At 48.7% G+C, this 55956-nt stretch carries 66 protein-coding genes, 2 pseudogenes and 1 riboswitch (2 of these 69 running past the window's edge); of the genes and pseudogenes, 62 read left to right on the top strand and 6 right to left on the bottom strand.

The genetic code is table 11. From position 1 onward, the window contains the following. The 3 genes in view from EGV91_RS07315 to EGV91_RS07305 are tightly spaced (at most 59 nt apart) and all read left to right on the top strand, a layout consistent with a single transcriptional unit that may run on beyond the window. A protein-coding gene (locus EGV91_RS07315) for a GNAT family N-acetyltransferase (protein ID WP_135502161.1) crosses the window boundary here: on the top strand, positions 1–409 show its 3' portion. 176 nt of this gene lie to the left of the window's left edge; the window shows 409 of its 585 coding nt (coding positions 177–585); its start codon lies beyond the left edge, outside the window; its stop codon occupies positions 407–409. Positions 410–468: 59 nt separating this feature from the next. Further along, entirely contained in the window at positions 469–1182 is a 714-nt protein-coding gene (locus EGV91_RS07310; protein WP_135502159.1) for a sulfite exporter TauE/SafE family protein, read from the top strand. A gap of 5 nt (positions 1183–1187) precedes the next feature. Beyond that, positions 1188–1406: a helix-hairpin-helix domain-containing protein gene (locus EGV91_RS07305; RefSeq protein ID WP_241666134.1), complete on the top strand. Its 219-nt coding sequence runs from the start codon at positions 1188–1190 to the stop codon at positions 1404–1406. A 55-nt stretch (positions 1407–1461) separates the two neighbouring features. On the opposite strand, the gene EGV91_RS07300 is transcribed toward EGV91_RS07305, so the two are convergent. Further along, on the bottom strand, positions 1462–2691 hold the full coding sequence (locus tag EGV91_RS07300) for an MFS transporter (RefSeq protein WP_135502157.1): 1230 nt from the start codon (positions 2689–2691) through the stop codon (positions 1462–1464). 137 nt (positions 2692–2828) lie between these two features. On the opposite strand from EGV91_RS07300, the gene EGV91_RS07295 reads away from it, so the two are divergent. After that, positions 2829–3191: a winged helix-turn-helix transcriptional regulator gene (locus EGV91_RS07295; protein ID WP_135502155.1), complete on the top strand. Its 363-nt coding sequence runs from the start codon at positions 2829–2831 to the stop codon at positions 3189–3191. 67 nt (positions 3192–3258) lie between these two features. Here EGV91_RS07295 and EGV91_RS07290 read toward each other — a convergent pair whose 3' ends face one another. Continuing rightward, the gene (locus tag EGV91_RS07290; RefSeq protein WP_135502153.1) at positions 3259–4110 is read right to left on the bottom strand and encodes a MurR/RpiR family transcriptional regulator; all 852 of its coding nucleotides are present in this window, start codon (positions 4108–4110) and stop codon (positions 3259–3261) included. A gap of 128 nt (positions 4111–4238) precedes the next feature. Between EGV91_RS07290 and gnd the strand changes: the two genes are divergently transcribed. The 13 genes from gnd (at position 4239) to panB (ending at position 16575) form a co-directional block, all read left to right on the top strand. Next, positions 4239–5123 (top strand): phosphogluconate dehydrogenase (NAD(+)-dependent, decarboxylating), encoded by an 885-nt coding sequence (gene gnd / locus EGV91_RS07285; RefSeq protein ID WP_135502208.1) that lies wholly within the window; start codon positions 4239–4241, stop codon positions 5121–5123. 40 nt (positions 5124–5163) lie between these two features. Next, positions 5164–6504 carry a GntT/GntP/DsdX family permease gene (locus tag EGV91_RS07280; RefSeq protein WP_135502151.1) on the top strand — a complete coding sequence of 447 codons (1341 nt, stop codon included), beginning with the start codon at positions 5164–5166 and terminating at the stop codon, positions 6502–6504. Positions 6505–6966: 462 nt separating this feature from the next. After that, a complete protein-coding gene (gntK, locus tag EGV91_RS07275; protein ID WP_135502149.1) occupies positions 6967–8511 on the top strand; it encodes a gluconokinase in 1545 nt (514 codons plus the stop codon). Positions 8512–8711: 200 nt separating this feature from the next. Then, on the top strand, positions 8712–10118 hold the full coding sequence (locus EGV91_RS07270) for a tetratricopeptide repeat-containing diguanylate cyclase (RefSeq protein WP_135502147.1): 1407 nt from the start codon (positions 8712–8714) through the stop codon (positions 10116–10118). A gap of 260 nt (positions 10119–10378) precedes the next feature. Beyond that, a complete protein-coding gene (locus tag EGV91_RS07265) occupies positions 10379–10699 on the top strand; it encodes a hypothetical protein (RefSeq protein ID WP_135502145.1) in 321 nt (106 codons plus the stop codon). Positions 10700–10719: 20 nt separating this feature from the next. Beyond that, positions 10720–11334 (top strand): Type 1 glutamine amidotransferase-like domain-containing protein, encoded by a 615-nt coding sequence (locus EGV91_RS07260; RefSeq protein ID WP_135502143.1) that lies wholly within the window; start codon positions 10720–10722, stop codon positions 11332–11334. A 6-nt stretch (positions 11335–11340) separates the two neighbouring features. After that, positions 11341–11745: a GNAT family N-acetyltransferase gene (locus EGV91_RS07255; RefSeq protein ID WP_135502141.1), complete on the top strand. Its 405-nt coding sequence runs from the start codon at positions 11341–11343 to the stop codon at positions 11743–11745. 130 nt (positions 11746–11875) lie between these two features. Further along, a complete protein-coding gene (locus EGV91_RS07250) occupies positions 11876–12796 on the top strand; it encodes a DMT family transporter (protein ID WP_135502139.1) in 921 nt (306 codons plus the stop codon). Between the two features lie 137 nt (positions 12797–12933). Next, complete coding sequence (locus tag EGV91_RS07245; protein WP_135502137.1) at positions 12934–13476, top strand: GNAT family N-acetyltransferase; 543 nt, start codon at positions 12934–12936, stop codon at positions 13474–13476. A 1-nt stretch (position 13477) separates the two neighbouring features. After that, on the top strand, positions 13478–14176 hold the full coding sequence (locus EGV91_RS07240; protein WP_135502135.1) for a Type 1 glutamine amidotransferase-like domain-containing protein: 699 nt from the start codon (positions 13478–13480) through the stop codon (positions 14174–14176). A 3-nt stretch (positions 14177–14179) separates the two neighbouring features. Then, a complete protein-coding gene (locus EGV91_RS07235; RefSeq protein WP_241666133.1) occupies positions 14180–14737 on the top strand; it encodes a GNAT family N-acetyltransferase in 558 nt (185 codons plus the stop codon). Between the two features lies 1 nt (position 14738). After that, positions 14739–15521, top strand: a complete 783-nt coding sequence (locus EGV91_RS07230; protein WP_241666132.1) for an alpha/beta hydrolase — start codon at positions 14739–14741, stop codon at positions 15519–15521. A gap of 220 nt (positions 15522–15741) precedes the next feature. Then, positions 15742–16575: a 3-methyl-2-oxobutanoate hydroxymethyltransferase gene (panB, locus tag EGV91_RS07225; protein ID WP_135502131.1), complete on the top strand. Its 834-nt coding sequence runs from the start codon at positions 15742–15744 to the stop codon at positions 16573–16575. A 354-nt stretch (positions 16576–16929) separates the two neighbouring features. Here panB and EGV91_RS07220 read toward each other — a convergent pair whose 3' ends face one another. Both EGV91_RS07220 and EGV91_RS07215 read right to left on the bottom strand, forming a co-directional pair. Further along, on the bottom strand, positions 16930–18279 hold the full coding sequence (locus EGV91_RS07220; protein ID WP_421958242.1) for a murein hydrolase activator EnvC family protein: 1350 nt from the start codon (positions 18277–18279) through the stop codon (positions 16930–16932). 270 nt (positions 18280–18549) lie between these two features. After that, positions 18550–19002 carry a universal stress protein gene (locus EGV91_RS07215; protein WP_135502129.1) on the bottom strand — a complete coding sequence of 151 codons (453 nt, stop codon included), beginning with the start codon at positions 19000–19002 and terminating at the stop codon, positions 18550–18552. A gap of 215 nt (positions 19003–19217) precedes the next feature. Between EGV91_RS07215 and EGV91_RS07210 the strand changes: the two genes are divergently transcribed. From EGV91_RS07210 to EGV91_RS07185, 6 genes are all read left to right on the top strand, one after another. Next, complete coding sequence (locus EGV91_RS07210; protein WP_421958241.1) at positions 19218–19919, top strand: Crp/Fnr family transcriptional regulator; 702 nt, start codon at positions 19218–19220, stop codon at positions 19917–19919. Positions 19920–20109: 190 nt separating this feature from the next. Beyond that, complete coding sequence (locus EGV91_RS07205) at positions 20110–22182, top strand: heavy metal translocating P-type ATPase (RefSeq protein WP_421958240.1); 2073 nt, start codon at positions 20110–20112, stop codon at positions 22180–22182. A gap of 78 nt (positions 22183–22260) precedes the next feature. Next, positions 22261–23280 (top strand): serine hydrolase domain-containing protein, encoded by a 1020-nt coding sequence (locus tag EGV91_RS07200; RefSeq protein ID WP_135502127.1) that lies wholly within the window; start codon positions 22261–22263, stop codon positions 23278–23280. A 140-nt stretch (positions 23281–23420) separates the two neighbouring features. Further along, positions 23421–23858, top strand: coding sequence for a hypothetical protein (locus EGV91_RS07195; protein ID WP_135502125.1), 438 nt, complete (start codon positions 23421–23423; stop codon positions 23856–23858). Positions 23859–24047: 189 nt separating this feature from the next. Beyond that, on the top strand, positions 24048–24371 hold the full coding sequence (locus EGV91_RS07190) for an ArsR/SmtB family transcription factor (RefSeq protein ID WP_135502123.1): 324 nt from the start codon (positions 24048–24050) through the stop codon (positions 24369–24371). A gap of 105 nt (positions 24372–24476) precedes the next feature. Continuing rightward, the gene (locus EGV91_RS07185; RefSeq protein ID WP_135502121.1) at positions 24477–25709 is read left to right on the top strand and encodes an MFS transporter; all 1233 of its coding nucleotides are present in this window, start codon (positions 24477–24479) and stop codon (positions 25707–25709) included. Positions 25710–25962: 253 nt separating this feature from the next. Here the strand turns inward: EGV91_RS07185 and EGV91_RS07180 are convergent, their stop codons facing one another. Beyond that, positions 25963–26520 (bottom strand): hypothetical protein, encoded by a 558-nt coding sequence (locus tag EGV91_RS07180; RefSeq protein ID WP_135502118.1) that lies wholly within the window; start codon positions 26518–26520, stop codon positions 25963–25965. Between the two features lie 290 nt (positions 26521–26810). Here EGV91_RS07180 and EGV91_RS07175 point away from each other — a divergent pair, with 290 nt between their 5' ends. From EGV91_RS07175 to EGV91_RS07145, 7 genes are all read left to right on the top strand, one after another. Further along, positions 26811–27374, top strand: a complete 564-nt coding sequence (locus EGV91_RS07175; protein ID WP_135502116.1) for an NADPH-dependent FMN reductase — start codon at positions 26811–26813, stop codon at positions 27372–27374. 226 nt (positions 27375–27600) lie between these two features. Next, complete coding sequence (locus EGV91_RS07170) at positions 27601–28584, top strand: ring-cleaving dioxygenase (RefSeq protein ID WP_135502114.1); 984 nt, start codon at positions 27601–27603, stop codon at positions 28582–28584. Between the two features lie 17 nt (positions 28585–28601). Next, entirely contained in the window at positions 28602–29210 is a 609-nt protein-coding gene (locus EGV91_RS07165; protein WP_175580279.1) for an NADPH-dependent FMN reductase, read from the top strand. 177 nt (positions 29211–29387) lie between these two features. Then, positions 29388–29513 (top strand): cytochrome C oxidase subunit II, encoded by a 126-nt coding sequence (locus EGV91_RS07160; RefSeq protein ID WP_135502110.1) that lies wholly within the window; start codon positions 29388–29390, stop codon positions 29511–29513. A 46-nt stretch (positions 29514–29559) separates the two neighbouring features. Next, positions 29560–30027 (top strand): cytochrome c oxidase subunit II, encoded by a 468-nt coding sequence (locus EGV91_RS07155; RefSeq protein WP_135502108.1) that lies wholly within the window; start codon positions 29560–29562, stop codon positions 30025–30027. A 1-nt stretch (position 30028) separates the two neighbouring features. Continuing rightward, the gene (locus EGV91_RS07150; protein WP_135502106.1) at positions 30029–31681 is read left to right on the top strand and encodes a b(o/a)3-type cytochrome-c oxidase subunit 1; all 1653 of its coding nucleotides are present in this window, start codon (positions 30029–30031) and stop codon (positions 31679–31681) included. Between the two features lie 228 nt (positions 31682–31909). Next, positions 31910–32464 (top strand): methyltransferase family protein, encoded by a 555-nt coding sequence (locus tag EGV91_RS07145; protein WP_135502104.1) that lies wholly within the window; start codon positions 31910–31912, stop codon positions 32462–32464. 73 nt (positions 32465–32537) lie between these two features. Here EGV91_RS07145 and EGV91_RS07140 read toward each other — a convergent pair whose 3' ends face one another. Next, entirely contained in the window at positions 32538–33023 is a 486-nt protein-coding gene (locus EGV91_RS07140) for a hypothetical protein (RefSeq protein ID WP_135502102.1), read from the bottom strand. 87 nt (positions 33024–33110) lie between these two features. On the opposite strand from EGV91_RS07140, the gene EGV91_RS07135 reads away from it, so the two are divergent. The 32 genes and pseudogenes from EGV91_RS07135 to EGV91_RS06985 all read left to right on the top strand — a co-directional run. Beyond that, entirely contained in the window at positions 33111–33623 is a 513-nt protein-coding gene (locus tag EGV91_RS07135; RefSeq protein WP_135502100.1) for a GNAT family N-acetyltransferase, read from the top strand. Continuing rightward, positions 33601–33885, top strand: coding sequence for a hypothetical protein (locus EGV91_RS07130; RefSeq protein ID WP_135502098.1), 285 nt, complete (start codon positions 33601–33603; stop codon positions 33883–33885). Before EGV91_RS07135 ends, EGV91_RS07130 begins: the two co-directional genes overlap by 23 nt. Positions 33886–33887: 2 nt before the next feature. Continuing rightward, positions 33888–34415 (top strand): mycothiol transferase, encoded by a 528-nt coding sequence (locus tag EGV91_RS07125; RefSeq protein WP_135502096.1) that lies wholly within the window; start codon positions 33888–33890, stop codon positions 34413–34415. Then, positions 34412–34975, top strand: a complete 564-nt coding sequence (locus EGV91_RS07120) for a GNAT family N-acetyltransferase (RefSeq protein WP_135502094.1) — start codon at positions 34412–34414, stop codon at positions 34973–34975. Before EGV91_RS07125 ends, EGV91_RS07120 begins: the two co-directional genes overlap by 4 nt. Positions 34976–35062: 87 nt before the next feature. After that, on the top strand, positions 35063–35251 hold the full coding sequence (locus tag EGV91_RS07115) for a DUF3934 family protein (RefSeq protein ID WP_175580278.1): 189 nt from the start codon (positions 35063–35065) through the stop codon (positions 35249–35251). A gap of 142 nt (positions 35252–35393) precedes the next feature. Then, positions 35394–35816: an organic hydroperoxide resistance protein gene (locus tag EGV91_RS07110; protein WP_135502092.1), complete on the top strand. Its 423-nt coding sequence runs from the start codon at positions 35394–35396 to the stop codon at positions 35814–35816. Between the two features lie 20 nt (positions 35817–35836). Beyond that, a complete protein-coding gene (locus EGV91_RS07105; RefSeq protein ID WP_135502090.1) occupies positions 35837–36277 on the top strand; it encodes a MarR family winged helix-turn-helix transcriptional regulator in 441 nt (146 codons plus the stop codon). A 15-nt stretch (positions 36278–36292) separates the two neighbouring features. Beyond that, a complete protein-coding gene (locus tag EGV91_RS07100) occupies positions 36293–36769 on the top strand; it encodes a glutathione peroxidase (RefSeq protein ID WP_135502088.1) in 477 nt (158 codons plus the stop codon). A 130-nt stretch (positions 36770–36899) separates the two neighbouring features. Further along, positions 36900–37490, top strand: coding sequence for a cysteine hydrolase family protein (locus tag EGV91_RS07095; protein WP_135502195.1), 591 nt, complete (start codon positions 36900–36902; stop codon positions 37488–37490). Further along, complete coding sequence (locus tag EGV91_RS07090; protein ID WP_135502086.1) at positions 37483–38238, top strand: class I SAM-dependent methyltransferase; 756 nt, start codon at positions 37483–37485, stop codon at positions 38236–38238. Before EGV91_RS07095 ends, EGV91_RS07090 begins: the two co-directional genes overlap by 8 nt. Next, entirely contained in the window at positions 38235–38945 is a 711-nt protein-coding gene (locus EGV91_RS07085; protein WP_135502084.1) for an alpha/beta hydrolase, read from the top strand. Before EGV91_RS07090 ends, EGV91_RS07085 begins: the two co-directional genes overlap by 4 nt. Before the next feature lie 14 nt (positions 38946–38959). Continuing rightward, on the top strand, positions 38960–39430 hold the full coding sequence (locus EGV91_RS07080; RefSeq protein ID WP_135502082.1) for a GNAT family N-acetyltransferase: 471 nt from the start codon (positions 38960–38962) through the stop codon (positions 39428–39430). 4 nt (positions 39431–39434) lie between these two features. Beyond that, a complete protein-coding gene (locus tag EGV91_RS07075; protein WP_241666131.1) occupies positions 39435–39842 on the top strand; it encodes a GNAT family N-acetyltransferase in 408 nt (135 codons plus the stop codon). Between the two features lie 174 nt (positions 39843–40016). Further along, positions 40017–40197: riboswitch (cobalamin riboswitch) on the top strand. 156 nt (positions 40198–40353) lie between these two features. Continuing rightward, entirely contained in the window at positions 40354–40839 is a 486-nt protein-coding gene (locus tag EGV91_RS07070; RefSeq protein WP_135502080.1) for an acyl-CoA thioesterase, read from the top strand. Between the two features lies 1 nt (position 40840). Next, positions 40841–42463: pseudogene (locus EGV91_RS07065) on the top strand (ribonucleotide reductase N-terminal alpha domain-containing protein); the annotation flags it as partial. Between the two features lie 124 nt (positions 42464–42587). Continuing rightward, entirely contained in the window at positions 42588–42767 is a 180-nt protein-coding gene (locus EGV91_RS17535; RefSeq protein ID WP_135502078.1) for a GIY-YIG nuclease family protein, read from the top strand. Further along, complete coding sequence (locus tag EGV91_RS07055; RefSeq protein ID WP_135502076.1) at positions 42686–43324, top strand: NUMOD3 domain-containing DNA-binding protein; 639 nt, start codon at positions 42686–42688, stop codon at positions 43322–43324. Before EGV91_RS17535 ends, EGV91_RS07055 begins: the two co-directional genes overlap by 82 nt. 187 nt (positions 43325–43511) lie before the next feature. Beyond that, a pseudogene (locus EGV91_RS07050) lies at positions 43512–44174 on the top strand (ribonucleoside-diphosphate reductase subunit alpha); the annotation flags it as partial. A 12-nt stretch (positions 44175–44186) separates the two neighbouring features. Continuing rightward, positions 44187–45233, top strand: coding sequence for a ribonucleotide-diphosphate reductase subunit beta (locus EGV91_RS07045; protein WP_135502074.1), 1047 nt, complete (start codon positions 44187–44189; stop codon positions 45231–45233). Further along, positions 45214–45693 carry a flavodoxin domain-containing protein gene (locus EGV91_RS07040; protein WP_135502072.1) on the top strand — a complete coding sequence of 160 codons (480 nt, stop codon included), beginning with the start codon at positions 45214–45216 and terminating at the stop codon, positions 45691–45693. Before EGV91_RS07045 ends, EGV91_RS07040 begins: the two co-directional genes overlap by 20 nt. Before the next feature lie 169 nt (positions 45694–45862). Beyond that, entirely contained in the window at positions 45863–46606 is a 744-nt protein-coding gene (locus EGV91_RS07035; protein ID WP_135502070.1) for an SDR family NAD(P)-dependent oxidoreductase, read from the top strand. 49 nt (positions 46607–46655) lie between these two features. Further along, the gene (locus EGV91_RS17115) at positions 46656–46811 is read left to right on the top strand and encodes a hypothetical protein (RefSeq protein ID WP_158290586.1); all 156 of its coding nucleotides are present in this window, start codon (positions 46656–46658) and stop codon (positions 46809–46811) included. A gap of 161 nt (positions 46812–46972) precedes the next feature. Then, positions 46973–47329 (top strand): iron chaperone, encoded by a 357-nt coding sequence (locus EGV91_RS07030; RefSeq protein ID WP_135502068.1) that lies wholly within the window; start codon positions 46973–46975, stop codon positions 47327–47329. Between the two features lie 278 nt (positions 47330–47607). Continuing rightward, positions 47608–48234 carry an anthranilate synthase component II gene (locus EGV91_RS07025; RefSeq protein ID WP_135502066.1) on the top strand — a complete coding sequence of 209 codons (627 nt, stop codon included), beginning with the start codon at positions 47608–47610 and terminating at the stop codon, positions 48232–48234. Further along, entirely contained in the window at positions 48209–49963 is a 1755-nt protein-coding gene (gene pabB / locus EGV91_RS07020; RefSeq protein ID WP_135502064.1) for an aminodeoxychorismate synthase component I, read from the top strand. The genes EGV91_RS07025 and pabB overlap by 26 nt, the downstream gene beginning before the upstream one ends. A gap of 297 nt (positions 49964–50260) precedes the next feature. Continuing rightward, on the top strand, positions 50261–50677 hold the full coding sequence (locus EGV91_RS07015) for a DUF1259 domain-containing protein (RefSeq protein WP_135502062.1): 417 nt from the start codon (positions 50261–50263) through the stop codon (positions 50675–50677). An 82-nt stretch (positions 50678–50759) separates the two neighbouring features. Then, on the top strand, positions 50760–51503 hold the full coding sequence (locus EGV91_RS07010) for an SDR family NAD(P)-dependent oxidoreductase (RefSeq protein ID WP_135502060.1): 744 nt from the start codon (positions 50760–50762) through the stop codon (positions 51501–51503). A 163-nt stretch (positions 51504–51666) separates the two neighbouring features. Next, positions 51667–52482, top strand: a complete 816-nt coding sequence (locus EGV91_RS07005) for an SDR family NAD(P)-dependent oxidoreductase (RefSeq protein WP_135502058.1) — start codon at positions 51667–51669, stop codon at positions 52480–52482. Between the two features lie 11 nt (positions 52483–52493). Beyond that, positions 52494–53546: a ketopantoate reductase family protein gene (locus EGV91_RS07000; protein ID WP_135502056.1), complete on the top strand. Its 1053-nt coding sequence runs from the start codon at positions 52494–52496 to the stop codon at positions 53544–53546. Between the two features lie 11 nt (positions 53547–53557). Next, positions 53558–54217 (top strand): GntR family transcriptional regulator, encoded by a 660-nt coding sequence (locus EGV91_RS06995; protein WP_158290585.1) that lies wholly within the window; start codon positions 53558–53560, stop codon positions 54215–54217. Positions 54218–54232: 15 nt separating this feature from the next. Further along, a complete protein-coding gene (locus tag EGV91_RS06990; protein ID WP_135502052.1) occupies positions 54233–55249 on the top strand; it encodes an ABC transporter ATP-binding protein in 1017 nt (338 codons plus the stop codon). Next, positions 55203–55956 carry the 5' portion of an ABC transporter ATP-binding protein gene (locus EGV91_RS06985; protein ID WP_135502050.1) on the top strand. 203 nt of this gene lie beyond the right edge of the window, so the window shows 754 of its 957 coding nt (coding positions 1–754); the start codon lies at positions 55203–55205; the stop codon falls past the right edge of the window. The genes EGV91_RS06990 and EGV91_RS06985 overlap by 47 nt, the downstream gene beginning before the upstream one ends.

The raw sequence follows: 55956 nt of genomic DNA, 5'->3' as shown, positions 1-55956 counted from the left end.
CCTCACATTTATCATGGAAGCTTATGAAAACCAACAGAAATTGACGTGGGCCATTGAATTAAAGGAAACCCGCAAAATGATAGGTACCATCGATTTCGTCAAGTGGCTGCCGAAGCATGGAAGGGCAGAAATTGCTTATGCGCTGTCGCGCGACTATTGGGGAATGGGCTTTATGCCGGAAGCAGCAAGAGCTTTAATAGCATTTGGTTTTAACAAAATGGACCTTAATAAGGTGGAAGCCTCTATACTGCTTGAAAATGCTCAGTCACGCACTGTTCTTGAAAAAATGGGCATGTCTTTCGAAGGTGTTGCCCGGCAGCATTTTAAGATGAAGGACGAATTCGTGGACCTTGCCATGTATTCATTGCTTAAAAGTGAATTCTTACAGGAGCGGAAAAGAGCGTTTTAAAGCGGAAGTCCAAGTGTGATAAAATCGGGATTAGGTCTTTCTGAAAAGCAGGTGCTCTTGTGGAAATTGTTCTATTTGTCGCGATCATTCTGGGAGCTTCGGTATTGCAGACCAGCACAGGGTTTGGCTTCTCGATATTGGCGACGCCGTTTCTTCTGCTGCTTTTCAACGTAGCCGAAGCGATCCAGATCAATTTGATTCTTTCGCTTGTCATATCAGGGGCATTGATTTTTAAAATCCGGTTAGACATCGACATGGCCGTTTTGAAAAGGCTGATTGCGGGAAGCGTCGCCGGCATGCCAGTAGGAATTGCCATATTCCTGTCGGCTGATTTGGAAAAATTGAAATTAGCAATCAGCCTTATCATTTTATTGTTGACGGTGCTGTTGATCTTTTCGTTCCGGATAAAACAGACGAAAAGGCGAGACGCGTTTTTCGGTGGATTGTCGGGAAGTTTGACGACAAGCATCGGCATGCCAGGGCCGCCGCTCTTGCTGTATTTTTCGGGTACGAACACAAACAAGGAAAAACTGCGGGCAACAACGCTCGCGTTCTATCTGTTCATCTATTCTATAAGTTTAATGCTGCAAATCATCTTTTCCGGTACAAGCAAAACTATTTGGACAGCAAGCGGCTTGGCGATTCCGCTCGTGTTGGCCGGCCTGTATTTAGGACAGCTTTTATTCAAGCGGATTGACCAGCGTACATTCCGTTTTGTTACTTATGGAATCTTGCTGTTTACCGGGCTGTTCTTGCTGTTCGATAACTTATAATAGAGGTGATTCCAACGGCGAAAAAACCTTCAGATGAAGAAGATTTTCCAAAGAGCATCGGCAAACCGGCGCAGCGTGCACTTTTGGCTGCAGGCTATCAGCAGCTGCAGGACCTGGCTACAGCCACTGAGCAGGAGCTGCTTGATTTGCATGGCTTCGGTCCGAAAGCATTGGGCATCCTGCGCCAAGCACTTGCAGAACAAGGCTTGCGTTTTAAATCTTGATAGATTGCACATAAAAAGCCATTCCGAAATCAATCGATTTCGGAATGGCTTTCTTCTATAATATGGCTTCGTTTATTGCTGTTTCCTGAACTCCAGCCTGCTTGGGCTGTGCTTTATGTTCCAGCGAGCGGCTCCATGCGCTCAGCAGTACGGCGCCGAAGACCATGATGGCGCCTACCCATGAAGTGTGGATAAGGCCGATCGAGTCTGCGACCATTCCGCCGAGTACGGCGCCGATGGCAATCCCGGCATTGAATGCGGCGATATTGATGGCGGAAGCCGTATCAACGGCACTCGGCACGTAGCGTTCCGCAAGCATGACCGCATACACCTGCAGCCCCGGAACATTCATGAATGCGAACAGACCCATTAACAGAATGGTAATCAAACCGGCAATTTTGAAAGGTGCTGTAAATGCCAGTACCAGCAAAATGACGGCCTGGATCAAGAACATGTAAAACAACGCTTTGATCGGATTGCGGTTTGCCAGCTTGCCGCCGATCGTATTGCCGGCAGCAATGGCGATGCCGTAGCCGAGCAGGATGAGCGTCACCGTGCCCGCTTTAAAGCCTGTGACTTCCTGCAGCAGCGGGGACAGGTACGTGAAGACGACGAATGTTCCGCCGTAGCCAAGAGCTGTGATGGCGAATACCAGCAGCAGCCGCCCGTTCGTCACCAGTTTGGCTTGGTCGCGGAATGTCGTGCGCGCCGCTTTTTTCAAGTCAGCAGGCACCAGCACGCTATTGCCGATAAATGCGATGATTCCGATTACGACAATGGCCATGAACGCGATGCGCCAGCCGAATTGCTGGCCAAGGAATGTGCCGAAGGGAACACCGGTGACCGTCGCTACCGTCAAGCCGGTGAACATCATTGCAATTGCGCTTGCCCGTTTGTTTTCCGGTACCAGATCCGCGGCAATGGTTGCGCCGATCGCCATAAAGACGCCATGTGCCAAGGCAGAAACCACACGGGCAGCTAGAAGAACAGTGACCGTCGAGGCAGTTGCCGCAATGAGGTTGCCGATGATGAAGACGACCATGATCCACAGCAACAAGGTTTTCCGGGGCATATTCGATGTCAAAGAGGTCAGCACGGGTGCTCCGACCATCACGCCAAGTGCGTACAAGGAAACCGTCAATCCGGCGGTGGTGACAGAGATCCCCAAATCCGCCGCAATCATCGGCAGCAAGCCGACACTGATAAACTCAGTCGTGCCGATCGCGAATGCACTAAGGGCTAACGCCAATAATGCGAAATTACTTCTTCTTTTATTTAAAGACATTTTTTCTCCTCCAATAAATTTAATATCGATTCATTTTGTTCGATAAATGTTATTATGAGATATGGAGTTTGTAAAAGGAAGTACGTACTTTAAAGTGCTATAGATACTTTTTAGTGCCTATGAAAGGACGGATCGATATGGCGAAGAAGTACAATATCTCAGTGGAAGCGACATTGGAAGTGATCGGAGGCAAGTGGAAAACGGTGATTCTCTGCCATTTGACGCACGGCACGAAACGGACGAGCGAATTGCGCCGGCTGATGCCGAACATCACGCAAAAAATGCTGACGCAGCAATTGCGTGAATTGGAAACGGATGGAGTCATCAACCGCATCGTCTATAACCAAGTACCGCCGAAAGTCGAATACGAACTGAGCGAGTACGGCTGGAGCCTGCAGGGAATCCTGGATTCACTGTGCAATTGGGGCGAGATGCATATCGAAAAAGTCTACGGTGATAAATTCGAGGTTTTAGAAGAAGGCGTCTTGAATGATCATTGAAATAAGCGCCATATAAAATACGGAAAAAGAGCCAGCACCCCATAATTTGGGGAGCTGGCTCTTTTTCTTATAAGCGTTTCTGCGAAATCGCTTCACGCATATCCTGCAATGCACTTTTGCCTTCGTCTCCGCGGGCGATCATCAAGTTCGTATAAAGGGCATCGATCAAGCTGAGCTGCGCGATGCGGGAAGAAAGCGCTTCTGAACGGAAGTCGGTTTCCTCCGAAATGGTATAAAGGGCGATATCGGCATCCTTTGAAAGAGGTGATTTTGCGAAATTCGTCACACAGATGATTGTGACGTCTTTTTCTTTCAGCACACGCAGAATATCAAGCACATCGGTCGTAGAGCCGGAATGCGAAATGACGATCGCGACATCGCCTTTTTGCAATTGCGAAGCCGCCATCAGCTGCATATGGGAATCCAAATTCATCGATACAAGCAGCCCGAGGCGGATGAATTTGTGGTAGCCGTCCATGGCAATCATGGCAGAGCCGCCGCTGCCGAAAAACTCAGTTTTGCGGGCTTTCATAATGGCCTGTACGGCGCGTTCCATAGCTGCGGCATCAACAATCTGCAGCGTTTCTTCGAGCGTGTTGATATTGGAGCGGAATACCTTTTCGGTGACGCTGCGCACGCTGTCGCCTTCTTCAATCTGTTCATGGATATCTTTCAACGGTGCAACAACTTCGGCGGCAAGTGAAATCTTGAAAGCCTGGAAGCCTTTAAAGCCGATACGCTGGCAGAAACGGAAAATGGTCGATTCCGCCAGACCGAGTTCATCCGCAATCTGATTAATTGTCAGGTGAATGATGTTTTTGGGGTCGTTCAACACATAATCGGCGATTTTCTTCTCTTTATCACTGAATCGCTGGTAGCTTCCCCGGATAGCTGCCAGCGCAAATTGCTGCTCTTTCATCAAGCGCCCCTCATTTCTGTGTCAGATATTTCTCTTAATTATAGAATAACATGTTGCGTACGGAAAAATATTTGATACAATAAACTTATTACGGAAAAATATTCTTTTTTCAAACAGGAGGTTGTATGATGCAAATCGGAGTTATCGGACTTGGTAAAATGGGCTTGAATCTTGCATTGAACCTAGCGGACCACGGCCATGAAGTCGTCGGCTATGACAGCCATGCGGTAATTGAAGAAAGCGGTTTCACGAAGGTTTCATCAATTAAAGAACTGGTTAGCGAGCTTTCGGCGCCCCGCACAGTTTGGCTGATGGTGCCGGCTGGAGAAATTACGGAATCGGTCATGTCGGAAGTGGCTGGATTGTTGGAAACCGGCGATTCGATTATTGACGGCGGCAACTCGAATTATAAAGACAGTGTGCGCCGGGCGGAAGAATTGAAAGCAAAGGGCATCTTCTTATTCGACTGCGGCACAAGCGGCGGCACGGAAGGCGCACGCAACGGCATCTGTTCGATGATCGGCGGCGACGCTGAGAAGTTCAAAGACATCGAACCGTTATTCCAAGGCATTTCAGTGGAAGATGGCTATCTGTACACAGGTGAAGCGGGAAGCGGACATTTCTTGAAAATGGTCCACAACGGCATCGAGTACGGCATGATGCAGTCGATTGCGGAAGGATTCGAAATCCTCAACAAAAGCAAATTCGACTTTGACTACGAAAAAGTGGCGGGCGTCTGGAACAACGGTTCCATCATCCGCTCTTACCTCATGGGGCTTACGCAAAATGCTTTCTCGAAAGACGAGAAATTGGAAGGCATCCGCGGCGTGATGAATTCATCCGGCGAAGGCAAATGGACAGTGGAAACGGCGCTTGACCTGAATGTTCCGGCACCGGTCATCACGCTGTCATTGATGATGCGCTACCGTTCACTTGAAGATGACACGTTCACAGGGAAAGTCGTAGCTGCGTTGCGCAATGAATTCGGCGGGCACGCGGTCGAAAAGAAATAACATGAAATTTTTTGAGGATGTATATTAAGGGGGAAACGAAATGTCAGGTTCAACATTGATCATGGTGGCGCTTGCCGGTATTTTTCTATTATTGTTTTTGGTAATCCGCACGAAATTGCACGCGTTCGTCGCACTTTTGCTCGTCAGTTTACTGGTTGGTATCGCCGCGGGAATGCCGCTGGGTGAAGTTATCACTTCGATTCAAAACGGAATGGGCGGCACATTAGGCTTTGTCGCGGTCGTCGTCGGACTCGGCGCGATGTTCGGAAAAATGCTTGAAGTATCGGGCGGAGCAGAACGTTTGGCTGCGACGATGATCAATAAATTCGGCGAAGACAAAGCGCAATGGGCGCTTGGCATCACCGGCTTTATCGTAGCTATTCCGGTATTCTTCGATGTCGGTTTCATCATTTTGGTGCCAATCGTCTACGGCTTAGCGCGTAAAACAGGCAAATCGCTTTTGCATTACGGGATTCCGCTTTTAGCTGGTCTTGCCGTAACACATAGTTTCATCCCGCCGACACCAGGGCCGATTGCGGTCGCTCAGCTGGTAAATGCTGAACTCGGCTGGGTCATCTTATTTGGTACACTTGCAGGGATACCAGCCATGATCTTAGCAGGTCCTGTATTCGGCCGCTACATCGGCAAAAAGATCCACCTTGAAATTCCGGATTATATGGAAATTGAAGAACGCGAATACGACAAGGATCTTCCGAGCTTCGGCATGATCACATCATTGATCCTTATCCCGCTTGTATTGATTTTATTGAACACAGTTTCATCGGTGCTGCTTGAAGAAGGCAATATGGCACGCGACATCTTCGTCTTTCTTGGACATCCGTTCGTTGCGTTGACAATTGCGACATTGCTGACATTCTACTTGCTCGGCACAAAACGCGGCTACTCGCGCCAAGAAGTACAGGATATTGCAACAAAAGCGCTTGAACCTGCCGGCATCATCATCCTTGTAACGGGCGCCGGCGGTGTCTTCAAGCAAGTGTTGATCGACTCTGGCGTCGGGGAAGTATTGGGAGAAATGATGGGCGACTCGGCATTGCCGCCGATCGTACTGGCATTCCTCATCGCGACAGCTGTCCGCGTCGCACAAGGTTCAGCAACTGTTGCCATGGTAACCGCTGCTGGCCTGATCACGCCGCTGCTCGAAATGGTCGGCATGACAGGACCGGCGCTCGGCCTGATCGTTATCGCTATCGCTTCAGGGGCAACCGTCCTGTCACACGTCAACGACTCCGGCTTCTGGCTGGTCAACCGCTACTTCGGCATGGACGTCAAAGACACCTTAAGATCCTGGACGGTCATGGAAACCATCATCGGCCTCACAGGTTTCATCGTAGTCTTGATCATCAGCTTCTTTATCTAATAAAACGGAGAAAGCTAAATTACACTTAAATGGTAAGATAGATATGAATCTGATATTCTGTAAAACAGTCCTGCTAAAACATATGCTCCTGTATCGATTCACTGCTCTCTGGGGAGTCGGAGCTATTTTGCTCCATACCTTGAGAACCAAAAGAAACCTTAGACAGTGTGTCTTTTTGGTTCTTCGGTAAAAGAAGTGACTGTATGTTTAGGGAATATCTTTGAATGAAGTGGAAGGCGGCGAACAAGTTGGGCAAAAGGGTTTTGACCAACTTGTTTGCGACGAAGCGCATAGCGCTGCAGGAGCAACGGTTTTTGCAACAAGGGAGGCTCGGCGCTCGCCCCGCGGAAAGCGTCCGCCTGGAACGGAATGAAAAGTTGAACATCTCAACAACTTGAAAAAAAAGAAAAAGAAAAAGGACCAACTCCTTTTTCTTTTTCTTGTATCTAAAGGAGGGCTAGCATGCCTGATCAATCGTATTATTTGGGTGTAGATATTGGAACAACATCAACAAAAGCTGTGCTGTTCGATAAAAAAGGCACAGTCGTGGAATGCGAAACGGTCCTGTACCCGCTCCATACACCGAACCAGCTTATCGCCGAGCAGGACCCGGAAGAAATTTTCCGCGCGGTGCTGACGTCTGTGCGGGAGACGCTGCGCAAAAGCGCGATTCCCGCCAAGTCGCTGGCACTGGTATCGTTCAGTGCAGCGATGCATAGCCTGATCGCTATCGGCAAGAACGGCGAATTGCTGACGCAAAGCATTACCTGGGCAGATACCAGAAGCGCACAGCATGCCAAAAAAATCAAAGAAGAAATGGACGGCCACGAAATTTACTTGCGAACGGGGACGCCAATCCACGCCATGTCGCCCCTAGCCAAGCTTGTTTGGTTAAAAGAAGACGAGCCAGCCATCTTTGAAGCAGCCGAGAAATTCATCGGCATCAAAGAATACGTCTTCCATAAACTGTTCGGCGACTATGTCATCGACCATTCTCTCGCTTCTGCGACCGGCTTGTTCAATTTGCAGAATCTCGATTGGGATGAAGGAGCGCTCGGCGTTGCCGGCGTCACAGCAGAAAAACTTTCCCGTCCGGTTCCGACAACCCATCTGCAGACGGGATTGTCTGCAGAATACGCAGCATTCATGGGCATCCGCCAAGATGTACCTTTTGTCATCGGCGCAAGCGACGGCGTGTTGTCGAATCTCGGCGTCAATGCCATTGACCCGGGTGTCATCGCAGTGACAATCGGTACGAGCGGCGCCATCCGCACAGTTTCACCGGTGCCGAAAACGGATCCGAAAGGGCGGACGTTCTGCTACGTCCTGACAGAAGACCATTGGGTCGTTGGCGGACCGGTCAATAACGGCGGCATCGTCCTGCGCTGGCTGCGGGATGAATTCGCCACTTCTGAAACGGAAACGGCAAAACGCCTTGGCATCGATCCATACGACGTTCTGACGAATATCGCTTCCAACGTCAATACAGGTGCTGATGGCTTGTTGTTCCTGCCATACCTGACAGGGGAGCGAGCTCCTCTCTGGGATGCCAATGCCCGCGGCTCATTTTTCGGATTGAGCATTCACCACAAGAAACAGCATATGATCCGCGCCGTGCTTGAAGGCATCGTCTTCAATCTTTATACGGTCCTGCTCGCTGTTGAAGAATTGACGGGAGAGCCGGTGCGCATCCAGGCATCGGGCGGCTTTGCACGCTCTGAAATGTGGCGTCAGCTGATGGCAGATGTTTTCGACAAGCCTGTCATCATCCCGGAAAGCTTTGAAAGCTCTTGTCTTGGGGCGATTGTGCTGGGCATGTATGCAATCGGTGAAATCGAAGACTTCAGTATCGTGTCTGACATGATCGGGGAAACGCATACCCATTCTCCGGACCCGGAAGCGTCTGCAATTTATCGTGAACTTCTGCCCATTTACATCCGCTTGTCGCGGCTGTTGAAAGACGAATACGAAAGCATCTCAGATTTCCAGCGCAAGCACATACACTGATAGCCTTTAACCTGAATTTTATGCCATAAAGCCCGCAGCCTTTTTCTGGCTGCGGGCTTTTTTTAATTGGAATCTGGAATAATTTTTCCAATAAACTTCAATAAACTACTTTAATAAAATGTCTTTTCAGGGTAAACTAAAGAAAAGTCAAATAGATAAAAATAACTACTCTTTTTTAATTTAGATAGGAAGTGTGGGCTATGTCGAATAGCAGCTTAGAGCTCTTAAAACGTGAAGTATCCGACAAAAGGGCTGAAGGGAAATACCGTGAAACCATTGAAAAAGGCTATATTCTACTGGAACAGGCAAAGAGGAGCGGCGATTCGAAAGCCATGCTGGCGGCTTACTTGAATATTGCCGCATCCTATTATTTTATTGGCGATATCGAAGAAGCCTTTAGATGCATTGAGTCCTATAGGGAAGTATGCGAAGACCAAGGAGACGAGTCGGATCATTTAAATTTATATCATGTGCTGTTTCTCTTATATGAATACACGAAAGACTACCCGCGAGCAAAGGAAACTTTGCGCAAAACCATCCGGACAGGCCAACAATTACAGAAGCATAAGCTCATCAGCGTAGCCTACGGCAATATGAGCCATGTGTACTTGATGGAACAGCGGTTTGCCGAAGCATTGGAAGCTGCTGGCAAGGCGCTGGATTATGCTGCACAAAGCGGGGCATTAAAGCCGATTCGGTTGATGAGGATTAAGATGAACGTGATCAAAGCCCAAATCGGTTTGGAAAACTTCGAGGAATCGGGCAAAGCGCTCGATGAATTGCTTAATGACCCGATGCTTGATGATTTTATGCCGGAAAAATCGCAATGCTACAGTATCCAGGGCGCTTGGTATGCTGAGCAGAAGCGTTATAAAGAAGCTTTTGCGGCATATACTTCCGCCAAAGACTTGGCAGAAAGCTACAAGGACATGCAATTATTGCAAAGCATCGAAAAAGAACGCTGTCGTTTATGCGAGTTGATGGAAGATATCCAATTGGGCTACGTCGTCCAGAAGCAATATATCCAATTGCTCAACGAAATCCATCACAGCGAGTTGGCGCTTGCCGCGTTAAAGCTTGATATCAAGCACAATATCGTCGAGTACGAACGAAAAGCAAATACGGATTACCTGACAGGATTGTATAACCGCAGCTACATAGAAATAACGACCAATAAATGGCTCAAGCAGGCAGCCGCGACACATGATAAAATATTATGCCTTGCTTTTGACATTGATGACTTCAAATCCATCAATGACAACAATGGCCATCTATTCGGAGATGAAGCCATCAAATTGGTCAGCCAAGCCTGTTCGAAAGTGTTCCGGGAAGAAGATTTGGTCGGCCGCTATGGCGGCGATGAATTTGTCATCTTGATCCAAGGAGGTTCGCTGGAAATCGGCGAGAAAAAGGCGATGCAGCTCCAACAGGCGTTGGCCGCCATTGAATTTGAGGGCGAAGCAGCGACTAAGCCGCTGACTATCAGCATCGGTATTTCCGATAACTTGAACGGCAAAGTCAAGAGCTTTAAAGAGCTATTCCACATGGCGGATACTTGCCTATATAAAGCAAAGCAGAATGGGAAAAATCAAATTGTCCTTGCGTAAAGGCAGAATACCGCCTCTTGCACCAGCACATCACGTCTTTAATTCAGCGTGATGTTTTCTTTCTCTTCAATTTATCAGAAAACATATTTAATTTAGAGAGAGCTTCTGCTAATATTAAGAGAGTTGAGCGCGATACGCAGGATACAGGCATGTTTGGATGTGTGAAAGAATAGAGCCGGCTTTGATGCCGGCTTTTTGAGAGGATTTTTCTGCCGCTTTCATTTCAGCGGGCATCAGTTTTATCGAGAGGGGAAGAGGAAATGGATGGGCGTTTGTATGCAATGTGGTGGACAGCAGTATTATTAGTCGTATCCGGCATCACTCTGAGTTTATCCAGTACGGCTTTTGGCCAGGCGCGCGCGAGTGGATGGTTGAATCGCCAGTATGACAGCATAGGAGACGGAGAAACTTATCAATTGATCATGGAAACAAATACGCTTGTTTTTGTTGTTTTTGGCAGTATCTTATTCGGAGCCGGGATTTTGCTGGCGCTCGCCAGTATGGGACTGCAGCTTTTCGCAGCCAAGCCGAAGCGGACAACAGAGCTTGATGAATCACTCACGGAAGCAGAAATACATTAATCGGGGAAAGGCTGACGCAGATGGCGCATATCTTTTTAACTTCTAAAGGTTTTTTTACAAAATCGGTAAAAGATGATTTTCTGCAGCTTATTGACGGCCGGATTTCTGTTCTAAAAGCAGCAATTATCACAACCGCTTCTTCGAAAAAGGAAAAAAACCCATTCGCCGTGAAAACAAAAGAGGATTTTCTGGAGATGGGGCTTATGACGGTGGATTTTCTGGACGTCGAATTTGAAGATGCCCGGAATTTATTGGCATACGATGTGTTTTACATATGTGGAGGCAATCCCTTCCGCTTGCTGCGCGAGTTGAAGGAAAGTGGGGCGGAGACGGTCATCGAAGAGCTGATGGAACGCGATACCGTTTTCATAGGAGTCAGCGCCGGTGCCATGATTTTCGGTCCCCATATCGAAATCGTCAATTGCTTTACACCCTCGATGAATACCGTGAACTTAAAAGACTTAAAAGGATTGGGCATTTTTCCAAAGCCGATTTTCCCGCATTACGGCCGGGAAGATAAATTCCCCGACAGTACCGGTAAAACGGTGGAACAGCGGATTGCTGAATTCGAAGCGGCACATAATCTGCAGGTAGAACGGCTGACAGACAGCGATGTCCTGTTGATAGAAAGGTGATTTTTTGTGGAGACAACTGAAAAGATCTTGATCCGTGTTTATAAAGACAGCGACTTTCCGGCCATCCAACGGCTGAATGAATCAGAAGGATGGACAAACCTTGCATCGAAGCCGGATGTGGTGAAAGCCGCATGGCTGCATTCGAATGTGGCGTTCGTTGCGGAACAGCAAGGGGAAATTATCGGCTGCATGCGCGGCATGACAGACCAATTCATCACGCTGTATATTTGTGAATTGCTGATTGCTGAAAATCGGCGCGGCGAGGGCATTGGCAAAGCATTATTAGCGCATGTCCATGCCCTGTACCCGGAGACGCGTATGGAAATGCTGGCGAGCAGCACGTCCCAAAGCTATTACGAAGCGCATGGCTACCGCCCGTTCTACGGCTTCCGCAAAACGTTCAATGAATAATAATGTCCATGCAAGCCCAATTGGCGGACGGAAAGGGGGAATCTCTCTTTCCGATCCGTTTTTATTCTGCCTGAAAAGGGGGTATAATTCAGAAAAAGCGAAGTTGGCGGAACATGGATGGGGAATAGATATGAGCCATTTTAAATTATATATAATCCTGGTGGCAGTGATGTTCGCCTGGGGGATGAATGTGCCGGTCATGAAATACCTGACGGCGCAGATGGGGCCGGTGACGATGACATCGCTGCGCATCTTCCTTGCAGGGGTGATGGTCTTCGCCATTCTGGCGGTTTTCAGGCTTGTCCGAAAGCCGACGAAAGAGGAATGGCCGTTTATCGCAGTGGGGGCGCTGCTCAATGTCGTTATCCATCACTACCTGATTTCCATAGGAATTTCACTGACGAGTGGAACGAACTCGGGCTTGATCATTGGCTCCAGCCCGATCATGACGGCTGTCTTGAGTTTGGTATTGCTGCGGCTGACGCCGACAAAATGGCAATGGCTCGGATTCATCCTGGGATTTATCGGCGTCGCTGCCACTGTATTAGCGGGCAATGCGCAAGCAAGTACGGCCTCTGCCGGAGATTTATACATATTGCTCGCCATGGTGGCCCAAGTGATGAGTTTCATGGTCATCAGCAAAGCATCAAAAACGCTGGACCCGCGCTTGTTGACGGCGTATATGTTCATCATCGGCTCCGTGGGGATTTTCCTGATCAGTTTGGTGACGGAACCTGGTGAATGGCGTGCGTTTGCAGACATGGACACTACGTTTTGGCTGATGCTCTTCGGTTCCGGAATCATTGCAACAGCGATCGGGCATATGCTGTATAACCATGTCCTGGGGAAAGTAGGGCCTTCGAAAGCGGCTATCTTCATTAATTTGAACACGTTTTTTGCGCTTCTCGGTTCCGCTGCATTCCTCGGAGAAACCATAACAGGCTACCATTTGATCGGCTTTGTCGTCATCGTCTTCGGTGTGTTATTGGGTTCAGGGGCGGCAGAAGAGCTGTGGCGCATGAAAATCAGGTCATCCAAAAGCCAGCATTAAACCGTTCCCGAGGGAGCGGTATTTTTATAGCGTTTTATTTTGCGATTTCTGAGCTCAATGATCGTTTTGCAATGAAAGGGAAGGAGTGCCGGGCCTCCATGGCGAAATGGAATAGGAGAAGAAAAGGAGGATGCAGCATGGGGTTTACAGCTTTGGAAACCGAACGGCTTGAGCTTGCTGAGATCGGCCAGCAGCACAAAGAAAACATTTATCAGATTTTGTCGCGCGACGATGTGATGCAGTATTACGGCACCGATAAATTTACGGATCCCGAGCAGGCAGCCGCAATGATTCAGTCATTCAGCAAAGGATTCGAAAGCGGCATGGCGGCTCGCTGGGGAATCATCTTGAAAGAAAGCGGTGAACTTGTCGGCACCATCGGCATCCATAACTGGAACAAGCGCGTGGGAAGAGCGGAAATCGGCTACGAGCTGCATCCCGACCATTGGCGCAAAGGCATTGCGAAAGAGGCGGTCCATGCAGTATTGGACCATTCGTTCAATGAGCTGGGGATATTCCGGATGGGTGCAGTCGTCTTTCCGGAAAATGAGGTTTCTCTTGGGATGCTGCAAAAAATTGGGTTTCAGAAAGAAGGGCTGCTGCGTGCTTATTTGCACCAAGGCGGACGTCCGCACGATAGCTTCATGCTTTCTTTATTGAAAACAGAATGGAAGGTGTAAGATGAAACAGATTATTGCGATGGGCGGCGGAGGGTTCTTGATGGAACCGGAAAATCCGTTGCTCGATCAGTACATATTGGCGCAATCGCCAAAAGAAGAGCCGGAAATTTGCTTTATCCCGACGGCCAGCGGCGATTCGGATACAGCCATCAGCAAGTTCTATGATTTTTTCAGCAATCAAAGGTGCGTGCCATCCCATCTGTCGCTGTTCAAGCCGCCGGCCAGGGATTTGGAAGCGTTCGTGCTGGATAAAGACATCATCTATGTCGGCGGCGGCAACACCAAAAACCTGCTGGTGCTTTGGAAAGAATGGGGGCTGGATGCGATTCTCCGCAAAGCGTGGGAGCAAGGGGTCGTCCTTTCGGGAATCAGTGCCGGGTCGCTTTGCTGGTTCGAAGACGGCGTGACGGATTCGTACGGCGATAAGCTGGAACCGATCCAGCCGCTCGGTTTTCTGGCAGGCAGCAATTGCCCGCATTATGACGGGGAGGAAGAGCGGCGTCCGGCCTATCAGCAATTGGTGGAGTCCGGCGCGGTCAAAGGCGGGATGGCAGCAGATGACGGGGTAGCGCTCCATTACATCGGCTCGGATTTTGTGCGTGCCGTCAGCTCGAGGCCCGCTGCCAAAGCTTACCGTGTGGAATACGACGGAAAATTAAAAGAAACGGTATTGCCGGTGGAATTTCTAGGGGAGGGTTGACCCGTGAAGAGCAGAGTAGAATCACCTGGCAAGTTGCTGCAGAGCGAGCGGTTGGAATTTCGCATATACCGGGACGAGGATTTCGAATTTCTTTGCTCGCTTCTAGGCGATCCGCAGGTAGTGCGCTTTATCGGCGACGGTGAAACCCGCAGCCGCAGCCAAGCTTACGAATTCCTCTATTGGATTTACCGGTCATACAAAGAAGCGCCGGAAACCGGTTTGCGGCTGCTGGTGCGGCTCGAAGATGGAAAACCGGTCGGCCATGCCGGTTTGGTCCAGCAGACGGTAGATGGAGCCGAAGAGCTCGAAATCGGCTATTGGATCGCCCCGCAATACTGGGGTTTGGGCTATGCCAAGGAAGCGGCTGCGTCAATCCGCGATTACGGCATCGAGCGGTTGGGAAGAAAACGCTTTGTGTCGTTGATCCAGCCGGAAAATAAGGCTTCCCGAAAAGTGGCGGAATCGATCGGCATGGGTTTTGAGAAAGCCGTATCCATGGGCGGTAAGGAAGTTTTTGTGTATTCGCTTGATGTGGCGGAAGATGGTGGAAAGAAGGGCTGATATGATAGAAGTTTTTCAACTCCATATTCCTGGTCTTGATAGGGGCCAGGCTATTCGGGTGTATGTTCCAGAGGGGTATTACGAGACGAACCAGCGTTATCCGGTCGTTTATATGCAGGACGGTAAAAATGTGTTCGCGGCCGATGAAGCAAATGATGGCCAGTCACTCGAGCTGGAAGAGTATCTTCAAAAGGCCGGGCTTGGCGTCATCGTAGTGGCAGTTGAACAGAATAGCGAAGAGCGGCGCAATGAATATTGTCCGTGGCCAAACGGCGAATACAGCAAAAAACTGCTCGAAGATGAACATGTATCGTTTGGCGGCAAAGGGCATGGCTATTCGGAGTTTTTGGTTCATGCCTTAAAGCCGTATATCGACCGGACATACCGGACGCTTCCGGATTCGGCAACGCTTGCCGGCATTTCACTGGGTGGATTGATCACCGTGTATACTGCGTTGCGCTATCCGTGGACCTTCAGGAACGTGGTCATCTTTTCTTCTGCATTTTACGCCAACCGGGAGGAAATCGAAAACTTGGCTGCTGCAGCTGATTTATCAGCAATCGCCAATTTTTACATGGATTGCGGCACTGCTGAAGGCCCGTCGCCGCATATACAGAAAGCGTTTCTTGAAAATAGCCGCTCTTTCTTTGCCATTATAAAGAAAAAAATGCCGCACGCCCGTTTCAAGGAAATTGAAGGCGGCGAACACCATTACGACCATTTCAAGAAAAGGCGTGAAGAATTATTTTCGCATCTGGGAAGAATTGCGATGCCTGAAATCTGAAGGTTCCCACTCCTTTCCTCTTTCTGCTATAGTGGAAATAAGGGCAGTATCCTAATCGAACTGCACCGGCTTTGCCTGGAAGACCATAAAAAAATAAGTTCGCCTTGATCTTCAAACGACAGGGACGGAGAAAACCAACTGCTCAATTCCTGCCCTCCTGTCCATTTTTTGTACAGGAGGGCTTTTAATCGGTTTTCTCCCCGAAAGGAGAGAAAAGTAAATGAAGAACACAGCATCATTATTGAAAATGAAAAAAGAGGGCGAGAAAATCGCCATGTTGACGGCATACGATTACCCGTCGGCCAAACTTGCAGAAGAAGCCGGAGTTGATGTCATCCTAGTCGGCGACTCGCTGGGCATGGTCGTGCTCGGCTACGATTCGACGGTCAACGTGACGATCGATGATATGATCCACCACGGCAAAGCGGCACGCCGCGGCGCACGGGATACATTCCTGGTGGTTGACATGCCGTTCGGCTCATTCCACGGGGATATTCACCAGTCGCTGCAGAACGCCATCCGCATCTTCCAGCAAACGGGAGCGGAAGCGCTGAAGCTCGAAGGCGCGGATGAAGTGGTGGATGTCATGCGTCTGCTGACGCGCACCGGCATCCCTGTTGTGGCACATCTTGGTTTATTGCCGCAGACGGCTGGTGTTCTGGGAGGCTTTAAAGTGCAGGGCAAGACTGCGCATGCTGCTCACAAACTGATTGAAGACGCGAAAGCGTGCGAGGCTGCGGGAGCTTGTCTGCTCGTTCTCGAATGCATCCCTTATCAGCTGGCCCGCGAAGTGACTGCGGCTGTATCCATTCCAGTGATTGGCATTGGGGCAGGGGCCGACACCGATGGCCAAGTGCTTGTTTACCACGACATCTTGAAATACGGTTCCCATCATTTGCCGAAATTCGTCCGTTCTTACGCGGAAACCGGCGAAATGATGAAGAATGGCTTGAGCACCTATGTGTCGGAAGTCAAAGCGGGGGCATTCCCAGCCGAAGAACATCGCTTCACGATGAAAGAAGACGAACTGCAGCAATTATACGGCGGCAAATAAAAGCCGGGAGTAAATGCGGGGCTGTTGCATAATCCAGAGAAATTTTTTGATACTGCGCATGAACGCATTCCGCCGCTGTGGAATGCGTTTTTTCGATTGAGGAGCCCTTTGCTTTGGCAAAGGGCTTTTCATAATATGCTTTTGAGTTTGGTTTGTGGCTTGATGTTGTTATGCTAATGCCGGTTAAATTCCGAACAGTTCATGTTAACGCTGGACGAATGCATGTTGTTTTTCAGCGAATGCGTGTTAACTTCGAGTGAATGCCTTTAAAAAAACTTTTAACGCCTGTTAACAAAAAAGGATGCTAAGACAACAAAAAAAGCCTGCCCCGCAACGGGACAGACTTTACTAAATTTACTGGATATATGGTGATGGGTTTACTGCATTTGAGCGTGCACCGTTCCAAGATCCGATGTGGATTTCAAAGTGAAGGTGAGGACCGGTCGAGCGTCCTGTGCTTCCCATTGCGCCGATGAACTGGCCTTGTGAAACAGCTTGCCCTGCAGATACGCCTACAGAGTTCATGTGTGCATACGCTGTTGCGTATGAACGTCCGTTGATCGAGTGCGTCAGGATAACTACATTGCCGTAGCCGCCCATGTTGCCGGCGAATGATACATAGCCGCCAGCTGCTGCAACGATTGGTGTGCCAGTCACGTTTGCGATATCAAGTCCCAAGTGGGATTCAGCACCTGCGCCGATGTCACGTCCACCGTATCCTGATGTGAATCTGCCAGCAGCCGGTTTGATGAAGTTTGCGCTGCCGACTTTAGGTGCTGGTGCCGATGCGTATGAAACGGCTGGTGTTGAGCTTTTCGCTGAAGCTGCTGCCGAAGCCGCTGCTTTTGCTGCTGCTGCAGCCTGTGCTTTACGTGCAGCCGCTTCTTCGCGCTGACGCTTCAACTCAGCTTCTCTTGCTAATTTAGCAAGGCGGGCTTGCTCTTTTTCAATTTTAGATGCAAGTCCTGCACCGATTGTCATTTGCTTATCGTGCTCTGATTCCAAAGAAGCTTTCTCTTTAGCCAATCGTGCTTGTTCTGCTTTCAGGTCCGCTTCAAGCTGGGCCTGCTCTTTTTTCTGGCCGTCCAGTGAAGCTTTCAACTCGACAAGTTCAGCTTTGCGCTGTTCCTGCTCAGCCAATTTCGTTTCGACTTGCGCTTTTTGTTCAGCAAGCAATTTTTTATCAGCTGCTTGTTCACGCATGATTTCGCGGTCAGCTTCGATTAACGTATTTACTGCTGAAAAACGGTCAATAAAATCAACAAAGCTGTTTGCGCCAAGCAATACATCTATGTAATCTACAGATCCGCCGCTCATCTGAATAGCGCGGGCACGTTCTTGCAATAATTCAGTACGCTCATCGATTTTGCGCTGTAATTCCACGATAGAAGCCTGCAATGCATCGATTTCAGCTTTAGTTTGATCGATTTGAGCTTGGACATCGGCGATTTTCGCTTCAGTTTCTTGAACTTTTTTGTCCAATTCCATAATTTTTCTCATAATCGTTTCAAGTTTCGTTTCGTTTTCCGCGATTTCGTTTGCTTTTTCACGGATTCCAGAATTCAATTCGCTCTGTTTTTGCTGCACCTCTTGTTGCTTGCTTTTTAGCTCTCCCAATGAATCTGCATTAGCTGCAGGAATGAAAATTGATAGAGCCAACACTGCGGCAATCGCGCCGGCAGTAAGTTTAGATAATAAATTCACTTCTTGTTTCCCCTCTCTCATTTCCTTATGTCTATGTGTCAAAGAGTAATCATCTATATTGAAAAAGTAAAAATCAGTGATGAAAACCGCTCTAAAAAAGCCGGCAAAAGTATTGTACCACCATAAACACTAATTTTTTATTACAATTGCGTATCAAATGGTTTAGGAAAGTATGACAAGGGTAATAGGGGAAACTATATTATTTTTGTAACAATCAAAAAAACTCCTTCTCGAAAATAACAGAGAAGGAGTTTTCTAATTATTCAACTATTATTCTGAAATTGTATCTTCGGATCTAACAACTAAAACATCCACTTTTGCAGTGCGCACAATTCGCTCCGACACGCTGCCGAGGAAGATGCGTTCCGCGGAACTTAAACCGGTTGCGCCGCAGACAATCAGATCCGCATTCAACCGTTTGGCAAGTTCTCCAGGAATTTTCGCTTTGGCATTGCCCAATTCTACAATGATATTAACGTTGTGGACGCCGCCGATTTCAGCCTCTTTTTTATATTGTTCCAGCAGTTCCTGCGCGGATGCTGTAGCTTTATCAGCGAACTCGCGGCCATATGCTTCAAGTGAGCCGAACGATGTGTCAATGATGCTGACCAAGTTCAACGAAGCGTTGTTTCTGGCTGCAATTGCCACCGATTTTTTAAAAGCCAGTTCCGCGGCTTTTGAGCCGTCAATAGCTACGAGAATTTCATGGTATTTCAATGTCATAATGAATTCCTCCTTCTCTGTCTTAACTAATCTTCTATAAACAGCGTTACAGTTCCTGCTTATTGGCCAAGGTTTTATGGAGAATGTGGCGAGGTGAAACACATCTTCAAAAAGAAAATGCTGTCAGAAAATTCAGTTCGGAAAAAATGGGTAATTATGTTATGATTGCAGTAATAGATTAGGGAAAAGGCCGGCCGACAAGGGGGCGTGTTTTTTTGGAAGAACAAATGATGGAAGGCAACTTGGCGACTGAATTGGCGGAGCTTCGAACGATTCGCCATAGCATCAAGGAATACAATAAAGGAACCTATCTTTTTCAAGAAGGCGATGCCATCAAGGGCGTCTATATTATGCAGGCAGGGAAAGTCCAGATTGGCAAAGTGACGCCGAATGGCCGTGAGCTGACGCTGCGCATTTGCGGACCAGACCAATTGGTCGGGGAAGTGACGGTATTTTCGGACCGTTCCATTTATATGCTGGATGCGAAAGCGTTGGAAGATGTCGTCTGCATGAAAATTGCTATTGAAGACCTGGAAGAAGCGCTTTTGGAAAATGTCAAACTGGCTGCCGCCTTTATGCGGTGGATGGGCCTCGATCAACAGAAAACGCAGACCAAATTCCGCGATTTGATGCTGCACGGCAAAAAAGGAGCGCTGTATTCTACGCTCATCAGGCTCAGCAATAGCTATGGCGTGCCAAAAGCTGAGGGTGTCCTCATCGATATGGTGTTGACGAATCAGGAGCTGGCGAATTTCTGCGGCATGACCCGGGAAGTGGTCAACCGCATGCTCAATGACTTGAAGAAAAAGCAGAAAGTCTCTTTGGTGGAAGGAAAAATATTGATCCACGACATCGCATTTTTAAAACACGAGATCAATTGCGAGAATTGCCCAATTTCATTTTGCAAGATTGATTGAGAGAAGTAGAGCTCCCGGCTTATTGTTGTGCAGACGACGATAGACCGGGGGCGTTTTTTATGAGGCAAACGACATGGCATTTCTGGAATAAACGGAATTTTCTCGATATTTTCTCGACAGTTTCATATTAAAATGAAAAAAAGAAAGCCCTGAAACCGCTCTTAAAAAACTTTCCAAGAGGTGAAACCGAATGGCAAAGCATGGAGAACATCATCATCCTGAACAGCACGACGTTCCGGCAATGCAGCCACACAGCGAACCTGCCAGCCACCCCGAAAAAGCGCAGCCAGAACATGGCAATAACGGGCATCATGCTCACCAAGGACACGGCGACATGGTGGAAGACTTCAAGAAGCGCTTTTATATTTCGCTGATTCTTACCATCCCGATTTTGGCTTTATCCCCCATGATCCAGCATTTTATGGGAGTCGACTGGCGCTTTGACAACGATCTCTATATTTTATTCGCATTATCAACATTGGTCTTTTTTTACGGCGGCTGGCCATTCTTGATCGGCGGAATCAATGAACTGAAGGAAAAGAACCCGGGCATGATGACTTTGATCGCTTTGGCCATCACGATTGCCTATAGCTACAGCACCGTTGTGGTTTTTGGGTGGGACGGCAACCAGCTGTTCTGGGAGCTTGCAACCTTGGTCGTCATCATGCTCTTGGGGCATTGGATTGAAATGCGTTCGATTATGGGCGCGTCCAATGCCTTGGAGCAACTGGTCAAACTGATGCCGAGTGAGGCGCACCGGTTCGATGAACACGGCCAAGTCCACGATGTGCCCACAGCCGAAATCCGCGCCAACGACCGGGTGCTGGTCAAACCGGGCGAAAAGGTGCCGGTTGACGGGATGATTATAGAAGGAAAATCAACTGTCGATGAATCAATGTTGACCGGGGAATCCATTCCGATTGATAAAGTTGCAGGGGAAGAGGTCATCGGCGGCTCGGTCAATAAAGAAGGTTCGCTGGTCATCGAAGTGGAAAAGACCGGGGAAGATTCTTATTTGGCGCAAGTGATCCAGATGGTGAAAGAAGCACAGGAATCTCAATCCAGAACACAGGATTTAACGAATCGCGCCGCTAAATGGCTGTTTTACCTGGCATTGGGGGCGGGCTTTGTGACGCTGTCCGTGTGGCTTGCGCTCGGGTATGCGTTCGACACCGCAATTGAACGGATGGTGACCGTCATGGTCATCGCTTGTCCTCATGCGTTAGGGTTGGCCGCGCCGCTGGTTGTTGCGGTTTCGACATCGATTTCTGCGAAAAAAGGTCTCTTGATCCGCAATCGGGCAGATTTCGAAGGGGCGCGGAATTTGGATGCCGTCGTATTTGATAAAACCGGAACACTGACGTTAGGGGAGTTTGGCGTAACAGACGTTGTGTCAGCTGGCGATTATGACGAAGAGGAAGTCTTGCAGCTCGCAGCGGCGATTGAACAGAACTCAGAACACCCGATTGCCACAGGCATCGTGAATTCAGCCAAAGCAAAAGGGCTGTCGATCGGCAAAGTGAGCGGTTTTGAATCGATTACCGGCAAAGGGATCCAAGGAATGGTGGATGGGCGGAAAGTCAATGTCGTCAGTCCCGGCTACGTGAACAGCAATGGACTTGATTACAATAGCGAGCAGTTTAATCGCTTATCGGAAGAAGGGAAAACCGTGGTTTTCGTGCTTGTGGAGGAACAGCTCGCGGGAATGGTGGCGCTGGCAGATATCGTCCGTGATACGGCGAAGGAAGCAGTGGCGGCCTTAAAAGAAAAAGGGATCCATTCGATCATGCTGACGGGCGACAACCAGAAAGTGGCGGACTGGGTAGCGAAGCAGGTAGGCATCGACGAAGTGTACGCGGAAGTGCTGCCGAATGACAAAGCCCAGCAAATTCAACGCATCAAAGACAGCGGCAGAAGAGTGGCGATGACTGGCGACGGCGTGAACGATGCACCGGCACTCGCGACAGCTGATCTGGGGATTGCCATCGGAGCGGGTACGGACGTTGCGATGGAGACAGCCGATGTGATACTCGTCAGAAGCAATCCGAACGATGTGGTCGCACTAATCGACCTGTCGAAAAAAACCTATCGAAAACTGGTGCAGAATTTATGGTGGGCCACCGGCTATAACATTGTCGCGATTCCTTTGGCTGCAGGGGTTCTCGCACCGTGGGGGATTCTCATCAGCCCGGCAATCGGGGCGGTCTTTATGAGTTTGAGCACGGTCATTGTCGCGATCAACGCCAAGCTTTTGAAGGCTTAACGTTGATTGGCCAACGTAAACTGTTTCTATATAAAGAACTTTTTTAATTCATTAAGTCCAGGGGGAATCAGAGGAGCTATGGGAACTATTAGAGAGAGAGATCAATCATTTGCACCAGTAATAGAACATGTTAAAAACACGGCTAGGCTGGTTGACTGCACCGGATCAGCGCTTTTGATCATGCACAATGGCATGGTCACGGTGGAAGAATATTGGGGAACACATTCAGCGGGTGAAAATGCGAAAGAAATTGGCGCAGCGAGCCAGTTCCATATTGCTTCCGTCAGAAAAAACTACATCGGTTTTGCAGCGGCTTATGCTGTTTACGAAGGATTTATAAAATCAATCGATGATTTAGCAACAGATTATTACCCAGCGGCAGACCTTGAAATTTATAAGGGAGTCACGATTCGGCACCTCTTAACGCACACCCATGGCCTCAAGAAAAACGGATCGGAAATCCAGAAAGAATTTTTGCCGGGTGAAAGCTGGGCTTACCGCGGTATTGGGATCAATACACTAACTAAGGTTATCGAAAATGCCACAGGACAGACTATTGCGGAAATTTTGCGCGAACAAGCCTTCACTAAAATTGATTTCACCGAAACAGGTTGGTACGCAGAAATGAACGAAAATCTGGTTGAGGTGATACGGGATCCTGATGATCCGAGCTGGTACAACGGAACAAGCATTTGCGGCGATGAAAGAAATATGTATGCATCTGCCAGAGAGCTCGCCAAATGGGGGGAACTCCATCTGAACGGAGGCCTCGTGGACGGAGAAAGAATAGTTCCAAGCGAAATCGTTGGGTTAGCCACAGCTGTCCAAAGCCCGGAAACGATTGATGCGGATCTTCCTCAAAATGGCTTCCTGTGGTTTGTGAAAGATTCACCCGCCATAAAGTCGGAAATTGGGGCATCTGTTCCAAAGGGATCATTTCAAATATTGGGCTATACGGGCGTGGCCTTGCTGGTGGTTCCCAAATACAATCTGGTGGCGGTAAGAGCATTTAACAGTTTCGGGTCGCCTGAAGGCTACGATTATCTAGAAGACGTAAGAACTTTTGGAGATACGATCATGGCTTGCATCATTAATTAAAATAACCTCATGCTAATGAATTGTTTGTGTCGTTATGCATTAACTTTATTTCCAAATAAATGGAACGCTTTGTCTTCCTGTTGCGTATATAAAGGTATTAGCAACATTTCAGTAACAAGAAGACAAAGGGGGATACGGTTTTGAAAAGGTTTCTGTATTATTTCATCTGGACACTGGCCATCGGATTTATTTTGTACTTGGGGATGCTGCTTCAGCAGCAAATAGCTGAAACCGCACAAAGGACATTTAATCCTTTGCCGCGCCAAGCATACATCGCATTGTTTCCCGTAGTTATGGGCTTGCTGATCCGCACGCCGAAATTCATCCTGCAAATGAAAAATAGAGGCGCTTGGAAATTTGACTGGGTGCTTTTCGCTGCGGTTGGATTGCCTGCACTGTATCTTGTTGTCATGACATTCGTACCCTTCTTGCCAATAGGTGAAGGCTGGCTTCGCATTCCAGACATTATTTTGCTGGGTGGAACAACTGTCCCGACGATTGCGGGAGTCGTTTTGGGATATGTGATGCTGGCCGGATTCAAGGATGTGGGAGCTGCAAGAGATGGAGAACGTGCGTGAAAGAAAAGGTCCTTATCTTTACATGGAGCTGATTTTAAGTTTCATGGAATTATTGCATAGAAATCAAGCTTTATACCAAAGAAACCGGCCATCCTGGCGACTCAAGGATGGCCGGTTTCTTTGGTCAATTGAGTTTTTTCAAAATCATTCCCTTTGACATATCGAACAAATTCGATATAAGATAGGCGCATGGATAATTTAAATGTTTTAGATGTTTTCAAAGCATTGTCAAACGAAACCCGTCTTAATATTTTGAAGTGGCTCAGAGAACCGGAGAAGAATTTCCCGGCACAGCAAGCGCATCTGCCGAAGGAGGTAAGCATCAAGGGCGGCGTTTGTGTAGGGGATATTCAAGAAAAGGTGAATTTATCTCAATCGACCGTTTCCCATTACTTGTCGCTCATGCAAAAAGCAGGCTTGCTGGAAGCAGTGCGCTATGGGCAATGGACGTATTACAGACGAAATGAAGAGACATTGGCGAAAGTGGCTAAATTCATCAACGAAGAAATTTAGCAAAACGCGGTGTCTTTTTTTTTGATTTCCAATATCGAGATTTTTAGATATATCTATATGTTTTGCATCCACAAGATTCAAAGAAGAAATAGGAGTGAGTTTTTTATGGAAACAGCAGTAAAAAAAGAATCATTGAGCACGAAACAGAAAATTTTAGCATTTACATTGACGCTTTTGACGTTTGTCATGGGGACGAGTGAATTTGTCATCGTCGGCCTGCTGACGGAAGTGTCATCAGATTTAACGATCAGCCTTGCCGTGGCAGGCACCTTGGTATCTGGCTTTGCCATTGCTTACGCGATCGGCACGCCGATTGTAACTGTCTACGTCAGCCGCTTCCCGAAATATCCTCTGATGCTGACCTTGATTTCTTTGTTCATTATCGGCAATGCCATCAGCGCATTATCGAGCACGTATGAGCTTTTGATCTTTTCCCGGGTTATTACGGCTGTCGTCAGTGGTGTATTGGTTGCGCTGTCGATGAGCATTGCCAGCGACATCATGCCGGAAAGCAAGAAAGGTCCCATCATCGCATTGATTTTTGCCGGATTCACGATTTCCAATGTCATCGGTGTCCCTTTAGGCACATTAATCGGACAGCTGGGCAATTGGCAGCTGACGTTTTGGTTCACGACACTTTTAGGAATCATCAGTTTGATCATGGCGATTTTTATTCTGCCGAGAAAACTGAAAGTGCAAAAAGGATCGGCCAAGGAACAGCTCAGCTTGCTGGGCAATCCGCGGATGATTCTGGCATTCTTTATCCCGACATTTTCAATTGCCGGAACGTATACGATTTATACGTATATCACACCGATTCTTGAAGAAGGCTTAGGCATTGCGACGGGCTACGTGAGCGTGATTTTATTGGCATACGGCGCATTTTCAATCTTCAGCAATGTGCTGGCCGGAAAAATCGCCAGCCACAACGGCGTAAGCAAGCTTCGCTATGTATTTATTGTCCAAGCGGTTATTTTAGGCTCTTTATACTTTACAATGGGATCCACGTTTGCCGGGCTCGTCAGCCTGATGGCCATGGCGGTCATGATTTATGCAATGAACGCAACGATCCAAATGTATTTGATGAACTTGGCGACGGTGTATTCACCGGGAGCGAAAGATTTCGCGTCATCCTTAACGCCGGTTGCAGTTAATATCGGCATTGCGTTGGGTGCGACACTTGGCGGATACGTGGTCGCGAACGGCGGCTATGTCCATCTGTCATGGGTCGGCGGCTTGAGTGCGCTGATCGCTTCGGGCTTGGCGTTTATCAGCTACCGCATGGATGCGAAAGAAGATTTCGCCGGCTCGGAAGCGGAAGAAGGCTTTGAAGTATAGAATTTTTTATTTATATAGAAGAAGACGAAAAGGAGAAACTTGATGTAGAGTTTCTCCTTTTATTTATAGAATCCTCAATTACATATTATAAGAAATGCAACAATAGTTATTCATCCTCTATATAAGGAGGAATTCCTGCAGTCTCAATTGGCCGCTTCGAAAAGCCAGGCCCTGGAGAAACGATAAATCGATTTTCTTAAGATTAAGTAAAGCATCAATAAATAAAGACATATGTAATGCATCTTCTTGAACTTCATTTCCCTAACGGTTCAAGTAATTGTTCATTAACGTAATAAAAAGTGATATCGGGAAGGAAAGTTTCTTTTAAATCAGTGGGCAGCTTTTCATAGACTGCAAAAGTTTCTTCTTTGGGAATCTGTGGTGTGAAACTAAAATCTCCATCGTTAGATTTAGCAACAATATGATTGATCTTCAAGTCAGGATTTTTCCCCACCAAAACTCCATATACACCGTCATTCGTTTTGACATCATTATAAGAAACTGTATTGGTGCCCCATCCCGATTGATGAATCTTGTACTTTCCGTTCCATCCTTTAATAAGTTGGGCATAGCCGATATTCTTGTCTGGCGTTTCATACAAAACGATGGAAGAACGGGTTTTGTCTAATTGGACGATTTTCAAAATATCAATTTCTGTTTCCACATCCGTTCCGCGGTTATCCCATTTCGTCAATGCACTATGAATAGCCGTTTCATCCTCTTTAATCGAGTATTGATTGAAATAAAATAAGGCATAACCTAAACCGATAATTATAAGCAATGAAAGTATGTATAAGATCTTTTTCTTCAAATGGCAACACCTCCATCGATATAGTTTCTTTTCTTATTATTCTGGATTCCTATTGTCATTATACTAATAAATCCCATTAAAGATTTATTTTTGGAAAAAGAATAAATGCTTTCATGCGTTTATCCGAAAAAGAAAAATAGAAGTAAGACAAGGATCAAATGCCATCACAATTTTAACTATTCAGTCTTTTCATTTGAACCCCTCCACTCTTTCAATTATGATAAAAGTGCATCAAAGAGTGAAAGTCTCGAAATCGAAGCATGATCACAATTTGAGGAGGAATCAGTTTTATGACGAAAATCGGCATTATTACTGGCAGTACACGGCCTGGGCGCAATAGCTTGCAAGTGGCGGAATGGGTCAAGGGAATTGCAGACAAGCGCGGAGACGCAGAGTACGAAATAGTGGATTTAAAGGAATTCAATTTACCGATGTATGCGGAACCGATTTCGGCTGCGTACAGCCAGGATTACAAAACACCTGAAGCCATTCCGTGGGCAAAGAAAATCAAGGAGCTGGACGGCTATGTGTTCATTACCCCCGAATACAACCATGGCGTAACGTCAGCGTTGAAAAATGCCATCGATTATTTGTATGTGGAATGGAACAATAAAGCAGCAGGCATTGTCAGCTATGGTTCGTCGGGCGGTGTCCGGGCGGCGGAGTCGCTGCGGATCATTCTGGCTGAATTGCAGGTGGCGAGTGTGCGCACACATCCGGCGATGTCGTTATTCACTGATTTTGTCGATATGCACGAGTTCAAACCGGCAGCAGTCCATGAAAAGTCGGTCGGCGTCATGTTGGATCAAGTCAATGCGTGGACAAATGCCTTGCAGCCGCTGCGCAATAAATAAGAAGTGACCAAAAGAAGATTCCTGATGTTGGGAATCTTCTTTTTTTGATTTTGAAATCAAGTTGTTGACGGTTTAAAAAATGCATGGTATTATTATCTCGAATTAAAGATAATTTATTTGCAAGTACAATCCACTTTTCCAGCCACTGATTTGGGCTAAAATTTTTTTAATCATATATCTCGAATTCGAGATATTAACCCATAATTTATTTAAAGGAGAGATTTTCATGAACGAATTAAAAGGGATCCACCACGTAACGGCTATCACGAGCAGCGCCGAAAAGAACTACGAGTTTTTCACCTATGTACTGGGTATGCGCCTGGTCAAGAAAACAGTGAACCAAGATGATATCCAGACCTACCATTTGTTTTTCTCGGATGACAAAGGTTCAGCTGGCACCGACATGACGTTTTTCGATTTTCCCGGCATCCCGAAAGGCACGCATGGCACGAACGAAATATACAAAACAGCGTTCCGCGTCCCGACTGACGAAGCTTTGGCTTACTGGGTCAAGCGTTTTGATAAATACGAAGTGAAGCATAAAGGCATCCAGGAAGTTTTCGGCAAACAAACCATTTCGTTCTCGGATTTCGACGATCAGCAATACATGCTGATTTCTGACGAATACAACGAAGGCGTCGCAGCTGGAACGCCGTGGCAGAACGGCCCGGTGCCGCTTGAATTCGCAATCACTGGGCTGGGCCCGATCCACATCCGCATTGCGGAATTCGAACAATTGAAAGAAGTATTGGAAAAAGCGCTGCTGATGCGGGAAATCGCTAAAGAAGGATCGCTGCACCTGTTCGAGGTAGGCGAAGGCGGAAATGGCGCGCAAGTAATCGTTGAGCACAATAAATTGCTGCCGGCTGGCCGCCAAGGCTTTGGCACTGTCCATCATGCAGCATTCCGGGTAGCGGATACCGATGTTTTGAAAGAATGGATCGACCGCATGCAAACATTAGGATTCAATACATCGGGCTATGTGGACCGTTTCTTCTTCGAATCACTTTACGCACGTGTGGCACAGGGCATCCTTTTCGAATGGGCGACAGACGGACCGGGCTTCATGGGCGACGAGCCGTATGAAACGATGGGTGAAAAATTATCCTTGCCGCCATTCCTCGAAGGAAAACGCGAAGCGATTGAAAAAATGGTGCGTCCGATCGATACGGTACGCAGCACACGCACAATCGATAAAGAATATTTGTAAGGGAGAAAATCGATAAAATGGGATTTCTAAATAAATTATTCGGAACACAGCAAACTGAACAACCAAAGGAGGAAATAACAATGACACCATTGAACATCGGCATCATCTTAGGATCGACACGCGAAGGCCGCTTAAGCCCGCAAGTAGGGGATTGGGTAAAAGAATTGGCTGACAAACGCGGAGATGCGAACTACACGATCATCGACATCGCTGATTATAAATTGCCGCTGCTCGGCGAAAACGGCGGAGACGCTTCCGGCGCTGCGGGATGGTCCGAAGCTGTTGCGGCACAGGACGGCTTTGTTTTCATCGCGCAGGAGTATAACCATTCCATCACAGGTTCCCTGAAAAACGCATTGGATTATTTGCGCGTAGAATGGAACAACAAAGCAGCCGGCATCGTTTCATACGGTTCCGTTGGCGGAGCGCGCGCTGCAGAACATTTGCGCGGCATCCTGGGTGAATTGTCAGTAGCGGATGTCCGCGTCCACCCGGCTCTATCTTTATTCACGGACTTTGAAAACGGCGCTGAATTGAAAGCGGCTCCGGTGCAGGCAGATTCAGTCAACCAAATGCTGGACCAGGTTATACCGTGGTCGAAGGCATTGAAAACGGTTCGCCAATAATATAAATCAATCCTCTATTCCTGCCAAACAAGCTGATCCCATCCGGATCAGCTTGTTTTTTTGTCCAAAATATGAAAATGCACCTAAAAAATGATACAGGTGTGACATTTATCACAATGTCTTCGGAAGCAAAGCCTTAATCTGGAAGCAAGAGATAAATACAAGAGGTGAGAGCGGATGAGCAAGAAATACGATGAACATCAAGGCGTGAATTTAAAAGGGACATTGGTGAGTGTGTTTTTCGTAGGCGTCATTATTGTAGTGATGTGGGTCGTAGTCTACATGATGTACGTGGCAAGATAAGCTGCGGGACATGCAGCATAAACGGATGAAAAAGGAGAAGATGGATATGCATTTACATAAGTACGAAAAGATTTGGCTTGTTTTCGGGATTGCTTCGCTCATTGTATTTTTGAGCGTCGTCGGCGTCAGCGCCTTTTCCCATGACCACACCCCTTCTGGCGGGATGGATACGATTGACCCGGAAAAAGTGAATGAAACAGCGCCATTTGATAATCCAGGCGTTTCTCAGCTGGATGATGATACCTATCAAGTGACAATCGTAGCGATGGCTTTCGGCTATAACGCACCGGAGATGAAAGTGCCAGCCGGCAAAGAAATCATTTTCAAAGTGACCAGCACAGACGTGGTCCACAGTTTTACAATTGATAACACAAAAGTCAATATGATGGTCGTTCCTGGCCAAATTACGACGAAATCCTACACATTTGAGAAGCCTGGCAAGTATTTGATTCTTTGCAACGAATACTGCGGTACAGGCCACCATATGATGTCCAGTGAAATAGAGGTGTATTAAGATGATTGCTGTAAAAGACAGAAAAATCGCATTGGCAAATATCGGCGTCGCTTACGCGGCCTTCCTGATCGGGACATTGGCTGGACTGCTGCAGGTGTTTATCCGCAATGATGCATTGCAATTGCCAGCTTGGCTGGATTATTATCAAATCTTGACCGCCCACGGCGTATTATTAGCACTTATATTTACGACATTCTTCATTTTTGCCTTTTTTACAACAGGCATGAGCAAAAGCATCGGCACATTCGGACCGAAAGTGCGCTTGTACTCATGGGTCGGCTTTTGGGTGACCCTGTTCGGTACGGTCATGGCGACCGTGATGATCGTTTCCGGCAAAGCTTCTGTGCTTTATACATTCTACGCACCGCTTAAAGCGAGCGGCTGGTTTTATGTAGGGTTGGCGCTCTTTATCATCGGAACTTGGATCAGCAGCTTTGCGCTGATCGGCCATTACATGGCATGGCGCCGCAAAAACAAAGGGCACTTGAGCCCGCTGTTCGCATTCATGACCATTACAACTATCGTTATGTGGCTCATCGCCTGCTTAGGCGTCGTAGCGACCGTGTTGTTCCAATACATTCCTTGGGCATTTGGCTGGACGGATACGATCAACGTCGAACTCAGCCGCTCATTGTTCTGGTATTTTGGCCACCCGCTTGTGTATTTCTGGCTATTGCCGGCGTATATGGCATGGTATTTGATCGTGCCGAAATTGCTTGGCGTCAAAGTATTCAGTGATTCCCTGGCGCGTCTGTCATTCGTTTTGTTCATCCTTTTCTCCATTCCGGTCGGCTTCCACCATCAGTTGACTGAGCCAGGGATTTCGAACTTCTGGAAATTCCTTCAAGTTGTTCTGACATTCATGGTCATCGTGCCGTCCTTAATGACAGCATTCACGATGTTTGCGAACTTTGAAATTTCAGGGCGCAAAAAAGGCGCGGTCGGCTTGTTCGGCTGGTTCCGCATGCTGCCTTGGAAAGATGTCCGTTTCACGTCGATTTTCATCGCGATGGCATTTTTCATTCCCGGCGGCGCCGGCGGCATTATCAATGCAAGCTTCCAGCTCAATGAAGTCGTCCACAACACGCTGTGGATTGTCGGCCATTTCCACATCACCGTCGGTACACCGGTGGCGATGACGTTCATGGGCTTGACGTTCTGGCTGATTCCCTACTTGACTGGGCGCCAGTTCACGAAGTCGATGCAGCGTCTTGGATTCGTCCAAATCATCACTTGGACGATTGGCATGCTGCTGATGTCGACGTCGCAGCATATTCTGGGGCTGCTCGGGGCGCCCCGGCGCACCGCTTATGCAGGGTACAATAATCATCCTTCTGCACTGGAATGGTTCGATGGCATCCTGACAAGCCACGTCACAATGGCAGTCGGCGGCAGCATTCTGTTCTTGTCGGCGATGATCTTGATGTATATCGTCATCATGACGATGTTCCTGTCGCCGAAAGCGGAACGGCCCGAAGATTTCGTCGAGTTCCCGTTAGCGGAAAGCGATAAAGAACACACGCCGAAGTTTTTGGAGAATTGGGCGATTTGGGTCGGCATTGCATTTGCGCTTATCTTTATCGCGTATGCAATCCCGATCGGCGACATGATTCAAAATGCACCTCCTGGTTCTAAAGGATTCATAACTTGGTAAGGAGTTGAGGGCAATGTTCACCATGGTATTATCATTAATGGCGATTTTCATCGTGTTCACCGCGATGCTGGTTGATTTATCAACGACTGACGAATAAAAGACAGGCTTTCTTTCCTTTTGCTGGGGAAGAAAGCCTGTTTTCTTTTATACGAAAGGGCTGCAGTTTGTATTGGATCCGAAGTTTCTATATATTTTAAACAAAGAGGCAGAAAGTAAGGGGCATGGGATATGACGTTCATTGATTGGATTTTTGTTGCTGTCAGTTTGGTATGGATCGGGGAATTCGTGTTTTTCCGCAACCGCAGCGCCGGAGCGAGCGATCCGTTGGAAAAGCGTTCGTTTTTCCTGATTTTCACAGCGCTCGCTGGCACAATCGGACTCGCGATGCTGCTGCAGGAGCTGCAGGGCGCCGGTTTCGCGGAGTGGATGAAAGGAACGGGCGCGCTGTTTTTTGCCGCGGGCGTGTTTTTGCGGATGTGGGGGATTGTCCATTTGAAAAACCAGTTTACCCGTTACGTCACAGTTCGGGAAGGCGACCAGATTGTCAGTACCGGGCCATACCGGCGGTTGCGCCATCCACTCTACACCGGCCTGTTTTTTATCACGCTGGGCATGGCACTGTATTTCACCAGCATCATTGCGGCAGTTGTCGGCGGAGCCGCTGTAGCATGGGCGTTAGTAAAGCGCATGGATTATGAGGAAGCGCTGTTGGTCGAAAAGTTTGGCGAAGATTATACACAGTGGATGAAGCAGCGTGCACGGCTGATTCCTTATCTGTATTAACAGAGTGCGGGGCAGCAAAAGCAGAATAGGAGAGCCGGACCCTCATATCGGGGCCGGCTCTTTTTGCGGGCCATTAACTGACCCATGTCTGTTTCGATTCTTGTATTTTCCAACTGCTGCCGTCGAATTCCAGTGTACTTTGGACTCCGGTGGCCCCCACTCCCGACTTCATTTTAGCGCCGATGAAGGTGACCGAGCCATTAAAATTGTATTCCATTTTTTCGAAGGTCAAGAGGATTCCATCCAGGCTTCCTGATTCTTCGTCATACAAGCCTTGTGCCTTCAATTTCTCGAACGAAGCATCCATGGCCTCGACCCCGTATTTCGTTTCCAGTGAACGCAAGATGCCTTTTTTGTCTCCAGCATCCAATTCCGTGAGCGTCTCCATGTCCACTGCTATGTAATCCATCGATTGGTTCAATCCCGGATCGGTTTCAATCATCAGCTTGAGCGCCAGGATATAAGCGCCATCCAAATGTTCCGCCGTGCCTTCCCTTTGTCCGCAGCCGAAAAGTGCGAAACAGGAAATCAAAGCTAACGCCGCCAAAAAAGTTTTCACACAACTCTCCCCCTTTTATTCTATAGACGGTACACTATGAATAAAGTTACAATTATTCCCTAATGATTCAAACGAGGAGCGGTTCTGATGAAAGTAACATTAAAAAAAGCGACGGAGTCAGATGCACCTGCCCTCTTGGCTCTGCAAAAAAAGGCTTTCTGGCCGTTGCTCGAGAAATACCAGGATTACGGCACCAGTCCGGCTATGGAAACAATCGCACGTACCCAAAAACGAATTGTAGACCCGTCCGGCGGATTTTTCAAAATTGTGGCGGATGGGAACTGGGCGGGTGCGATGTGCATCCGGCAAGGAAAAGAAGGGGCGATGTGGATCGGCCCGATCTTCGTCGATCCCGCTTTCCAGGGCAAGGGCATCGCCCAGCAAGCAATGAAAAAAGCGGAAAACCTTTTTCGCGGTGAGTCTATATGGAAGCTGTCGATGTTACTTGAAGAACAAGGCAATTGCTATTTGTATGAAAAGTTAGGTTATGTGGAATGCGGCAGCCGTGTTGCAATAAACGACAAAGCTACGCTTATTTATTATGAAAAGAATGTATGCTTGAAGGAGAAAGATAAGCATGGATTACCTGAAAATTTTTAGCTGCCAATTGGTGCTTTTTGCGCTTGGGGCGAAAATGAGCTTTTTCTTCGATCATTATATTAGCCCACCGCTTACACGGATCGATTTTCTGGCTGGTGTACTTGCAATTCCATGCTTTTTCCTATACTGGAAAGTGATGGAGAAAGTACACGCGCATTTTAGCGGGATCGGGCTGCCCGCCAAAATTCTTTTGGCCATTCCAGCTTTTGCAACTGGAACATTTGCGGTAGGCTGGATCACTTATTTACTCGGGGGGATTTAGGGATGGACTACACAGTAAAATCGGCGTCTGGATACGATGAAAAGATAGGGGAATTGGTGTTCATGCTCGAGCATGTACGCGAAGGCACGCTGCAGGCCACTTCGGGATTGAATTTGGAACAATTGGATTCCATGGGACACGGCATGGCCAATTCCGCTGGTGCATTGCTGGCGCATATCGCGTCGATTGAAAAGGTCCATCAGCTCATTTCGTTTGAAAACCGCGATTTCAATGATGCTGAGCTGAAAGAATGGGGAACGGCAATCGAGCTGGGGGCGAACGCCCGTGAAATTATCTGCGGTTATCCGCTGGCTCATTATACGGAAAAACTGGCAAGCGTAAGGGCTGTTACGCTGCGCGAGCTGAAAGCGAAAAATGACAGCTGGCTTTACGGGGAGCGGCGCTGGCCGAATGGTGTTGCGTACAATATGTATTATTTATGGTTTCATGTGCTGGAGGATGAAATCAGCCACCGGGGACAGATCCGGTCTATGGCTGGCCGTTTGCTGGAAGTGGAGGAACGTGTATGAAAAAAGTTACGCTGGTGCCGCACAAGCTGGATTTCTGCGAGGACATTTACCGGATGTCTTCGGCACCGCCGGTAAAAGAAGCGCTGGGTTTGCCGGACGGCACCGTTGAAGACACCAGGCAATTCGTCCGACAAGCGATGCAGCAAGAGCGGGAAGGCGTAACGGTGCCGCGTGTGATTTTGGATGGACACGGAAACTTGATCGGGCTAACCGATTTGATGTTCATCGACCACAGCAAGAAGTCCTGCCACATCGGCACTTGGATCGGCCATGATTATTGGGGGCAAGGCTATAACGAAGCGTCCAAAATCGAAATCCTGCGCATCGCCTTTGAAGAACTGGGGTTGGACTATGTGTTTGCCGGTGCGCGGGAGGTCAATGTGCGTTCGCAGAAAGCACAGGCGAAACTGCCGTTCATCCGCCTGGGAGTGGAAAAGGAGTTTCCCGAAGAACATCACGCCCTTGAAAAGAAGGAAAAGCAGCCATGTGTTTTGAATGTCTTCGCGAAAGCGGACTTCCTCCAGTATCTGCAAAAGAATGGGCTTCGGGGCTCATTTTAAAAGCGGAGGGGTGTAGAAACCGCCTGAACCTGTTATGATAAGGGGAATTCCCTCGCACGGCTGCGGGAAAGTACGGGAGTGATAAACATGAGCAAAGATAAAGCGAAAAGCGGTACTGGCAGAGGCACCGGCAAAAAAGGCTGGACGCGCTGGGAAAAAGGCGCCAACAAAGCCAAAAGCAACAAGCCTTATAAAAGTAAGCAAAACAAGCAAGCTGAAGTGGCGAAGGCCGACAGCACCAATAAAAGCGGACCGTCAGAATGGATTGACGGCTAAGCCGGCATAGATCGAGGCATATCGGGGAAATTCCGCTATGCCTTTTTTTATTTTTTAGAATCAGCAAGCCTTATCATTTTACATCGTTCACGATATAGTTTAATGTACATCGTAAGCGATATAAATTTGGAGGCGAAAAGAAATGGCAAAAGCATTATACGAAACGACGATTATCAACACAGGCGGCAGACAAGGTGAGGTATACTCAGAGGATAACATCTTCTTCATGGACGTGGCCAAGCCCGCAGCACTAGGCGGAACAGCTACGACTGCGACAAATCCGGAACAATTATTCGCAGCGGGCTATAGTGCATGCTTCAACAGCGCGCTTGAATTGGTGCTGGAACAAGCGAAAGTGGAAGTGGAAAAAACCGAAGTGAAAGCGACGATTTCGCTTCTTGGCGACAAGGAGAACGGCGGCGTCAAGCTGGCAGCTAAACTCGAAGTGGACATTACCGGCCTGGATGAAGCACAAAAAGAGCTTTACGTGGAAAAAGCCCACCAGACCTGCCCATATTCGAAAGCCATCAAAGACTCGATCGACGTTGAAATCATTATTCTATAAGAAGAGCATGGGGTGGATATATGGATAAACCATCGAAATTAGAACAGCAATTATGCTTTGAAGTGTATAAGGCGTCCAGCAACTTCACGAAAATGTATGCACGCGTCCTGGATCCTTTCGGGCTGACGTTCACTCAATACTTGGTGCTTCTCATCTTATGGGACGAGGACCGGCTGCTGACGAAAGACATCGGCGGGCGGCTCGGTTTGGGGATCGGCACGCTCAATCCGACGATCAGCCGCATGCTTGAAAACGGCTGGCTCCTGAAAGAGCAGTCGACGCAAGACAAGCGCGCCTTCATCATTTCATTGACTGAAAAAGCGAAAGACAATAACAAGCCGATAGAAGCGGCAGTTGCCGACAAACTGGTGAGCTGCCATTTCCTTGAAGACGTCAATGCCATCGCATTGATGAAAAACTTGAAAGAATTGAACGCATTTTTCAACGAAATGGATCTTTAGAAGGAGCGATCGACGATGGGGATTTACGATATCGAAGTGACGGATGCGAGCGGCGAAGCGCACAAGCTGGCCGAATACGAAGGCAAGGCGATGCTGATTGTCAACACTGCAACGAAATGCGGCTTGCGCGGCCAATTCGACAGCCTGGAGCAGCTGTATAAGAATTACAGCGAGGAAGGGCTTGTGGTGCTTGGTTTCCCGTCCGACCAATTCGGCCAGGAGCTCGGCGAAGCGGAAGAAGCAGAGCAGTCGTGCCGCATGACTTACGGCGTGACGTTCCCGATGCACGAGATCATCAAGGTCAACGGCACGGATGCGCATCCGCTGTTCAAATACCTGACGGACAACACGAAAGGGTTTCTGGGCAGCGGCATCAAATGGAATTTCACAAAATTCCTGGTCGACCGCGAAGGCAATATCGTCAAGCGCTACGCGCCGAAAGACAAGCCGGAAACATTCGAAGATGATATCCGCAAGATTTTGAATAAATAAGAAGAGCACCGCCAATTCCACACGGATTGGCGGTTTTATTATGCCAATAAAAGAAGAACTTGCGCATGAAAAAGGGATTTTGAAGACAAAAGAAGAAACACTAGTAAATGGCAATTTCAGGAGGGATTTCATGGAACTAACGAATACCGCATTGGTCATTGTGGATGTCCAAAAGGCATTCGCCGATCCGAAATGGGGCGAGCGCAATAATCAGGACGCGGAAAAGAACATGGCAAAGCTCTTGCATCATTGGAGGCAAAAAGGCGGCAGTGTCGTGCACATCCAGCACCGTTCGGCAGATCCGGACTCGCTGTTTTATCCGGAAAAGGAAAGCTTTGGGCTAATCGAAGCGCTGCAGCCGAAAGACGATGAAACGGTGATGGAGAAAACGGTGAACAGTGCCTTCATCGGCACGGGGCTGGAGGGGTATTTGCGCAGCAACGGGATCGATACCGTGGTCATTGCCGGATTGACGACGCCCCATTGCGTTTCGACGACAACCCGGATGAGCGGGAATTTGGGCTTTCGGACGTATTTGGTGTCTGACGCCACGGCGGCTTTTGCATTGACTGGTCCGGACGGCATCCGCTACGATGCCGAAACGGTCCACGCCTTGACTTTGGCAACGCTGCACGAGGAGTTTGCGGAAGTGGTGACAACCGAGAAGCTGTTGCAGGCGGATTGGGCTGCGGGCGAACAGGAGGAAGAAGCGCGTGGATGAACAGCGATTTTACGAGAAGCTTGGAAAAGCGAACGGCTGGGATTTCAGCACGCTAAAAAGCGAGTCGGAAGGCGCGGCTTGGGATTTTTACCGGGAAGCTGCCAACTATTCAGCACCGGGCAGCATCGTTCTCGATATCGGAACCGGTGGAGGAGAAAATGTGATGAAGCTGGCTGAATCTTGTGCTTTGGTCGTCGGAATCGATTTGTCCGAAGCGATGGTGGAAACCGCGCGTTCTAATGGGGAAAAGGCGAACTGCCCGAATGTCCGTTTTTTGCAAATGGCAGCGGAAAGCCTCCATTTTCCGGAAGGCTTTTTTGACATGGCCACCAGCCGCCATTGCCCGTATGATGCCGCTGAAGCAGCACGCGTGCTGAAAGCAGGCGGCATATTCCTGAGCCAGCAAGTAAGCGAAGGGGACAAAGAAAATTTGAAACAGGCATTCGGCCGTGGGCAAGCATTCGGGCAACGGGACGGCATGCTGAAGGAACGATACATAATAGAGTTGGAAGAAGCCGGGTTTTCAGACATTGAATGTCATGACTACGATGCCGCTGAATATTACCAGGAGCCGGAAGACTTGCTGTTTCTGCTGCAGCACACACCGATCATCCCGAATTTCGGGGAAGAGCCGCAAGACATGGAAACGTTCAACAAATTCATCTTGCAGAATCAAACTTCAAAAGGCATCCGCACCAATTCCAAGCGGTTTCTGTTAAAAGCGTATAAAAAGGAGCAAGAGAAATGAAAAGAATCATGGCTGGCGAATTGATTTACCATCTGGCAGAGCCGGCTTCAGAACCCTGGAAGACGGTGGTTTTGTACCACGGCTGGGGCGGAAGAGTTGAGAGCTATCAGGCTTTTGCCGAAATTTTGGTCGGACAGGGCTTTCGTGTGGTGGTGCCGGAAATCGTCTACAACGATACAAGAAAACCGGTGAAAAATCCGTTTGAAATGGAAACGGTCCAGACGTATTTCTGGAAAGCCATTACGGAGAGCATTGAAGAATTCGGAGCGCTTCAGAAAGTTCTTGGCGTACCGGAAACTGAAATCGTTTTGGTCGGCAGTTCGATGGGTGGTTTTATCGCTGCCGGCATTTTTGCACGCCATCCGCGCATTGCAGGTTTTGCGAGTATTAATGGTTCCGGCGCATTCGTATTGACGGAACAGATATTCCGCGAACGACAAGACCGCTCAAAGATGGATGAGCAAACGGCAGCGCTGCTGAAAGGTTTCGATCCCATGGAAGTGCGTCCGGGCAAAGGAGCTGTGCTGCTGATCAACGGGGAACTGGACCGGACAGTGCCGCTCGAAGGACACGCAGCTTATTACAGGCATTTGACCGAAGAGTTTCAGCATCAACAAGCCGAGAGCAAAATTTTTAAAGGAACAGGCCATCGATTTACCAGTGAGATGGAGGAGGCCGTGCTGGATTGGCTGCAGGAATTTACATAAAGAGAGGGATTCGTATGCAATTCAAAAAACAGAAGATGGACAAAGCAACTGCAGCGGAAATATTGGGCTGGAGCTATGAAGAGCCTTACGATTTCTACAATAACGAGGCAAGCGAGGACTCGCTTAGCGAACTGTTGGATGGTTCTTACGAAGCGATCTACGGGAACGGAGAATTAGTCGGCTTCCTCTGTGCCGGAAGAGCCGCTCAAGTTCCAAAAGGCATCGCTGCAGGCGCTTATCGGGAAGGGTTCATCGATATCGGACTCGGCATGCATCCCGAACTGACGGGGCAGGGCAATGGCCAGCGATTCTTCGGCTACGCGGCATCCGTTATCCAACGCGAACATCCGGGGCTCTGCCTGCGCTTGACCGTAGCGGAATTCAACGCGCGGGCAATCCACCTGTACAAAAAATTCGACTTTGTGGAAACGCGGAAGTTCAGCACGGATTTCGCTGAATTTATTGTCATGGAGCAGCGGGGGTGATAAGTTGGAAGACGCAACAGGGCGTATGAGTCGAGAAGAAGCGGTGCAGTTGCTGGCGTATGCAACGAGCGTTGAGCACGCTGCGAATGAATACGATGAATACGCTGCTTCAGAAACCATGGAGCTTTATGGATTTGCAGACCGTGAAAGGGTTGTCGGCTGCATCGGAGCCGCATTTATCCAGCCTAGCGAATTGAAAATCAGGCATATCGCCGTTTTGCCATCCGCCAGAGGCAAAGGCTATGGAAAGAAGATGGTCGAAGCGATCCAGGAAAAGCTTCATCCACATTCTATAATTGCCGAAACCGATCGGGAAGCTGTCGGATTTTACCGCAGCATCGGCTTTAACGTAACAAGCCTGGGAGAAAAATATCCAGGAGTGGAACGTTTTTATTGCCAGTTAGTAAAATGAGAGAGGCGATTCCAGCAAGTACTGAAGAGGGTTTTAGTGGGTTTAGTGACGTAACGTCAGTGTTTTAAAAAGCTGGATGGCGCCGTAAAAACGGAGCTTGTAAAAGGAAACAAAGTGGTTTATAGTTTGAACATACGATATTTAGTGTATTGTATACATATAAACACCATATATGGTAACACCAATAATAATGGTGCCTGAAAAGGCTTAATAGGGAATCCGATGAAAAACCGGAGCTGTACCCGCAACTGTAAGTGCTGACGCAAGCTATGGCAATCCACTGTCCAACGGACGGGAAGGACATAGCGGAGGATGACGCACGAGCCAGGAGACCTGCCATTGTTATCAGTTAAGATCTTCTCCGGGAGCTGGGAAGGATAACGAAGGTACTCTGCACGGTGCAGCCGGCTTTTTCTGCTGTTCCGAAGATTATTCTGCGTTTACAAACCCATCCTCTCCCTGAGAGGATGGGTTTTTTTATTTGGTAAATTGAAGTTTGGAGGCAATCCGCATGGCAAAACACATTGCAGCAAACATATCGAGGACGATCCAGACCCGGCTGGTACTGCCGCCCGACACGAACCACATGGGTACGATTTTCGGCGGCGCGGTGCTCAGCTATATCGACGAAATCGCGGCGATTACCGCGATGAAGCACAGCGGCAAAGCCGTTGTGACCGCATCCATCGACACCGTCAATTTTCTGTCATCCGCCCGTGTCGGCGACATCTTGCTGCTTGAAGGCGTCGTCGTCTCAACAGGCCGGACATCGATGGAAGTCTACGTCAAAGCCGAATGCCAGAGCGTAGAAAACCGCACGAAAACCTTGACGACGACCGCGATCCTGACGATGGTCGCCGTCGATGAAAACGGCAAACCGTCGCCGGTCGAAGGCGTCGTGCCGGAAACCGACAGCGAAAAGCAATTGTTCCAAAGCGCTCAGGAACGCAAAGAGCGGCGCATGAAAATCAACGAATTTGCGAAGGAGTTGTGCTGATATGAAAATCATAGAAGATACAGGATTGGAAGGCGTTTTAACGGCGCTGGAACGTGCACAGGAGAAGTTCGGACTGCAGACCGGGGAGCTTGCCGGCAAACTCACGGCGCTGGGCACTGCGAAAGCGAGAAAAGAGCGGGCGATCGGCTATGCATTGGACCGCATCTCGATGGAGGAACCGGATTGGACGTTTGTCGCGTCCCATTTATACTTGAATGACTTATACGAAGCGGCCGCTGCCAGCCGAAGCTACGATGCGTCTTCGAAATACGGCGATTTTTATGGCTTGATCCGCCACTTGACGGAAATCGGCATTTATTCCGGCGATCTGCTGGAAAGCTATGCGCAGGAGGAAATCAGCTTGCTCGGCAGCGAAATCGATGCGGAGCGGGATTTGTTATTTACGTATATCGGCTTATTCCTGCTGGCGGACCGTTATTTGGCGAAGGATTACGAAGGCGCGGTGTTTGAACTGCCGCAGGAGCGCTTTATGGTCATCGCGATGGCGCTGATGCAGAACGAGCCGAAAGAAAAACGCATGTCGCTTGTAAAAGAAGCGTATTGGGCGATGAGCAACCTGTACATGACGGTGGCGACGCCGACATTGTCGAATGCCGGCAAGAGCTTTGGCCAGCTGTCGTCGTGCTTTATCGATACGGTCGATGATTCACTCGATGGCATTTACCTGAATAACTGGGACATCGCGCGCCTCAGCAAGGACGGAGGCGGCATCGGCGTTTATTACGGCAAGGTGCGGGCAATGGGGTCTGATATAAAAAAATTCAAAGGCAATTCGTCCGGCGTCATTCCGTGGATCCGGCTCGTCAACGACACGGCAGTGAGCGTCGACCAGCTGGGCCAGCGCCAAGGGGCTGTGGCGATTTACCTGGATGTGTTCCACAAAGACATCATGAACGGCTTTTTGGACTTGAAAACGAATAACGGCGATGAGCGCCGGAAAGCGCATGATATTTTCACAGGTGTCGCGATTCCGGATTTGTTCATGGAAAAATTGAAGGAAACCGATGAGCAAGGCCGCAGCACCGGTGAATGGCATACATTCTGCCCGCATCAAGTGAAGCAGACGATGGGCTGGCAAGACGGGGCTGGGAATGCGCTCGGGCTGGAGGATTTTTACGACGAGGCCGATGTGAAGCATTTCACCGAGAAATACGAAGAAGCGGCTGCGCATCCGTTATTGCCGCGGAAAACGTACCGGGCGATGGACATCATGGCGCGCATCATGGTGTCGCAGCTCGAAACCGGCACGCCGTATATGTTCTACCGCGACGAAGTCAACCGCCAGAATCCCAATAAGCATTTGCGCGGCAAGGGGCTGACGTCGATTTACTGCAGTAATTTGTGCAGCGAAATCACTCAAAATATGTCGGCAACGACGATTACGAAAGAATACACCGATGAAGACGGCAATCTTGTGATGATCCGTAAGCCGGGCGATTTTGTCGTCTGCAATTTGTCGTCGATCAATTTGCCGCGCGCGGTGAAAGCGGACGTGCTGGAGCGGCTGATTCCGGTGCAGCTGCGCATGCTCGACAACGTCATTGACTTGAACACGATTTCCGTCGGGCAGGCCGAGGCGACAAATAAGAAATACCGCGCCATTGAGTATCCAGTGGCTTAAAGGGGTAACCCTTTAAGAAAACCCTGTTAAACGGGGAAACTCTCAATTGAGACAATCCCGTGCTAAATTATTTCAACTGAATATTAAAGAAAGGAGGAGAAAGCAGATGAAGGGAATTTATTTAATTTTAAATACTGCAACCGGGAAGTATTATGTAGGGGAAACCGTGAATTTAAACCGTAGAAGAATTGGACATTTTTCTGAATTAAGAAGAAATATCCACAGAATGATCATCTTCAAAAAAGTTTTAATAAATACGGAGAAGAATCTTTTGTTTTCACTGTAATTGAACAGAACGATAACTTCACTCAAGAAGAGCTCTATAATCTTGAAGCACATTACGTAAAAATTTATGACAGTTTCTTTAACGGCTATAATTTAACTCTAGGTGGAACAGGAACAAAAGGAAGGATATTTTCTGAAGAAGAACGAAAAATTAGATCCGTGAGAATGACAGGAATTGGAAATCATTTCTATGGAAAAGCACACACTGAAGAAACTAAAAAAATACTAGCAGAAAAATCCGCTTTAAAAATTGGAGAGAAAAATCCTTTCTTTGGAAAAACTCATGTAAAGAATTGGAAAGAAATCAGAAGTGAATTGTATGAAGAAAAACGTAAGAGTGGATGGATTTCAAGTAATAGAGGAGTTCCAAAACCATTATATGCAGTAGAAGCTATGAAGAAAAATATGCCTCACAGAAAAGAAATAATTGTAGATGGTATTAGCTATATGAGTATTTCCGAATGTGCGAATGCAATTGGAATTTCGCGTAAAACTATTCGTACTAGGTTAACAAATGATAACTTCCCAAACTATCTCTGCAAAACAGTTGAAATCTAAAAGCCTAACGACTATCGAAACCGCTCTTTAGAAGAGACAAGGGAGTAGAGTACACTATAAGTTTATGATAGTGGAAAAGCAGGGGTTCCCTCAAAAGGGAACGTGATATAGTCTAATCTGCATAGCGATATGCAGCAGTTCATCAGAGAACGGGTAAAGCTTTACGACCTTTATCGAATAAAAATGAGGATTAGGAACTTTCGGATGGCATCACCTCTTGGCTCTAGAAGGCATCCACTGGGAAACGGAAGAAGCCGTCGCATTTGCGGATAAATTATATGAAGAAATCGCCTACCACACCATCCGTTCTTCCATGGAGCTCGCCAAGGAAAAAGGCGCGTACCGTGAGTTTGAAGGCTCGGAATGGCAGACGGGGGAGTATTTCGAACGCAAAAATTACAGCAGCGACCGCTGGCATCAATTGCAGAGCGACATCACCCAAAATGGCGTCCGCAACGGCTGGATGATGGCGGTTGCGCCGAATTCATCGACCGCGAAAATCGGCGGCTCGACCGATGGCATCGATCCGCTTTACGCCGTCGAATACGCCGAAGAAAAGAAGAATTTCAAATTCAAAGTGACGGCGCCGGATCTCGACCACCGCACCTACGATTATTACCGCCGTTCGCGCCACGTGCTCGACCAGAAATGGAGCATCCGCCAGAACGCCGCCCGCCAGCGCCACATCGACCAGTCGATCAGCTTTAATTTCTATGTGCCGCATACGATCAAAGCGAAAGAGCTGCTCGGCCTGCATTTCGAGGCGTGGGAGCAAAACCTGAAGACGACGTATTACGTGCGCAGCACGTCACAGGCAGAAATCGAAGAATGCGAAGCTTGCCAAAGCTAAGGAGGAACCGCCATGACGATCCACACACCGCTGAAAAAGATCAAACTGCTCAATCCCGAGCAGCCCAATAAATCCACCGGCATCCTGAACGGCCAATCGTCCGGCCTGCTGAATTGGAACGATATCGCGTATCCGCAAATGTACGATATGTACCAAACGCTTTTGTCGAACTTCTGGAAAGCGCAGGAAATCAATATGCAGGACGACATCAAGCAATGGGATCTACTCAGTGTGACCGAACAGGATGTCTTCCTGCGCATCAATACGCAGCTGGCGTCGCTCGACAGCCTGCAGACGCCGACGATGAGCCAGGTCATGGACTATGTCACCGATTCGAGCTTCAAAGCGATTTTTGCGGTCATTTCCCAGCAGGAGGCGGTCCACAACGAATCGTATTCGTATATTTTGAGTTCGCTCGTGCCGATCAGCGAGCAAAATGCGCGCTTCGACCAAGCGAAAAGCGATCCGATTGTCCGCAAGCGCAACGAATTGATCCTGGATGCTTACGAAGCGTTCAGGGAAGACCCGACACCGCAGAATTTATTCCGCCTCAGCGTCAATTCCATCAATTTGGAAGGGATCTATTTCTACGCTGGCTTCGCATTCTTCTACCATTTGGCGCGCCAGCAGAAAATGCTCAAGACCAGCACGATGATCAGCTATATCCAGCGCGACGAGATGCAGCACGCTTATTTCATCGCGCAATTTATCCGGATCTTGTTGACGGAAAACCCGGAGCTGAATTCGGACGACAATATCGCGTACGTCTACGAAGCGGTCGGAGCGGCCGTCGAACTCGAAAAGGAATGGGCGCGCTACATCCTGGCTGACATCCAAGGGCTCGACCTTATTGAATTCGAAGGCTACGTCGAATACTTGGCCAATAAACGCCTGCGTCAGCTCGGGCTCGATAACCTCTATGCCGAGCGCGACAACCCGATGCCGTGGATCCAAGTTTTCGGCGACGGCATGATGAATGACACAAAATCCGATTTCTTCGAACAGAAATCCCGGACCTACTCGAAAGTATCGCAGTCGAATGGCTTCGACGAATTATAAGCCGCGAGTCGCCATCGTTTATGCGTCGGCTACCGGCAACACGAAAGCCGCAGCGGAAATCCTACAGCACATCTGCCGTCAAACGCAGGTGCCCGTAAGCATTTTCGCAATAAACGACTTTCCGCTTGCCGAACTCTCTCGTTACGACGTTGTTGTCATCGGCACCTACACATGGGGCAGCGGCGAGATTCCGAAAGAGCTGCGCGGCTTGTTCACTGCTTTTGAAGAACTCGGCCACAAAAAGCTGGTGACAGCTGTGTTCGGTACGGGCGACAGCTGCTACGCTGAATTCTGCGGCGCCGTCGACCGCTTCCGGGACATGCTTTTTGTCCATACGGAACTGGCGGCCACGCTAAAAGTGGAGCTGATGCCGCAAGATCTGGATTATCCGCGCTTCGAGAAATTGGCAGCAAGCATCGAAGCCAGCTGGCAAAAAGTGATGCTTACCGCAACGAATTAAATAATCATGTCAAAAAAGTGCTTTTCAATCGGAAAGCACTTTTTTGATCGAGATTTTTTCGGCTGTGGAGAGTTAATTAAAATAAAAGATCGATTAATAAAACTAAAAATTCAGAAAAATACTGTTAGAATAGGTGATATAGAAGAACATAAACGAAGGAGGGATTGAAATGGACATAGCAGGAAAGGTGGCCGTCGTCACCGGCGCGGCGTCCGGGATTGGTTTGGCGACTGCAAAAGCGCTCGTGGCAAAAGGCGCTAAAGTGGTTGTCGCTGATATTCATGCAGAAGGCGGGCGGGCCGCTGCAAAGGAACTTCAAGACACCGGAGCAGAAGTGGAATTTATTGAATTCGATGCCGCGCAGGAGGATTCCGTCGCGAACCTGATAGCGAAAACAGTCGAAGCTTTTGGGCGGATTGATATTATGGTCAATAATGCCGGAGTTCGCGCGCTCAGTGAAACGCATCTGCTTGCGTACGAGGATTACCGGAAAGTCATTGCGGTTAACCAGGATGGCGTGTTCTTCGGCTCGAAACACGCCATCCGCGAAATGCTGAAAACCGGAGGCGGTGCGATTGTCAACACAGCATCGATCTTGGGAACAGTAGGAGAGGGAAGTGCTTTTGCCGTCACGGCTTCTAAAGGGGCAGTGAAAATGATGACAAAATCGTTGGCTCTTCAATATGCGGACAAAAACATTCGAGTGAATGCGGTAAGCCCGGGTTATATTGAAACGGGTATGACAAATCGCCGTATATTAAGCCCCGAAGCTTATGACAGGGCAGTAGCCAAACATCCGATCGGGCGCTTAGGACGGCCCGAAGAAGTCGCTCATGCCATCATCTTCCTGTGTGAAAACGAGTTTGTCACAGGGGCGACAATCATGGTTGATGGCGGATACACAGCGCAGTAAAGGGGTAAAGAACTAGTAGCAACGAAACTTCTGAAGGGAGGACGAGTTTATGGCAATCGATAAATGGTGGAAAGTCGGTGCAGCGGCATTGCTGTCCGTGAGTATGTTAGCAGCTTGCGGCAACGGCGGCGATTCAGATGAAGAAAACAACGACTCGGAACAAATGGATGGCAATGAAGAAGAGGAAGATGATGACGACGATTGAACTTTTATGGTGAAAAGGCAGCCGGCTAATGGATAGCTGGCTGCTTTTTGTGAAGTGAGGCGACGTTACTTGCAGCAGACACCGGTAAAGGAGAATCCGGAAAAAAACGTGGAATTGAGATAAGAAAGATCCGAAAATCCAGCGTGAGGAAAGGAGCCATCATGGGCATCGAGACGATCGACGATTACATCCAGCAAGCACCTGCAGACGTACAGGAGATTTTGCAGAAGCTGAGGCGCGTCATCCAGGAAGAAGCGCCGGAAGCCAAAGAGACCATCAGCTATCAACTGCCGACATTTATGCTGAACGGCAATCTGGTGCATTTTGCAGCATTCAAGAACCACATCGGGTTTTATCCTGTGCCAAGTGGCATTACAGCCTTTCAGCAAGAGCTCGCCCCGTACAAACAAGGAAAAGGATCCGTTCAGTTTCCGCTCGACCAGCCGATGCCGTATGACTTGATCCGCCGGATTGTCCGGTTTCGGGTGGCTGAAAACCTTGAAAAAGGGAAGAAATGACGTCACGAAGTGAAGCAGGCCAGCTGTAAATGCAGCTGGCCTTTTTGTTTGCAGAATACGGAGTTTGTTTGCAGAATACGGAGTTTGTTTGCAGAATACGGAGTTTGTTTGCAGAATACGGAGTTTGTTTGCAGAATACGGAGTTTGTTTGCAGAAAACCAGCTTTACTTGCATCATGCGATATCCCGCATTCCTAGCAGTCCGACAATAATAATTCTCTTACTATTTCGAAGCAGGTATAATAAAAGCACGTGAACTATAGAAAAATGAGGTGCGCCATGATTGTCGTCATCGATAACCACGATTCATTCACATATAATCTTGTCCATTATTTCCACCAATTCGATTCGGATGTGCGGGTTTTTCAAAATGGCCAAACGGATGCGGCGCAACTGAAAGAGCTGGCGCCGGATCTTTTGGTGCTGTCGCCGGGACCGGGACGCCCGGTTCAGCAAGGTGCCACGCGAGAAGCGTTGGAATCGCTGAGCGGGACCATTCCCATTCTTGGCGTATGCCTGGGCCACCAGACGCTTGTCAAACATTTCGGCGGACGCATCACCAAAGGGCAGCAGCCGATGCACGGCAAAGTGTCGCTCATCACGCATGACGGAAGCGGCTTGTTTGCGGGCATCCCTTCGCCGGCGAAAGTGACGCGCTACCACTCGCTGATTGCAGACAAAGAGTCGATGCCGTCCTGCCTGAACATCACAGCGCTCAGTGAAGACGGTGTCGTGATGGCGGTGCAGCATCGGGACTTGCCGGTCGCCGGCATCCAGTTCCATCCGGAATCGATTTTGACGGCTGACGGTTTTGCGATGCTGAAAAACTGCTATGACGATGCGCTTGCCTGGAAATCGGCAAAACAAGGAGGTGCGGAAAATGTACAACCCTCACCTAGTGTATGAGTTTCGCAATGCTGAAGGGAACATAGAGCCAATCTTCTTTACGGAGCCTGTAAAGGTGCTGGAAACTCACGATTTGCAAGACATCCCGCGCATCATGGAGGAAATCGAAAAAGCGCTGGCGCAAGGTTTTTACGCGGCGGGTTATGTGTCCTACGAAGCGGCGCCGGCATTTCAAGCAGAAATGCAAGTAAAGGCGGGCGCAGAAATGCCGCTCATCTGGTTCGGTATTTTCCGGCAGCCGAAAGCGCCAGAACCGGAGCCTGCAGCGGAGCCTTACCGGGTTTCCTCTTGGCGGATGGCGAGTTCAGAAGACCAATACAAAAAAGGCATTGCGGATATTAAAACCGCCATCGAAGAAGGGCACACGTACCAAGTCAACTACACAGAGAGGCTCCATGCATCGTTCAGCGGCAGCGACCGGTCATTTTACCGCCAGCTTGCCCGCAATCAGCAGGCAGGATACGGCGCTTATTTGAATTTGGGCCGCTACCGCATTTTGTCGGCTTCCCCGGAGCTGTTTTTCCGTGTGCAGGATGGCCGGTTGACGACAAAACCGATGAAAGGGACAGCGGCGAGAGGGCGCAATTTGGCTGAAGACCGGGCGAAGGCGCAGCAATTGCTCGCTTCAGAAAAAGAGCGGGCGGAGAATCTGATGATTGTCGATCTGCTGCGCAATGACATGAGCCGGCTTGCCGAAAGCGGCACGGTCCAGGCTTCCAAGCTGTTTGAAGTTGAGGCTTATCCGACGGTTCTTCAGCTGACCTCGACCATTGAAGCTGACCTCGTTCCGGGACTTACAGTGTATGACTGGTTCAAAGCGCTGTTTCCATGCGGTTCGATCACCGGAGCGCCGAAAATCAGTACGATGCAATTTATTGCCGCGCTCGAACAATCGCCGCGTGAAGTGTATTGCGGAGCAATCGGTTTTATTACCCCTGAAAAAAATGCGGTGTTCAGCGTGCCGATCCGCACGGTCGTCGTGGATGCGGAAAAAGGAAATGCGCAATATGGGGTAGGGGGCGGCATCACGTGGGATTCGACTTCCGAAGGGGAGTTCGAGGAATTGTACGCCAAAGCGAAAGTGCTGACAGCCGAGCGGCCTGAGTTCAGCCTGCTGGAGTCGCTGAAATTGGAAGATGGCGTTTTCCCGCTCCTGCCTTACCATCTCAACCGCTTGGAGGCATCCGCCAAATACTTTGGCTTCCCGGCAGATCTGGCGAAAGTGGAGCAGAGGCTGGCAGCGTGTGCCGAGGCTCATCCGCAAGGGCTTTATAAAGTCCGGCTGCTGGTGGACAAGATGGGTGGGGCAGTTGCCGAAGCTCAGCCGCTGCAGCCGACTACAGGCCGACTGAAAGCGGTGCTTGCCAAGGAGCCGGTTGATTCTTCCAACCCGTTCCTCTTCCATAAGACAACGCACCGCAAAGTTTACGATGAGGCTCAGCAAGATGCCGACACGGCTTTCACCGCGCTCTTATGGAATGAAAACGGAGAACTCACTGAGTTCACAATCGGCAATCTGGTTGTGGAAAAGGATGGCCGTTTTTTCACCCCGCCGGTTGAAAGCGGGTTGCTTGCCGGCACGTTCCGGCAGCAGCTGCTCGACAACGGCAACATTGAAGAGCGCATTGTCCGCAAAGACAGCCTCGCAGAATGGGACGCAGTCTGGTTCATCAATGGCGTTCGCGGCTGGGTGGAAATAGACATTGGAATTCCAGTGAAAACGCAATAAAGTGGTATAAAAAACAACGTAAAGTCAAATAAACGATATTTTTATGTATAATTAATTAGGTATATTAGCTTTACTTTTTACCCGCGATTGTGTATTCTTCGGTTAGAGGAACACCTCTTTATTTACACATGCCATCAAGCGGCCTATAAACTGATTTTCATATAAAGTGGTTGAATGTTCCGGACGATAGTGCCGGTAACAGCGCCAAGAAGGATGTAAGCATTCTTTTTGGCGTTTTTTTTATTTTTAAAACTGCTGCTGAAATTTTTGCACAAGACAATGAAAGGGTGGATCAATATGCAGCGCATCGAAAAGATTGCGGAAAAAGTGGGGCATTTATTGGACGCGGAGACGGAAATCGAATTGGATTGCTGTCTGGTCAGGAAAGAACGGACGCTTCAAATACAATCCAATCAGCATTGTTTTACTTGCAAATTGGACCTGGATATTTCGTTCAAGCATTTGAAGGAAGATGGGACAGCAGTCAATAAGGCGGAAATCTGCTTGCTGCCGGAAGAATTCACGGATTTTCTGAAAATCCTGCGGAGCCATCCGATTCCGTTGCCAACGGACTATTCACAATGGCTGGAAGAAAACCCGAACCTGATTTGTGTACATCTGGAATCGAAAGAGCCGCCGGAGCATTTTGCAGAACGGCTGGCCACTGCGTTGCAATCCTTGAACCAAGTAGACCGGGAAGTATTTTTCATGTAAGACTCATTGAATATCAAATATTCTGAAAATAAATGTTATAATGGGAGGGTGAGAAATTTTAAATCATAAGGAGGCAGATTGGATGGATTTACAAGGCAAAGTGGCAGTGGTGACAGGCGGCGCATCTGGCATCGGGCTGGCAACCGCAAAAGCGTTTCTGGCTAAAGGGGCGAAAGTGCTGGTGGCTGATTTCAATGAAGAAGGCGGCCAAGCCGCAGTTGAACACATGAAAGAGCATAGCGGCAGCGTCTCATTTTTAAAAGTGGATGTGTCCCAGGAAGAAGCTGTACAAAACTTGGTGGCGGAAGCGGTCAGCCAATACGGCCAGCTCGATATCATGGTCAATAACGCGGGCATCGGTTCTCTTGGCGAAACCCACGAGCTGACGTACGAAGATTACCATAAAACCATCGCAGTCAATCAGGACAGCGTCTTTTTCGGTTCCAAACATGCTGTCCGGGAAATGATGAAAACCGGCGGTGGAGTCGTCATCAACACTTCTTCGATTCTCGGAAGCGTCGGGGAAGGCGGCGCATTTGCGTATAATGCTTCCAAAGGGGCGGTCAATTTGATGACCAAATCACTTGCCCTTCAATACGCCAGCAAGAATATCCGCGTCAACGCAGTCGCTCCTGGATATGTCGAGTCAGGCATGGTCAGCCGTGATGCGCTCGGACCGGAATTCTATGATGCCTTGGTGGCAAAACATCCGATCGGCCGTCTCGGCCAGCCGGAAGAAATCGCCCATGCCATCGTCTTCCTTTGTGAAAATGAATTTATGACAGGCACGACCATTTTGGTCGACGGCGGATATACAGCTCAATAATACGAGAATGAAGAGAGCCTGATTGGGCTCTTTTTTTCATTTTATAGACAACAAGAACTTAATAGTAAATGATTTAAATATTAAATCTAAATATTCAAAATAGTATTGCAAATAAAAAACAATAAGAATATACTATAAAAAAATCAGCAAGGGAGGGATTGCAATGAATCAAAGTGTTAACAGTTTACAGTTAACTTTTGAAAATCGAGTCGCAATCGTCACTGGAGCGGCACATGGAATCGGGCGCGCCATTTGCAGGGAGCTCGCTGTCCGGGGGGCAGCCGTAGCGGCGGCCGATATTCTTGGGCATTCCCTCTTGGAAACGAAAGAAGAAGTGGAAGGAGCGATTGCAGCATCCGCTTCCTCCGGATCAATCAATACATATATTTGCGACGTGACAGATTCCGTCGCAGTAAACAACTTTGTGGAAAAAGCCGCAGCCAGCTTTGGCAAAATCGACATTCTCATCAATGTTGCCGGCGGCGTAGCCGGGCAAGTCCACCAGGCCATTGAAGAGGTGTCCGATGAGCAATGGGAAAAGGTCATCGATATTAACCTCAAATCGGCTTTTTATATGGTGCGGGCAGTGGCGCCGCATATGAAAAAAGAAGGCTACGGCCGGATTGTCAATATTTCAAGCGGTGCAGGCCGCAGCAGCAGTTTAACCGGCATACAAGCCTACACCAGCGCGAAAGCAGGACAGATCGGATTTTCCCGCCAAATGGCGAGGGAACTGGGTCGATACGGCATAACCGTCAACAATGTGGCCCCTGGATTTGTCTTATCCAACCCTTCCACTGAAAGGCAATGGGGTGCAATGAACAGCACCCAGCAGGAGAATCTGATCGAATCCATTTCACTCAAAAGGCTGGGCACAGCGGAAGACATAGCTCATCCGGTTCTCTTTTTCGCATCAGACTTTTCCCAGTATGTAAGCGGCCAAGTGATTTCGGCCGATGGTGGACTACAACTTTTCTAGGAGGGCACATAATGGCAATTACGATTATCGGAGCCGGAGCAATCGGGGGAGTGTTGGGCGCATACCTTTCGCGTGCGGGGGAAGAGGTCATATTCTGTGACGTCGCCGAAGAGCATGTCAACAAGATCAATTCAGATGGGCTGACGATTGAAGGGCTTGAAGAAACCTTTACAGTGAAAGCCGAAGCTTTCACGCCGGAACAGCTCGTCGAAAGGCGCCAGCCGCTGAGCACGGTTTTCCTGTGCGTCAAAGCCCATCACACAGAAAAAGCGCTGACGCCTTTGCTGCCTCTTTTGACTCCTTCTTCTGAAGTGGTTTCGCTGCAGAATGGACTTTGCGAACGACGGATTTCGAAGATGATCGGAGCCGAACGCACAATCGGCTGCTTCGTCAATTTCTCGGCAGATTATATCGAACCGGGAAAAATCCTGTACGGCGGCGTTGCTTCCCTTTACCTGGGCGAATTGGACGGGCGTATTTCACCGCGCATCTTGGCATTAAAAGACAAACTTCAAGTATGGGGTCCTGCAGAAGTGACTGACAATATTTGGGGTTTTCTTTGGGGCAAGATGTCCTATGCAGGCTTGTTATATGCCACCGCACTTGTTGACGAAACAATGGCCACAGTGGTGCGGCGGCGTGATTTGCGCGGTATGCTCATGGAATTATGCGCAGAAATCCTGGAGACAGCCGACCGGGAAGGGGTGCAGCCGCTCGGTTTTGATGACTGGGAACCGTCTTTGGTCTATCCCCGTGAAACAAGGTACCCGGAAAAGCTGGATGCTCAGCTGGAGAAACTGGCCGGCAGGATGGATGCCAATAAAAAGCAGAAAAGCGGGATATGGCGTGATTTAGCTGTCCGCAAACGGAAAACAGAAGTGGATGCCCAATTGGTGCCGATTCTGGAAATCGGACAAAACCACGGAATCGAAATGCCGCTGCTGGCAGCATTGATTGAAGCCATAAAAGAGATTGAATTCGGCGTTAGGCCGATGGGATGGGGAAATTTATACGAAATGCAGGAGATCTACGAGACATTGCCGGCAAGGGCGAGCCGGCTATAGGAGTGAAAGAGATGATTATCCCAGACCAAAGAACCTTATCGGACGATGTAGCAAAAATCATCAGGAAAATGATCTTGAACGGTGAATTGCAGGCGGGCAGTTGGATCAACCAAGCGCAGCTGGCAGAAAAATTCAGTATTTCAAGAGGGCCGATCCGGGAAGCGTTAAAGCTTCTGCAAAATGAAGGGTTGATCAAACACGAGACCAATAAAGGGACGTTCGTGGCGACTTTGTCTCAGCAGGATGCCTTTGAAATCTATACCTTGCGCGCCTTGCTGGAAGGGGAAGCGGCGCAATTGGCATTGCCGCATTTGACGGACAAGGATATGAGCGAACTGGAAGGCTATATTGAACAGTTTACGGAGGCGATGGAAGACCATGATATAGAACGGCAAGTCCAATGCGACATTCTGTTTCATGGCAAAATCGTAGCGGCATCCAAGCATAACCGGCTCATCAGCATCCATAAGCATCTCGATACCCAAGTCGGGGTCATGTATTTGACCGTAGCCAATCGGGTGCCGATGCGGGTGGAGCAAGTGGTGCAAAATCATCGGGTGCTGCTGGATGCGCTCCGCACCCGCAATAAAAAGAAAATCCAAAAAGCATTTTCGGATCATTACACAGCGGCGCTGAAGGATTTATCAAAAATGCCATCAACCCAAGACTGAAAAGGCGGTGGAAGTATGCTGTTGGACGTAAAAAATATGTCACTGTCGCTGAAACGGGCGGGGAAATATTCACCGATTCTTGAAGACCTCTCTTTTCAAGTGAAACAAGGTGAAACTTTAGGGATTGTAGGGGAATCGGGCTGTGGAAAAAGCATGACGGCGTTGTCATTGATGCAGTTGCTGCCGGATAAAGCACGCCTCACGGGCGAAGTGGATCTGCAAGGGGAATTGATTTCCGTTTATTCCAAAAGGCGGCTTGAAAAAATCAGAGGCAATCAAATGTCGATGATTTTCCAAGATCCGCTGACTTCGCTGAACCCGCTGCAAACAATTGGTACGCAAATCGAGGAATCGCTTATCCTCCATACGAAAAAGAGCAAGGAGGAACGGCGGAGCCGAGTGCTGCAATTGCTGAAGGCTGTTGGTTTGCCGCGTGCAGAAGAGTTGATCGATGAATATCCGCACCAGTTATCAGGCGGCATGCGGCAACGGGTGATGATAGCGATAGCCATGGCCTGTGAGCCCCAGCTATTGATTTGTGACGAGCCGACAACGGCGCTGGATGTAACCATCCAGGCCCAGATTTTGGAATTGATGAACGAAATTAAACAGCAGACGAATATGGGCATTATCATGATTACCCACGATATGGGCGTTGTCGCCGAAGTTTGTGACCGGGTGTTGGTCATGTATGCCGGAAAAATCGTCGAAGAGGCGCCAGTCATTGAATTATTCCAAAACCCGAAACACCCTTATACGCAAGGGCTCTTGGCATCGATACCGAAGCTCGGCGAGCGCAAGAAAAAACTGGGATCGATTCTGGGCACTGTCCCCACGCCAGGAAGCATGCCGGTGGGCTGCCGTTTTGCCGACCGCTGTCCACATGTAATGGATGTCTGCCGAAATGTGACCCCTGCCATGATCCGCATCAAAGAAGATCATCAAACTGCCTGCTGGCTCTACGATGAAAAGGAGGGGACGGCGAATGGCTCTGCTGGAAGTAAGCAACTTGAAACAGCATTTCACCACTAAAAAAGGGTTTTTAGGAGAAAAGACAATCGTCAAAGCGGTAGATGGCGTGTCGATCACAATAGAGGAAGGCAAAACATTGGGTGTTGTCGGGGAATCTGGCTGCGGCAAATCCAGCCTGGGACGTTCGATTCTGCGTTTGGTGGAACCCACGGAAGGCAGCATTAAGTTCGAAGGGGAAGAAATCGTAGGCATGTCTGCTAAGCGGTTGAAGGAATTGCGCAAAGAAATGCAAATCGTCTTCCAGGACCCTTATGCTTCGCTGAACCCAAGGCGGACGGTGCGCCAAATTCTTGAAGCGCCGCTCATCATCCACGGTGTCGGCGATAAAAGGGAGCGAAAAGAGCTGATCGAGAATTTGTCGGGGAAAATCGGTTTGCGGAAAGAGCAGCTCAGCAATTATCCCCATGAATTTTCAGGCGGGCAGCGCCAACGCATCGGGATTGCCAGGGCATTGGCGCTCAATCCGAAATTGATCATCGCCGATGAGCCGGTTTCAGCGCTCGACGTCTCTGTTCAATCGCAGGTGCTCAATTTGATGCTCGAATTGCAGCAGGAGATGAATCTCAGCTATATGTTCATTTCCCATGACTTGTCCGTTGTGCAGCATATCTCGGATAAAGTAGCGGTGATGTATCTAGGGAAAGTTGTTGAAATCGCTGATGTCGGAAAGGTTTACGATACGCCGATGCATCCTTATACGCAGGCGC

It is taken from the genome of Planococcus koreensis (genome assembly GCF_004761975.1).
GTDB classification, from domain to species: Bacteria; Bacillota; Bacilli; order Bacillales_A; family Planococcaceae; genus Planococcus; species Planococcus koreensis.
This window is presented reverse-complemented; position numbering and strand designations above follow the sequence as displayed.

Excerpts from the sequence above, each read along its gene's own strand:
- EGV91_RS07300 (WP_135502157.1), bottom strand. The coding sequence starts at position 2,691 with ATGTCTTTAAATAAAAGAAGAAGTAATTTCGCATTATTGGCGTTAGCC.
- EGV91_RS07295 (WP_135502155.1), top strand. The coding sequence starts at position 2,829 with ATGGCGAAGAAGTACAATATCTCAGTGGAAGCGACATTGGAAGTGATC.
- EGV91_RS07290 (WP_135502153.1), bottom strand. The coding sequence starts at position 4,110 with ATGAAAGAGCAGCAATTTGCGCTGGCAGCTATCCGGGGAAGCTACCAG.
- gnd (WP_135502208.1), top strand. The coding sequence starts at position 4,239 with ATGCAAATCGGAGTTATCGGACTTGGTAAAATGGGCTTGAATCTTGCA.
- EGV91_RS07280 (WP_135502151.1), top strand. The coding sequence starts at position 5,164 with ATGTCAGGTTCAACATTGATCATGGTGGCGCTTGCCGGTATTTTTCTA.
- gntK (WP_135502149.1), top strand. The coding sequence starts at position 6,967 with ATGCCTGATCAATCGTATTATTTGGGTGTAGATATTGGAACAACATCA.
- EGV91_RS07270 (WP_135502147.1), top strand. The coding sequence starts at position 8,712 with ATGTCGAATAGCAGCTTAGAGCTCTTAAAACGTGAAGTATCCGACAAA.
- EGV91_RS07265 (WP_135502145.1), top strand. The coding sequence starts at position 10,379 with ATGGATGGGCGTTTGTATGCAATGTGGTGGACAGCAGTATTATTAGTC.
- EGV91_RS07260 (WP_135502143.1), top strand. The coding sequence starts at position 10,720 with ATGGCGCATATCTTTTTAACTTCTAAAGGTTTTTTTACAAAATCGGTA.
- EGV91_RS07250 (WP_135502139.1), top strand. The coding sequence starts at position 11,876 with ATGAGCCATTTTAAATTATATATAATCCTGGTGGCAGTGATGTTCGCC.
- EGV91_RS07245 (WP_135502137.1), top strand. The coding sequence starts at position 12,934 with ATGGGGTTTACAGCTTTGGAAACCGAACGGCTTGAGCTTGCTGAGATC.
- EGV91_RS07240 (WP_135502135.1), top strand. The coding sequence starts at position 13,478 with ATGAAACAGATTATTGCGATGGGCGGCGGAGGGTTCTTGATGGAACCG.
- EGV91_RS07230 (WP_241666132.1), top strand. The coding sequence starts at position 14,739 with ATGATAGAAGTTTTTCAACTCCATATTCCTGGTCTTGATAGGGGCCAG.
- panB (WP_135502131.1), top strand. The coding sequence starts at position 15,742 with ATGAAGAACACAGCATCATTATTGAAAATGAAAAAAGAGGGCGAGAAA.
- EGV91_RS07215 (WP_135502129.1), bottom strand. The coding sequence starts at position 19,002 with ATGACATTGAAATACCATGAAATTCTCGTAGCTATTGACGGCTCAAAA.
- EGV91_RS07205 (WP_421958240.1), top strand. The coding sequence starts at position 20,110 with ATGGCAAAGCATGGAGAACATCATCATCCTGAACAGCACGACGTTCCG.
- EGV91_RS07200 (WP_135502127.1), top strand. The coding sequence starts at position 22,261 with ATGGGAACTATTAGAGAGAGAGATCAATCATTTGCACCAGTAATAGAA.
- EGV91_RS07190 (WP_135502123.1), top strand. The coding sequence starts at position 24,048 with ATGGATAATTTAAATGTTTTAGATGTTTTCAAAGCATTGTCAAACGAA.
- EGV91_RS07185 (WP_135502121.1), top strand. The coding sequence starts at position 24,477 with ATGGAAACAGCAGTAAAAAAAGAATCATTGAGCACGAAACAGAAAATT.
- EGV91_RS07175 (WP_135502116.1), top strand. The coding sequence starts at position 26,811 with ATGACGAAAATCGGCATTATTACTGGCAGTACACGGCCTGGGCGCAAT.
- EGV91_RS07170 (WP_135502114.1), top strand. The coding sequence starts at position 27,601 with ATGAACGAATTAAAAGGGATCCACCACGTAACGGCTATCACGAGCAGC.
- EGV91_RS07165 (WP_175580279.1), top strand. The coding sequence starts at position 28,602 with ATGGGATTTCTAAATAAATTATTCGGAACACAGCAAACTGAACAACCA.
- EGV91_RS07160 (WP_135502110.1), top strand. The coding sequence starts at position 29,388 with ATGAGCAAGAAATACGATGAACATCAAGGCGTGAATTTAAAAGGGACA.
- EGV91_RS07155 (WP_135502108.1), top strand. The coding sequence starts at position 29,560 with ATGCATTTACATAAGTACGAAAAGATTTGGCTTGTTTTCGGGATTGCT.
- EGV91_RS07150 (WP_135502106.1), top strand. The coding sequence starts at position 30,029 with ATGATTGCTGTAAAAGACAGAAAAATCGCATTGGCAAATATCGGCGTC.
- EGV91_RS07145 (WP_135502104.1), top strand. The coding sequence starts at position 31,910 with ATGACGTTCATTGATTGGATTTTTGTTGCTGTCAGTTTGGTATGGATC.
- EGV91_RS07135 (WP_135502100.1), top strand. The coding sequence starts at position 33,111 with ATGAAAGTAACATTAAAAAAAGCGACGGAGTCAGATGCACCTGCCCTC.
- EGV91_RS07130 (WP_135502098.1), top strand. The coding sequence starts at position 33,601 with ATGGATTACCTGAAAATTTTTAGCTGCCAATTGGTGCTTTTTGCGCTT.
- EGV91_RS07125 (WP_135502096.1), top strand. The coding sequence starts at position 33,888 with ATGGACTACACAGTAAAATCGGCGTCTGGATACGATGAAAAGATAGGG.
- EGV91_RS07120 (WP_135502094.1), top strand. The coding sequence starts at position 34,412 with ATGAAAAAAGTTACGCTGGTGCCGCACAAGCTGGATTTCTGCGAGGAC.
- EGV91_RS07115 (WP_175580278.1), top strand. The coding sequence starts at position 35,063 with ATGAGCAAAGATAAAGCGAAAAGCGGTACTGGCAGAGGCACCGGCAAA.
- EGV91_RS07110 (WP_135502092.1), top strand. The coding sequence starts at position 35,394 with ATGGCAAAAGCATTATACGAAACGACGATTATCAACACAGGCGGCAGA.
- EGV91_RS07105 (WP_135502090.1), top strand. The coding sequence starts at position 35,837 with ATGGATAAACCATCGAAATTAGAACAGCAATTATGCTTTGAAGTGTAT.
- EGV91_RS07100 (WP_135502088.1), top strand. The coding sequence starts at position 36,293 with ATGGGGATTTACGATATCGAAGTGACGGATGCGAGCGGCGAAGCGCAC.
- EGV91_RS07095 (WP_135502195.1), top strand. The coding sequence starts at position 36,900 with ATGGAACTAACGAATACCGCATTGGTCATTGTGGATGTCCAAAAGGCA.
- EGV91_RS07085 (WP_135502084.1), top strand. The coding sequence starts at position 38,235 with ATGAAAAGAATCATGGCTGGCGAATTGATTTACCATCTGGCAGAGCCG.
- EGV91_RS07080 (WP_135502082.1), top strand. The coding sequence starts at position 38,960 with ATGCAATTCAAAAAACAGAAGATGGACAAAGCAACTGCAGCGGAAATA.
- EGV91_RS07070 (WP_135502080.1), top strand. The coding sequence starts at position 40,354 with ATGGCAAAACACATTGCAGCAAACATATCGAGGACGATCCAGACCCGG.
- EGV91_RS17535 (WP_135502078.1), top strand. The coding sequence starts at position 42,588 with ATGAAGGGAATTTATTTAATTTTAAATACTGCAACCGGGAAGTATTAT.
- EGV91_RS07045 (WP_135502074.1), top strand. The coding sequence starts at position 44,187 with ATGACGATCCACACACCGCTGAAAAAGATCAAACTGCTCAATCCCGAG.
- EGV91_RS07040 (WP_135502072.1), top strand. The coding sequence starts at position 45,214 with ATGGCTTCGACGAATTATAAGCCGCGAGTCGCCATCGTTTATGCGTCG.
- EGV91_RS07035 (WP_135502070.1), top strand. The coding sequence starts at position 45,863 with ATGGACATAGCAGGAAAGGTGGCCGTCGTCACCGGCGCGGCGTCCGGG.
- EGV91_RS17115 (WP_158290586.1), top strand. The coding sequence starts at position 46,656 with ATGGCAATCGATAAATGGTGGAAAGTCGGTGCAGCGGCATTGCTGTCC.
- EGV91_RS07030 (WP_135502068.1), top strand. The coding sequence starts at position 46,973 with ATGGGCATCGAGACGATCGACGATTACATCCAGCAAGCACCTGCAGAC.
- EGV91_RS07025 (WP_135502066.1), top strand. The coding sequence starts at position 47,608 with ATGATTGTCGTCATCGATAACCACGATTCATTCACATATAATCTTGTC.
- pabB (WP_135502064.1), top strand. The coding sequence starts at position 48,209 with ATGTACAACCCTCACCTAGTGTATGAGTTTCGCAATGCTGAAGGGAAC.
- EGV91_RS07015 (WP_135502062.1), top strand. The coding sequence starts at position 50,261 with ATGCAGCGCATCGAAAAGATTGCGGAAAAAGTGGGGCATTTATTGGAC.
- EGV91_RS07010 (WP_135502060.1), top strand. The coding sequence starts at position 50,760 with ATGGATTTACAAGGCAAAGTGGCAGTGGTGACAGGCGGCGCATCTGGC.
- EGV91_RS07005 (WP_135502058.1), top strand. The coding sequence starts at position 51,667 with ATGAATCAAAGTGTTAACAGTTTACAGTTAACTTTTGAAAATCGAGTC.
- EGV91_RS07000 (WP_135502056.1), top strand. The coding sequence starts at position 52,494 with ATGGCAATTACGATTATCGGAGCCGGAGCAATCGGGGGAGTGTTGGGC.
- EGV91_RS06995 (WP_158290585.1), top strand. The coding sequence starts at position 53,558 with ATGATTATCCCAGACCAAAGAACCTTATCGGACGATGTAGCAAAAATC.
- EGV91_RS06990 (WP_135502052.1), top strand. The coding sequence starts at position 54,233 with ATGCTGTTGGACGTAAAAAATATGTCACTGTCGCTGAAACGGGCGGGG.